This is a genomic window from Bacteroides difficilis (assembly GCF_048319815.1).
In the GTDB taxonomy this organism is placed as follows: domain Bacteria; phylum Bacteroidota; class Bacteroidia; order Bacteroidales; family Bacteroidaceae; genus Bacteroides; species Bacteroides zhangwenhongii.
Genome location: NZ_CP182814.1, coordinates 5,070,717 through 5,128,387, shown reverse-complemented (window position 1 = coordinate 5,128,387; position 57,671 = coordinate 5,070,717). Strand labels below are relative to the sequence as shown.

The 57,671-nt window shown below is 43.3% G+C and carries 46 protein-coding genes and 1 pseudogene (2 of these 47 cut by a window edge); 22 read left to right on the top strand and 25 right to left on the bottom strand.

Features of this window, described 5'->3' with window-relative positions:
• Positions 1 to 907, bottom strand: the 5' portion of a protein-coding gene (locus ACNOGP_RS20260; protein WP_143867961.1) for an ATP-binding protein. 272 nt of this gene lie to the left of the window's left edge; only the first 907 of its 1,179 coding nucleotides appear in the window; it begins with the start codon at positions 905 to 907; its stop codon lies off the left edge, out of view.
• Positions 908 to 1,070: 163 nt separating this feature from the next.
• Between ACNOGP_RS20260 and ACNOGP_RS20255 the strand changes: the two genes are divergently transcribed.
• On the top strand, positions 1,071 to 2,276 hold the full coding sequence (locus ACNOGP_RS20255; protein ID WP_418213561.1) for a hypothetical protein: 1,206 nt from the start codon (positions 1,071 to 1,073) through the stop codon (positions 2,274 to 2,276).
• Positions 2,277 to 2,313: 37 nt separating this feature from the next.
• Here ACNOGP_RS20255 and ACNOGP_RS20250 read toward each other — a convergent pair whose 3' ends face one another.
• Complete coding sequence (locus tag ACNOGP_RS20250; protein ID WP_418213560.1) at positions 2,314 to 3,765, bottom strand: glycoside hydrolase family 10 protein; 1,452 nt, start codon at positions 3,763 to 3,765, stop codon at positions 2,314 to 2,316.
• 108 nt (positions 3,766 to 3,873) lie between these two features.
• Between ACNOGP_RS20250 and ACNOGP_RS20245 the strand changes: the two genes are divergently transcribed.
• The 5 genes and pseudogenes from ACNOGP_RS20245 to ACNOGP_RS20225 all read left to right on the top strand — a co-directional run.
• Entirely contained in the window at positions 3,874 to 5,304 is a 1,431-nt protein-coding gene (locus tag ACNOGP_RS20245) for a carbon starvation protein A (RefSeq protein WP_418213559.1), read from the top strand.
• A complete protein-coding gene (locus tag ACNOGP_RS20240) occupies positions 5,301 to 5,531 on the top strand; it encodes a hypothetical protein (protein ID WP_143866619.1) in 231 nt (76 codons plus the stop codon). The genes ACNOGP_RS20245 and ACNOGP_RS20240 overlap by 4 nt, the downstream gene beginning before the upstream one ends.
• Positions 5,532 to 5,535: 4 nt before the next feature.
• The gene (locus ACNOGP_RS20235; protein ID WP_007758039.1) at positions 5,536 to 6,021 is read left to right on the top strand and encodes an outer membrane beta-barrel protein; all 486 of its coding nucleotides are present in this window, start codon (positions 5,536 to 5,538) and stop codon (positions 6,019 to 6,021) included.
• Positions 6,022 to 6,133: 112 nt separating this feature from the next.
• Positions 6,134 to 6,502 carry a hypothetical protein gene (locus tag ACNOGP_RS20230; protein ID WP_418213558.1) on the top strand — a complete coding sequence of 123 codons (369 nt, stop codon included), beginning with the start codon at positions 6,134 to 6,136 and terminating at the stop codon, positions 6,500 to 6,502.
• A gap of 32 nt (positions 6,503 to 6,534) precedes the next feature.
• Positions 6,535 to 7,443 (top strand): annotated as a pseudogene (locus ACNOGP_RS20225) (IS3 family transposase); the annotation flags it as partial.
• Positions 7,444 to 7,988: 545 nt separating this feature from the next.
• Here the strand turns inward: ACNOGP_RS20225 and uvrA are convergent.
• A complete protein-coding gene (gene uvrA / locus ACNOGP_RS20220) occupies positions 7,989 to 10,760 on the bottom strand; it encodes an excinuclease ABC subunit UvrA (protein ID WP_143866621.1) in 2,772 nt (923 codons plus the stop codon).
• A gap of 16 nt (positions 10,761 to 10,776) precedes the next feature.
• Between uvrA and ACNOGP_RS20215 the strand changes: the two genes are divergently transcribed.
• A complete protein-coding gene (locus tag ACNOGP_RS20215) occupies positions 10,777 to 12,363 on the top strand; it encodes a glycoside hydrolase family 10 protein (protein WP_270541605.1) in 1,587 nt (528 codons plus the stop codon).
• On the opposite strand, the gene ACNOGP_RS20210 is transcribed toward ACNOGP_RS20215, so the two are convergent.
• The 4 genes from ACNOGP_RS20210 to purL all read right to left on the bottom strand — a co-directional run bounded on the left by ACNOGP_RS20210 (position 12,360) and on the right by purL (position 21,527).
• Entirely contained in the window at positions 12,360 to 12,908 is a 549-nt protein-coding gene (locus ACNOGP_RS20210; RefSeq protein ID WP_272719681.1) for a chromate transporter, read from the bottom strand. The two genes, ACNOGP_RS20215 and ACNOGP_RS20210, sit on opposite strands and share 4 nt — an antisense overlap.
• Positions 12,909 to 12,968: 60 nt before the next feature.
• On the bottom strand, positions 12,969 to 13,511 hold the full coding sequence (locus ACNOGP_RS20205; RefSeq protein WP_186967025.1) for a chromate transporter: 543 nt from the start codon (positions 13,509 to 13,511) through the stop codon (positions 12,969 to 12,971).
• Complete coding sequence (locus ACNOGP_RS20200) at positions 13,508 to 17,539, bottom strand: hybrid sensor histidine kinase/response regulator transcription factor (RefSeq protein WP_287669145.1); 4,032 nt, start codon at positions 17,537 to 17,539, stop codon at positions 13,508 to 13,510. Before ACNOGP_RS20200 ends, ACNOGP_RS20205 begins: the two co-directional genes overlap by 4 nt.
• A gap of 283 nt (positions 17,540 to 17,822) precedes the next feature.
• On the bottom strand, positions 17,823 to 21,527 hold the full coding sequence (gene purL, locus ACNOGP_RS20195; RefSeq protein WP_418213557.1) for a phosphoribosylformylglycinamidine synthase: 3,705 nt from the start codon (positions 21,525 to 21,527) through the stop codon (positions 17,823 to 17,825).
• A gap of 363 nt (positions 21,528 to 21,890) precedes the next feature.
• Here purL and ACNOGP_RS20190 point away from each other — a divergent pair, with 363 nt between their 5' ends.
• From ACNOGP_RS20190 to ACNOGP_RS20155, 8 genes are all read left to right on the top strand, one after another.
• The gene (locus tag ACNOGP_RS20190; protein WP_418213556.1) at positions 21,891 to 23,504 is read left to right on the top strand and encodes an IdeS/Mac family cysteine endopeptidase; all 1,614 of its coding nucleotides are present in this window, start codon (positions 21,891 to 21,893) and stop codon (positions 23,502 to 23,504) included.
• An 86-nt stretch (positions 23,505 to 23,590) separates the two neighbouring features.
• Positions 23,591 to 24,244, top strand: a complete 654-nt coding sequence (locus ACNOGP_RS20185; protein WP_007758618.1) for a LysE family translocator — start codon at positions 23,591 to 23,593, stop codon at positions 24,242 to 24,244.
• A gap of 10 nt (positions 24,245 to 24,254) precedes the next feature.
• A complete protein-coding gene (locus ACNOGP_RS20180; RefSeq protein WP_007758621.1) occupies positions 24,255 to 24,800 on the top strand; it encodes a DUF4924 family protein in 546 nt (181 codons plus the stop codon).
• Positions 24,801 to 25,661, top strand: coding sequence for a dTDP-4-dehydrorhamnose reductase (rfbD, locus tag ACNOGP_RS20175; protein WP_418213555.1), 861 nt, complete (start codon positions 24,801 to 24,803; stop codon positions 25,659 to 25,661).
• Positions 25,662 to 25,663: 2 nt separating this feature from the next.
• Positions 25,664 to 27,238, top strand: a complete 1,575-nt coding sequence (locus tag ACNOGP_RS20170; RefSeq protein ID WP_007758067.1) for a peptide chain release factor 3 — start codon at positions 25,664 to 25,666, stop codon at positions 27,236 to 27,238.
• 205 nt (positions 27,239 to 27,443) lie between these two features.
• The gene (locus ACNOGP_RS20165; protein WP_007758068.1) at positions 27,444 to 27,704 is read left to right on the top strand and encodes an OadG family protein; all 261 of its coding nucleotides are present in this window, start codon (positions 27,444 to 27,446) and stop codon (positions 27,702 to 27,704) included.
• Positions 27,705 to 27,733: 29 nt separating this feature from the next.
• Positions 27,734 to 29,566 carry a biotin/lipoyl-containing protein gene (locus ACNOGP_RS20160; RefSeq protein ID WP_143866633.1) on the top strand — a complete coding sequence of 611 codons (1,833 nt, stop codon included), beginning with the start codon at positions 27,734 to 27,736 and terminating at the stop codon, positions 29,564 to 29,566.
• Positions 29,566 to 30,801 carry a sodium ion-translocating decarboxylase subunit beta gene (locus ACNOGP_RS20155; protein ID WP_007758628.1) on the top strand — a complete coding sequence of 412 codons (1,236 nt, stop codon included), beginning with the start codon at positions 29,566 to 29,568 and terminating at the stop codon, positions 30,799 to 30,801. Before ACNOGP_RS20160 ends, ACNOGP_RS20155 begins: the two co-directional genes overlap by 1 nt.
• 120 nt (positions 30,802 to 30,921) lie before the next feature.
• On the opposite strand, the gene ACNOGP_RS20150 is transcribed toward ACNOGP_RS20155, so the two are convergent.
• The 5 genes from ACNOGP_RS20150 to ACNOGP_RS20130 form a co-directional block, all read right to left on the bottom strand.
• Complete coding sequence (locus ACNOGP_RS20150; protein WP_288213802.1) at positions 30,922 to 32,193, bottom strand: TolC family protein; 1,272 nt, start codon at positions 32,191 to 32,193, stop codon at positions 30,922 to 30,924.
• Positions 32,194 to 32,238: 45 nt separating this feature from the next.
• A complete protein-coding gene (locus tag ACNOGP_RS20145) occupies positions 32,239 to 35,271 on the bottom strand; it encodes an efflux RND transporter permease subunit (RefSeq protein ID WP_418213554.1) in 3,033 nt (1,010 codons plus the stop codon).
• Complete coding sequence (locus tag ACNOGP_RS20140) at positions 35,268 to 36,323, bottom strand: efflux RND transporter periplasmic adaptor subunit (protein ID WP_418213553.1); 1,056 nt, start codon at positions 36,321 to 36,323, stop codon at positions 35,268 to 35,270. Before ACNOGP_RS20140 ends, ACNOGP_RS20145 begins: the two co-directional genes overlap by 4 nt.
• A gap of 106 nt (positions 36,324 to 36,429) precedes the next feature.
• Positions 36,430 to 36,837, bottom strand: a complete 408-nt coding sequence (locus ACNOGP_RS20135) for a hypothetical protein (RefSeq protein ID WP_418213552.1) — start codon at positions 36,835 to 36,837, stop codon at positions 36,430 to 36,432.
• Between the two features lie 168 nt (positions 36,838 to 37,005).
• Positions 37,006 to 37,260, bottom strand: coding sequence for a type B 50S ribosomal protein L31 (locus ACNOGP_RS20130; RefSeq protein ID WP_005678397.1), 255 nt, complete (start codon positions 37,258 to 37,260; stop codon positions 37,006 to 37,008).
• 370 nt (positions 37,261 to 37,630) lie between these two features.
• Between ACNOGP_RS20130 and ACNOGP_RS20125 the strand changes: the two genes are divergently transcribed.
• The gene (locus ACNOGP_RS20125) at positions 37,631 to 38,635 is read left to right on the top strand and encodes a class II fructose-bisphosphate aldolase (RefSeq protein ID WP_007756881.1); all 1,005 of its coding nucleotides are present in this window, start codon (positions 37,631 to 37,633) and stop codon (positions 38,633 to 38,635) included.
• A 92-nt stretch (positions 38,636 to 38,727) separates the two neighbouring features.
• Here ACNOGP_RS20125 and ACNOGP_RS20120 read toward each other — a convergent pair whose 3' ends face one another.
• The 6 genes from ACNOGP_RS20120 to ACNOGP_RS20095 form a co-directional block, all read right to left on the bottom strand.
• Positions 38,728 to 39,888: a sodium ion-translocating decarboxylase subunit beta gene (locus tag ACNOGP_RS20120; RefSeq protein WP_007756882.1), complete on the bottom strand. Its 1,161-nt coding sequence runs from the start codon at positions 39,886 to 39,888 to the stop codon at positions 38,728 to 38,730.
• A 1-nt stretch (position 39,889) separates the two neighbouring features.
• On the bottom strand, positions 39,890 to 40,321 hold the full coding sequence (locus ACNOGP_RS20115) for an acetyl-CoA carboxylase biotin carboxyl carrier protein (RefSeq protein ID WP_007756883.1): 432 nt from the start codon (positions 40,319 to 40,321) through the stop codon (positions 39,890 to 39,892).
• Positions 40,322 to 40,345: 24 nt separating this feature from the next.
• Positions 40,346 to 41,266: an OadG family transporter subunit gene (locus ACNOGP_RS20110; RefSeq protein ID WP_007758640.1), complete on the bottom strand. Its 921-nt coding sequence runs from the start codon at positions 41,264 to 41,266 to the stop codon at positions 40,346 to 40,348.
• Between the two features lie 31 nt (positions 41,267 to 41,297).
• Entirely contained in the window at positions 41,298 to 42,851 is a 1,554-nt protein-coding gene (locus tag ACNOGP_RS20105) for an acyl-CoA carboxylase subunit beta (RefSeq protein WP_007756886.1), read from the bottom strand.
• Between the two features lie 28 nt (positions 42,852 to 42,879).
• Positions 42,880 to 43,284 (bottom strand): methylmalonyl-CoA epimerase, encoded by a 405-nt coding sequence (gene mce / locus ACNOGP_RS20100; protein WP_002561104.1) that lies wholly within the window; start codon positions 43,282 to 43,284, stop codon positions 42,880 to 42,882.
• A 174-nt stretch (positions 43,285 to 43,458) separates the two neighbouring features.
• Positions 43,459 to 44,457 (bottom strand): GNAT family N-acetyltransferase, encoded by a 999-nt coding sequence (locus ACNOGP_RS20095; protein WP_007758641.1) that lies wholly within the window; start codon positions 44,455 to 44,457, stop codon positions 43,459 to 43,461.
• Positions 44,458 to 44,555: 98 nt separating this feature from the next.
• On the opposite strand from ACNOGP_RS20095, the gene ACNOGP_RS20090 reads away from it, so the two are divergent.
• From ACNOGP_RS20090 to ACNOGP_RS20065, 6 genes are read left to right on the top strand one after another with little or no spacing between them, the layout of a single operon-like run.
• Positions 44,556 to 45,098 carry a beta-class carbonic anhydrase gene (locus ACNOGP_RS20090; RefSeq protein ID WP_272720903.1) on the top strand — a complete coding sequence of 181 codons (543 nt, stop codon included), beginning with the start codon at positions 44,556 to 44,558 and terminating at the stop codon, positions 45,096 to 45,098.
• A 45-nt stretch (positions 45,099 to 45,143) separates the two neighbouring features.
• Positions 45,144 to 45,680, top strand: coding sequence for a nitroreductase family protein (locus ACNOGP_RS20085; protein WP_143866654.1), 537 nt, complete (start codon positions 45,144 to 45,146; stop codon positions 45,678 to 45,680).
• A gap of 2 nt (positions 45,681 to 45,682) precedes the next feature.
• Positions 45,683 to 46,018, top strand: a complete 336-nt coding sequence (locus ACNOGP_RS20080; protein WP_186967015.1) for a hypothetical protein — start codon at positions 45,683 to 45,685, stop codon at positions 46,016 to 46,018.
• Between the two features lie 7 nt (positions 46,019 to 46,025).
• Entirely contained in the window at positions 46,026 to 46,820 is a 795-nt protein-coding gene (locus ACNOGP_RS20075; protein ID WP_186967014.1) for a Rossmann-like and DUF2520 domain-containing protein, read from the top strand.
• Positions 46,801 to 47,322: a KdsC family phosphatase gene (locus tag ACNOGP_RS20070; RefSeq protein WP_007756902.1), complete on the top strand. Its 522-nt coding sequence runs from the start codon at positions 46,801 to 46,803 to the stop codon at positions 47,320 to 47,322. The genes ACNOGP_RS20075 and ACNOGP_RS20070 overlap by 20 nt, the downstream gene beginning before the upstream one ends.
• 48 nt (positions 47,323 to 47,370) lie before the next feature.
• Entirely contained in the window at positions 47,371 to 47,952 is a 582-nt protein-coding gene (locus ACNOGP_RS20065; protein WP_418213551.1) for a Maf-like protein, read from the top strand.
• On the opposite strand, the gene ACNOGP_RS20060 is transcribed toward ACNOGP_RS20065, so the two are convergent.
• The 7 genes from ACNOGP_RS20060 to ACNOGP_RS20030 form a co-directional block, all read right to left on the bottom strand.
• Positions 47,947 to 50,160: a hypothetical protein gene (locus ACNOGP_RS20060; RefSeq protein WP_418213550.1), complete on the bottom strand. Its 2,214-nt coding sequence runs from the start codon at positions 50,158 to 50,160 to the stop codon at positions 47,947 to 47,949. The genes ACNOGP_RS20065 and ACNOGP_RS20060 overlap by 6 nt on opposite strands.
• Before the next feature lie 159 nt (positions 50,161 to 50,319).
• Positions 50,320 to 51,579 carry a phosphoglycerate kinase gene (locus ACNOGP_RS20055; protein WP_143866663.1) on the bottom strand — a complete coding sequence of 420 codons (1,260 nt, stop codon included), beginning with the start codon at positions 51,577 to 51,579 and terminating at the stop codon, positions 50,320 to 50,322.
• A gap of 93 nt (positions 51,580 to 51,672) precedes the next feature.
• A complete protein-coding gene (gene nth, locus ACNOGP_RS20050; RefSeq protein WP_195630916.1) occupies positions 51,673 to 52,350 on the bottom strand; it encodes an endonuclease III in 678 nt (225 codons plus the stop codon).
• Positions 52,347 to 53,546 carry an MFS transporter gene (locus tag ACNOGP_RS20045; RefSeq protein WP_007758657.1) on the bottom strand — a complete coding sequence of 400 codons (1,200 nt, stop codon included), beginning with the start codon at positions 53,544 to 53,546 and terminating at the stop codon, positions 52,347 to 52,349. The genes nth and ACNOGP_RS20045 overlap by 4 nt, the downstream gene beginning before the upstream one ends.
• Before the next feature lie 112 nt (positions 53,547 to 53,658).
• Positions 53,659 to 54,690, bottom strand: a complete 1,032-nt coding sequence (gene pheS / locus ACNOGP_RS20040; protein WP_007758658.1) for a phenylalanine--tRNA ligase subunit alpha — start codon at positions 54,688 to 54,690, stop codon at positions 53,659 to 53,661.
• Between the two features lie 101 nt (positions 54,691 to 54,791).
• On the bottom strand, positions 54,792 to 56,399 hold the full coding sequence (locus ACNOGP_RS20035; protein WP_418213549.1) for a RagB/SusD family nutrient uptake outer membrane protein: 1,608 nt from the start codon (positions 56,397 to 56,399) through the stop codon (positions 54,792 to 54,794).
• 26 nt (positions 56,400 to 56,425) lie between these two features.
• Positions 56,426 to 57,671, bottom strand: partial view of a SusC/RagA family TonB-linked outer membrane protein gene (locus ACNOGP_RS20030; RefSeq protein ID WP_418213548.1) — the 3' portion only. It continues 1,775 nt past the right edge of the window; only the last 1,246 of its 3,021 coding nucleotides appear in the window; the start codon falls outside the window, past its right edge — the gene reads right to left on this strand; the stop codon is at positions 56,426 to 56,428.

Below are 57,671 nucleotides of genomic sequence, written 5' to 3'. Positions count from 1 at the left end.
GCATCATTATCTTCGAAGGTTTTTTCGGAAATTCTTCCCCTTTCGGATAAACCAGATTAATGAGTCGTGCGTCCGCCAGATACTTGATGTAATTCATCACCGTAGCGCGGGATGTTTGTATGTCGCTTGCCAACTGACTGACATTTGGAGCCTTCGGTCCGTCGACAGCGAGCAAATATAGTAATTTTTTTATCTTTGAAAGATATTTCAGTTCTATTTGTTTGAGAAGTAGGATATCCACTTCCACCATCATGTTCATTGTCTTTAGCAGATTCTCCGAAAAGTTGCGCTTTTCGAGGAAGAACGGATAGAATCCGTGATGTAGGTAATCCTGAAAATAATCCAACGGACGTACCTTGGAAAGCACTCCTTTGGCAATCTGTTCATGCGTACTTAGGATCTCTTCGAGACTGTAAGCCCGAAACTTCATACCGGTCTGCAAGTTCAAGAATTCACGGAAAGAAAATCCGCGCAGGTTATAGCTTTTTGCAATATCGCGCAATTCAAGGTTTTCTTCCTTCAGCCGCATCACGGACGAACCGGTAAAGACTATCTTCAGATTGGGAAAGCGGTCGTAACACATACGTAACTCCTTGCTCCATTCCGGGTGCTTGAACACTTGGTCGATGAGTAGTACTTTTCCACCGCGTTTTTGAAATTCGTTGGCAAAGTCCACAATGCTGTGTCCCGAGAAGTAGAAGTTGTTCATGTTGATGAACAGACAAGAGCGGTCGGTCCCGAATTTCTCTTTTGCGTATTGGAGCAGGAAAGTGGTTTTTCCTACGCCACGTGTCCCTTTGATACCAATCAAGCGGTCGCTCCAATCAATCTCATCCATAAGGTCACGGCGAACGGGGGCATTGGTATGCTCAACAAGGTAGGCGTGTGTGCGATAGAATGCTTCCATTTCTGTTCTTAGTTTTACGGGTGGCAAATATAGTGCTTTTTTTAAGATTTGCAAAGTAGAGATGGCAAAATTGTGCTTTTAACTCTAACTTTCTTCTTATTATTAGGTATTGCTGACTATTTCCTGTATATATTTGCAGAATAAAGTTTTGAATTCGTTTGAGATGGCTAAAAAGACTCTTTATCTATTCAACCCGGAACATGACTTGGCGTTGGCTAGCGGTGAAATCAATTATATGCCACCGGCCTCCGCCCGGCAGATGGCGGCTGAGCTGGCCTTGCTGCCGGTGTGGTATGCCGAAGAGGGGAGTGCGGTATTGGCCCCTTCCGCTTATAATCTTGACTATATGAAAAGGATGCGGCAACTGTTGGGACTTTCGGTACATCTGATGACAGAACCGGAACTTGCTTCCGAACGAAACCTGGATATCCGTCCTTGGGGATGGGACATCGCCGTAAGAAAACGTCTCTTGGACTTAGGAATAGAGAAGCACGCATTACCCTCTATTGAACAATTAAATAAATTGCGTTCTTGTTCACACCGTTCCTGTGCAGTAGAGTTGTTACCTCATCTGCAATTAGACAATTATTTTTGCGGTGAATCCTTCTACCTGGCACTTCCCGAAGAATGGAAATCATTTGTAGAATCGCATGATACCTGTCTGCTGAAAGCACCTCTTTCGGGTAGCGGTAAGGGATTGAACTGGTGTAAAGGCATTTATACGCCTTCAATTTCCGGCTGGTGTTTGCGTATCGGAAGTCAGCAGGGTGGCGTAATCGGTGAACCTATATATAATAAGGTAGAAGATTTTGCTATGGAATTTTATTCTTCAGGTGACGGACGGTTCAATTTCATCGGATACTCTCAATTTCGCACGGGTGGGAGTGGAGCGTATGAGGGCAATAGGTTGATTTCAAATGCTGCGATTGAACAGAATCTTTCGGAATATGTCCCCGTCGGGGAGCTTGATAAATTGCGTAATTGTCTTGAACGGGAATTATCTCTTCGCTTTGGAAGTGTTTACAATGGCTATTTGGGAGTTGATATGATGATTTGCCGCTTCCCGGAATCTCCGGCTTATCGTATTCATCCTTGTGTGGAAATAAACTTACGGATGAATATGGGAGTAGTAGCGCGTCACTTGTATGACCGTTATATATGCCCTTCCTCAACAGGGATTTTTCAGATAGACTATGCCCCTTCAGATGGAGCAGCATGGAACGCACACACAGCAATGGCAGAGACTTATCCATTGGAAATGGAGCAGGGAAGAATCCGCTCAGGTTATTTGCCATTAGTTCCGGTTTATAAAAAAAGTAAGTATCGGGCGTGGATTCTTGTATCAGAAAGTGTACATTGTGTAATATGAAACGGTAGTCGTTATTCCGTTTCTTATACAAAGTCTTTTACTTTTGCACCGCTTCACTTTCATTTCCGTAACGGTCAATGGCCGTAACAGCAAAATGTTTCTTTGCATTCCAGGGTAGGATAGGAGCATAGATATAACTTGTCTCCCGGATACCTTGTGCAACAATGTTTTCCGGCCGATTAATGTCTACCGGAAAATTATTCGATGCATAAATGACATACATTGGCTTATTGCGTGCATCATTGTCAGTGGCAGCCTGCCACTTTAATTCCGTATAGCCATTGTCAATATCGATTATTGTTAATTCGGACGGGGCCGTAGGCGGAACATTATCTAGCCAAGGCATGGGAGGTTGTAAAGCAGGATAAGCATAAAAGTTTTCGACCAACTCATCATAGATACCCTGTGTATTCTCTATAAGATATTTCACCCGGTAATGTCCCTCGCCTGCTATCTTATGATTGCGGATGAAGTTTATCTGGCGGTCTATCTCGTCACGCGTCCATTTCCCTTCATCGGGATGGAGGAAGTAAATGCCCAAGCCCGGAATCACCTGCCGTCCGTTACTTTGTTCCTGCCAATCGAGGGCAAAAGGATAAAAATTATTTCCCTGGAAATACATCATCGGATAAATCTGATCCATAATACCTTCTCCCATCCATCCTTGCGGATCTTGGTAAACGGTAAAGAAAGCATTCCAACCACGCGAAGGATAACGAGAAGTATCCCGATATTTGCCAACGGGGCTGGTACTTACTTTTACCCAAGGTTTTATTGCTTTTACACCTTTATATATATAACGTACAATCTCGGAAATATTATCCCGGCGCCATTGGTCGAGCGTACGTCCTTTGCCATATTTGCGGAAATCATATTTATCCGGGAAAAAAGGTGCATTCTCTGGATAACGTAAATAGTCGAAATGTACGCCGTCCACATCATAACCGCTTACGACTTCGCGTACCAGTTTCATCAAATACTCTTTCGTTGCCGGATGTCCCGGATTGAGGAAATATTCACTTTTGTAAGGGACGCAGATTTCTTTCATCCGCTTGGTGACGGACTTACTTCCGAGCGAAGTAACATGTTTCTTGTTTCCCAGCGGAATGGTTACCATCCACGCATGACATTCCATTCCCCGCTTATGACATTCCTCAATGGCGAAAGCCAGTGGATCATAGCCGGGATTTCCTCCTGTCTTTCCAGTCAGGATTGAATTGAACGGTTCGATTGCTGAAGTATATAGTACGTCTCCTCGTGTACGGGTTTGGAATAAAACAGTATTGAAATTAGCCGCTTTCAATTTATCAAGGATATCTGTCAATTCTTCTTTCTGTTTGCGGATTGTCTGCGGAGTCGTTGCACGTGTGCGAGGCCAGTCCAAACCGTATACAGCCGTTACCCATGCTGCACGAACTTCGTGCTTGGGCTGCGCAGTCGTCGGGAGGAAAGGAAACAAAAGTGAAAGAATGAAAATAAATAGGCGCATATCCTTTGTTTTTTGTTTTAAATCTCTGCAAAGTTAGTAAAAGTGTCGGTATTGTTGGGCTGTTTCATGAGATTATGTTACATTTGCCAAGTTAAAAAACGACACACTATGATTACATTTACTCTATGCCTGCTTGCGTTGATAGTAGGCTATTTTACGTACGGACGCCTCATGGAACGCGTCTTTGGTCCTGATGACCGTAAAACACCGGCACTTACTAAGGCTGATGGAGTGGACTATATTCCATTGCCCACTTGGAAGATTTTCATGATTCAATTTCTTAATATTGCAGGACTAGGTCCAATTTTCGGTGCAATCATGGGAGCGAAGTTCGGAACTTCTTCTTATTTGTGGATTGTGCTGGGGAGTATCTTTGCGGGTGCTGTCCATGATTATTTTGCCGGAATGCTTTCTTTGCGCAATGGTGGTGAAAGTTTGCCCGAAATCATAGGCCGTTATTTAGGGATTACTACGAAGCAGGTAATGAGAGGATTCACCGTTATTTTGATGATTCTTGTCGGTGCGGTTTTTGTGGCCGGTCCTGCCGGACTGCTGGCGAAACTTACACCGGAACATTTGGATACTACGTTTTGGATTGTCGTTGTGTTTGCTTACTATATTCTGGCGACTTTGCTTCCGGTAGATAAGATTATCGGTAAAATTTATCCTCTGTTCGCAGTCGCACTGCTGTTTATGGCGGTAGGAATTTTAGTAATGCTTTATGTCAATCATCCCGTTTTGCCGGAGCTGTGGGATGGTTTGCAAAATACAAATCCCGAAGCAAGCAAACTCCCTATTTTCCCGATTATGTTTGTGAGTATTGCTTGTGGTGCGATTTCCGGTTTTCATGCTACTCAAAGTCCTTTGATGGCGCGTTGTATGACTTCGGAACGTCACGGTCGTCCGGTATTCTATGGTGCGATGATTACTGAAGGTATCGTTGCTCTTATCTGGGCTGCTGCGGCTACTTACTTTTTCCATAAGAATGGGATGGAAGAAAGTAATGCTTCCGTTATTGTAGACGCCATCACGAAGGAGTGGCTGGGAACAATCGGAGGGGTACTTGCCATTCTGGGAGTGATTGCAGCCCCGATTACGTCGGGAGATACGGCTTTCCGTTCGGCACGTCTGATTGTGGCGGATTTCTTGGGAATGGAACAAAAAAGTATGCGTCGGCGTTTGTACATTTGTATCCCGATGTTTGTGGTAGCTATCGGTCTGCTCCTGTACAGCTTGCGTGATGCCAACGGGTTTAATATGATATGGCGTTATTTCGCTTGGGCTAACCAGACATTGGCTGTGTTCACTTTGTGGGCTATAACAGTATTTCTGGCTGTATCCAAGAAACCTTACATCATCACCTTGATACCGGCGCTGTTTATGACAAGTGTATGCTCTACTTATATATGTATTGCTCCCGAAGGGTTAGGACTTTCACCTGTGGTTTCTTACAGCGTCGGCATAGCGTGTGTAGTGATTGCGGCTGTATGGTTCTATGCTTGGCTGGGTAAACAGAAAACAAGAAAATTATCAGAATGAAGAAAATAAAGAGATCAACAGGAGTTGCGTTAGCATTCCTTATTTATGTATCAGTAACTGCGGCTTATTTGTTGCCACGTAATACGGAAGTCAGCCAGACTGAGAAAATCCTGACAGTGGCAGGTTCTTATGTCATTGTCTTTCTCCTTTGGCTGGTGCTTCGTAAAAAGGAGCAAATGCGTGAACGCCGCAAAAAAGACGAACAATCTATTCACTTTAAAAAGTAAGTTTATGAAGAAATTAGCTTTAGCTTTTTGCCTATTGGCAGTCTCGTTCACTGCACAGGCTCAATTTGAAAAAGGTACTATGATTCTTAATCCTTCCGTCACAGGATTGGACTTTTCGTATAGCAAGAATGACGATGCGAAGTTTGGCTTGGGAGCACAGGTCGGTACATTCTTGGCGGATGGTTTTGCGCTGATGGTCAATGCGGGGGCAGACTGGTCGCAGCCTAAAGATACGTATACTCTTGGTACCGGAGTTCGTTGTTATTTCAATACTACAGGTATTTATATCGGTGGTGGTCTTGACTGGGAACGTATCCGTCTGAAAGGTGGTGAGCATAATAACGATTGGGGGGTAGGTATTGAAGCCGGATATGCTTATTTCCTTTCCCGGACAGTGACTATCGAACCTGCCGTTTATTACAAATGGCGTTTTGATGACTCCGACAACTCACGTTTCGGCATTAAGGTAGGATTCGGATTCTACTTTTAAAGATAATCTTCGTCACCTATCATCGTATGTGTGAATCCAATTGCCCATCGGTGTTTCTGAACGGTGATAGGTTGTCTTGTTTTAAAAAAGGTTGACTCCTAAAATCCCAATTATGGAAAAGGATCAAACATTAGGTCTGTCATCTGCCTTGGAGCGGGTGAAAATGCATCATCACATCTATGAGATGTATTATGTCAACAAAAAATCAAAAGCGGATATTTTTCAGGAAACAGGTCTTTCCCGTTCTTCTTTCTATCGAGTTCTTCGTACCTTTGAGTCCTGTAATCCCCAAATCGCTGAAGAGATGAAGAAACAAGGCAAGGATGTCACTCCGGCAGATTATGACAAGCTCAAGCAGGAAGTGGCATTATTAAAGAAGCGACTGGCAACAGAGAAGCTGCGTGCCGACTTCTATGAAGAGATGGTCAACTTCGGTAAGGAAGTATATGGCATTGACTTAAAAAAAGCTGGCACCAAGTAGTCAGCAGGCTTCACACACGCGATGTCAGGGTTTATCCTGTGACGTCGCTGTGTGGACTGCTTGGTAAGAGCAAACAAGCCTATTACAAACATGTGGACACCCTGATGTCCAGACTGGCCGAAGAGGCTTTCTGCGTGGAGTATATCAGGGAAATCCGCGGTAAAGATCCCGGTATAGGCGGGGGCAAGCTATGGGAGATGTACAACAAGAAGTTTGGTAAAGATCACGGTGTGGGCTACAATCATTTCTACGACATCGTTGAGAAGTACAACCTCAAGGTACGCAAGAAGAAGCGCCGCGCCCGCACCACGAACTCCGATCATGCCTATCCTACCTATCCCGACCTGACACGACGGCTCATCCCTGAGTCCTCCAACCAGTTATGGGTAAGCGATATTACCTATATACCATTCTGGACTGTACCGGAAAAGGGTCTATATGATTTCTGCTATCTGTCACTGGTTACAGATTGTTACAGCAAGGAGATTGTCGGTTACAGCGTTGGCGCAACATTGGAAACTCTATACCCGATGGAGGCTCTGGAGATGGCCCTGAGACGTATAAAGGATGTCAAAGTCCTGAAAGACTCTCTCATCCATCATTCTGACCGTGGCGTGCAATACGCCAGCTACGAATACACCGGTCGCTTGAAGAGCCTCGGCATCAAGATCAGCATGACTGAAACTGGGGATCCGAAGGACAACGCTGTGGCCGAGAGGGTAAACAATACCATCAAAAACGAACTGCTCAAGGATATGGAATTTTTCAGCATCCACGGGGTGAAAGCTGCCGTCGAAGCCGCCATAGACTTCTACAACAACGAACGGCCTCACATGAGTCTGGACGGAATGACGCCGACAGAGGCGGGCAAGCAGGTTGGAGAAATAAAAAAAAGATGGATCAGTTACCGCGAGAAAGCCATCAAAGAGGTTGCAACTTAGGGAAATATCACTAACTTTGCATTGACCCACAAAGAATGTCCTACACAACCGCAGGGAGAGAGGAATCATACCCTAAGATAATCTCCTCGCTATTGTTTGATATTTTTTAAAGTCAACCTTAATAGCAAATAGCGAAAAAGAGCGTCAACTTGTAATAAAAATAAGTATTAACTGAGTCAACCGACTTTGAAAATAAGCCTTAAAGTGGTCAACTAAAAACATTAAACCACAAATACAATTAGTTTCAGGCAGTAGAAACTTTAGTTTCAAGCCGAAGAAACTCTGGTTTCAAGCAAGGGAAACTAAAGTTTCTACTGCCTGAAACTAAAGTTCCAACGGGTGAAACACTAGTTCCCGCTGTTGGAAACTGTAAAGCATAAAGTGTGTGGGTATTGTATCTCTGCGTGACGGTATGGTTGCCGTCACAGTGTTGTCACTTGCTGCCGTCACGTCATTATCATTTAATAATCAGATTATTAAGTGATAATCTGTGACAGGTGACAGCAAATCTTTCTTTTAATTTATTGTAGAGGAAACCGAACTCGTTAACTGAGCTTTTCTTTCAAGAACTGTCCCGTATAGCTGGCTCCACAAGCGGCTACCTCTTCGGGAGTCCCTACTGCTACGATATTTCCTCCCTTATCCCCCCCCTCAGGGCCGAGATCAATTACATAATCAGCACATTTGATGACATCCATGTTATGCTCGATGATTACGATACTATGTCCGCGACGAATCAGTGCGTCAAAGGCGTCCAATAGTTTCCGGATATCATGGAAATGTAGGCCTGTGGTCGGTTCGTCAAAGATAAACAGGGTAGGGTCCGCTTTTTCCTGGCTCAGATAGAAAGCCAGTTTCACGCGTTGGTTCTCACCGCCGGAAAGAGTGGATGAGGACTGTCCCAATTTGATATATCCCAATCCGACATCCTGTAATGGAAGCAACTTCTTTACTATTTTCTTCTGTCCGTGTTCGTTGAAAAACTCAATAGCTTGGTTTACGGTCATCTCCAATACATCATAGATACTTTTATCATGGAACTTCACTTCCAGCGTATCGGACTTGAAACGTTTTCCGTGACAGGATTCGCATTCCAACACTAAGTCTGCCATAAATTGCATTTCCACAGTGATGGTTCCATCCCCCTTGCACTCTTCGCAACGGCCACCCTCACTATTGAAACTGAAGAATCCGGCTGTGTAGCCCATTTGTTTGGCTAGCGGCTGCTCGGCCCAGAGCTTGCGGATTTCATCGTAAGCCTTGATATAAGTCACGGGGTTGGAACGGGAGGATTTGCCGATCGGATTCTGATCTACAAATTCTACATTCCGCAGGTCGCGCAAACTGCCCCCGATAGATGAGAACTCTCCCGGACGGTCACTGCATTCGTCTAATTCACGTTTCAGTGCCCGATAGAAAATATCCCGGACGAGCGTACTCTTACCGGAACCGGAAACTCCGGTGACTACCGTCATCACATTGAGCGGGAAACGTACGTTTACCCCTTTCAGGTTATTCTCGCGTGCTCCTTTCAATTCGATGTAGTTATTCCACGGACGGCGATGTGCAGGGACTGGGATTTCTTCTTCTCCCAAAAGGTAGCGTACCGTGTGGCTGTTACTTCCTTTCTTTAGGTCTTTCATATCCCCTTGATAAACGACTTCGCCCCCCAAACGCCCGGCATTAGGACCGATGTCGATAATGTAGTCTGCGGCACGGATGATTTCTTCATCATGTTCGACGACCACTACCGTGTTGCCTAACTGTTGGAGTTGGCGCAGTACATAAATCAAACGGTCGGTGTCACGACTGTGTAATCCTATACTAGGCTCGTCGAGGATATAAAGGCTGCCTACCAGACTGCTGCCCAATGAAGTTGCCAGGTTGATGCGCTGGCTTTCTCCTCCCGATAAAGAGTTGCTGAGACGATTCAAGGTAAGATATCCCAACCCTACGTCAATAAGAAAACGGATGCGGCTGTTGATTTCGACAAGGATTCGTCGTGCCACATTGCTGTCGTGCTCGCTAAGCTTTAAGTTATCAAAGAATTGCTTGAGTTCAGTGATAGGCAAATCCACCAATTCGGAAATGTTCTTTCCGCCTACCCGTACATAACCGGCTTCGGGCTTCAGGCGTGTGCCGTGACATTGCGGACAGAGCGTCTTGCCACGATAACGTGCAAGCATTACCCGATATTGTATTTTGTACTGGTTTTCTTCCAGCATTTTGAAGAAATCATTAATGCCATGAAAGTATTGGTTACCTTCCCAGAGTATCCGGCGTTGCTCGTCCGTCAACTCATAATAAGGTGTGAAAATCGGAAAATCAAACTTATCCGCATTATGAATCAGTTCTTCTTTCCATTCGCCCATTTTCTCACCGCGCCAGCATACGATAGCTCCTTCATAAACTGATAAAGAGCGATCAGGCACGACCAAATGCTCGTCAATGCCGATGACTTTTCCGAATCCTTCGCAGGTGGGGCAAGCGCCGATAGGAGAGTTGAACGAGAACATTTGGTCGTTCGGCTCTTCAAAAGTGATGCCGTCTGCTTCGAATTTAGTACTGAAAGTATGTAGTTTCGTAGTTCCGTCTGCCGGATAAAAACGTAGCAGACAAGTTCCGTCGCCTTCGTACATTGCTGTTTCGGCGGAGTCTGTCAGTCGGCTGATGGAGTCTTTACTATTGCCTACTGTCATGCGGTCTACCAGCAGATAAACTTCGTCACCTGCCACAGGGGTATATTCATCTATACGTTTCATCTCACCGTTCACTTCGATACGGTTGAACCCCTGTTTCAGGTCTATTTCCAATTGTTGTTGCAAGGTACGGTCTTCACGCAGACGGATGGGTGTCAATACGGTGTATCTCGTCCCTTCCGGATACGTAAGCATACAGTTGACGATATCTTCTGTCGAATGTTTCTTCACCTCTTGTCCGCTAATGGGACTGAATGTCTTTCCTACGCGTGAATAGAGCAAGCGAAGATATTCGTAAATCTCGGTCGAAGTACCTACCGTAGAGCGTGGGTTGCGGCTGTTCACTTTCTGTTCGATGGCAATGGCGGGTGGAATGCCTTTGATAAAGTCGCATTCCGGTTTGCTCATTCGTCCCAAAAATTGGCGGGCATAGCTGCTCAGGCTTTCCACATAGCGGCGTTGTCCCTCTGCATAGAGAGTGTCAAAAGCGAGGGAAGATTTACCGGAACCCGATAATCCGGTGATTACAACAAGTTTGTTGCGGGGTATATCTACATCGATGTTTTTAAGGTTGTTGACTCGTGCACCTTTGATCGAAATATAGTTGTTTTCTGACATAAAATACTCCTTTTTTATGGTAGTCGGCAAAGTTAGCGAATTTATCGGGAGTTTGTATTATCTTTGCGTCACATTATTACGATTTAAGAATATTATGAAGCTGAAAAACTATCTTTTACTTTTCGCTCTTCTTCTGGTGGTAGGAGTGAGGGCACAAGTGCCATCCGGCAATAAATATCCCAAACGTGAATTTCGTGGAGCGTGGATACAAGCTGTCAACGGGCAGTTCAAAGGTATCCCTACCGGAAAGCTGAAACAAACGTTGATTGATCAATTGAATTCTCTTCAAGGGGCAGGTATCAATGCCATTATTTTCCAGGTGCGTCCCGAAGCGGATGCGTTGTATGCTTCGCAGCATGAACCGTGGAGCCGTTTCCTGACAGGGACGCAGGGGCAGATACCTTCTCCTATGTGGGACCCGATGCAATTTATGATTGAAGAGTGCCGGAAACGGAATATGGAGTTCCATGCCTGGATCAATCCTTACCGGGTGAAGACTTCGCTGAAAAATCAGTTGGCGCCGGAACATATTTATCATCAACACCCTGAATGGTTTGTTACGTATGGCGATCAGCTGTATTTCGATCCGGCACTTCCTGAAAGTCGGGACTATATTTGTAAAATCGTGACCGATATCGTGTCCCGTTATGATGTGGATGCTATCCACATGGACGATTATTTCTATCCTTATCCCGTGAAAGGAATGGACTTTCCGGATGATGCGAGCTTTGCCCGCTATGGCGGTGGTTTTACGAATAAGGCCGATTGGCGTCGTAGTAATGTCAATGTGCTGATTAAAAAGCTTCATGAGACAATCCGTGCCGTAAAGCCGTGGGTAAAGTTCGGTATCAGTCCTTTCGGCATTTACCGTAATCAGAAGAGTGATCCGTTGGGCAGTGATACCAATGGTTTGCAGAATTATGATGACCTGTATGCCGATGTGTTGCTTTGGGCGCGTGAAGGATGGATTGATTATAATATTCCACAGATTTATTGGGAAATAGGTCATAAGGCTGCCGACTATGAGACTTTAGTGAAATGGTGGGCTACGCATTCGGAGAACCGTCCGTTATTTATCGGTCAGTCGGTACCGAATACGATCCAACATGCTGATCCGAAGAATCCTTCCATCAATCAGCTCCCGCGAAAAATGGTCTTGCAACGTGCTTATCAGACGATTGGTGGCAGTTGTCAATGGTATGCTTCAGCCGTTGTTGAAAATCAAGGCCGATACCGTGATGCTTTAGTGAGCGAGTATCATAAATATCCTGCTTTGATTCCCGTCTTCGATTTTATGGACGACAAGGCTCCGGGCAAAGTACGCAAAATGAAGAAAGTGTGGACAGAAGACGGTTATGTCCTTTTCTGGACTGCTCCGAAAGCGGAAACGGAAATGGATAAAGCGGTGCGGTATGTGGTTTACCGCTTCAGCGGAAAAGAGAAGGTGAACCTTGACGATCCTTCTCATATTGTAGCCATCACCAGTAATCCTTTCTACAAACTTCCATACGAGACGGGGAAAACAAAACATCGCTATGTGGTAACGGCTTTGGACCGTCTACATAATGAATCGAAGTCCGTAAGTAAAAAGGTAAAGCTTTAATAGAGCAGCAATCCTGCAATACCGCAAGCGATAATCATCAGAATCGGATTGGCCTTGTATTTTCTCGTTCCGATAAAAGCAATCAGGAAGATGATGGTACTGATAACAAATGTATAGGTATCTTTTGTAGGTGAGCCAAAGTTCTCTACATTCATTAATACCAATGCGGCAGAGGCCAGCAGTCCTACGACTGCTGGCCGTAGTCCGTTGAAGATTGATTCCACTACCGGGTGTTTCTGATATTTCAGAAAAAATTTGCTGATAGTCAGCATTAAAATAAAGGAGGGAAGGACTACGGCGAAGGTTGCAATGATAGACCCCCAGATACTGCCTGTGGAAGTGAATCCCACATAAGTAGCGGCGTTAATTCCGATAGGTCCCGGTGTCATTTGGCTGATCGCGACAATATCTGTGAATTCTTGCGAACTTACCCATCCATAACGGGTAACGACTTCCCCTTGAATCATGGAAAGCATTGCATATCCTCCTCCGAAGCCGAAGAGTCCGATTTTGAAAAACGTATAAAACAACTGAATATATATCATCTCTTTTTATTTAGAACAAATAATAAATAGTACATAGTACTGCCCCCTCACTCTCACCTCTCACCTCTCAACTTCTCTAACCTTTCCCCAAAGGAAGCCTCCTACACCTGCAGCTATGATAATCCAGATGGGCGAGAAGCCCAATAGCCAGATAAGTAGTGCCGATACAACCGGAATCCACAGATTGTAACGATTGATTTTTGCAGACCGCCCCATAGTAAACGTAGGTGCGGCGATAAGCGCCACTACTGCCGGACGGATTCCTTTGAATATCCGTTCCACTATCGGATTATCTTTGAAGTTGTGGAAAAACAGGGCAATGGCCAATATGATAATGAAAGATGGCAGAATCGTTCCCAGTGCCGTGACAATACTTCCCCGTATACCACGTAACTTGTATCCTATAAAGATGGATATGTTGACTGCCAAAATGCCGGGAGCGGATTGAGAGATAGCCAGCAGGTCGATAAAGTCGTCCTGTGCAATCCATTTCCGTTTGGTTACGATTTCATTTTCAATCAATGGCACCATCGCGTATCCTCCTCCGATGGTGAAGGCGCCTATTTTAAAAAAGATTCCAAATGATTCGAGATATATGTTCATTCTTCGTTTTCTCCTCCTTCCTTGTTGTCTTCTTTTTTCTCCTTAAAATATTGGCTGGGACTCACATTATAGTGTTTCTTGAATACTTCACGGAAATACTTGACATCATTGAATCCTGTCATTTCGGATATTTCAGTTATATTATGTACATTTTCTTTTAGTAACTTTATGGCATGTTTCAGGCGAATCAGCCGGATGTAATCACCCGGTGACTGGTCGGTAAGCGCTTTCAGCTTGTTATAAAAACTAGTACGGCTCATGCCCATCAGGCTGGCGAGTACATCTACTGTGAGCGCAGAGTTGTCAATGTTGTCTTTTATATTCTTTCTGACATCTGCTATGAACTGCCAGTCGATGTCCTGAGAGTAGTTGATGTATTCTTCTTCATCATCATTCTCTTCATCTTCCGGATCTAGGCTGGCATATTTGTTGCGTAGAAGTGCGCGATTAGCCAACAAGTTGGAGATGGTTGCTTTCAATATACCGATATTGAAGGGCTTTAACACATATTCATCTGCCCCGATCCGGAGTCCGGAAAGAATATCTTTCTCATTATTCAGTGCGGTCAATAAGATAACGGGGATATGCGAGGTTTCGATATTGCTTTTGATAGCCTGACATAGCTCGTCACCTCGCATTTCCGGCATCATAATGTCCGAGATAACCAGATCCGGCTTATATTCGGGAATGACGGTCAATGCTTCTTTTCCGTTGGAACATACTTGAATGAGGTAGTCTTCGGATAATGTTTGTGACAGATAATTGCGTAATTCATCATTATCTTCCACAATCAGAATACGTTGGCTTTTTTCTTTCTTTTCTTTCTTTTCTTTCTTTTGTGTATTCTCGTAAATTTCAGGTGCCGGGAGTGGGATGTTGTTGCTGCTTTTTGTTTCCGGACGCTGTTTGTTTGGCGTTGCCAAGTGTGCTTTGCGGTAACGTTTACTGTCTTTCGGGAAAGTTATTTTGATGATTGATCCCTGATTTTCGATACTTGACAAATTTATCTTTCCTTTATGCAGTCGGACTAATTTCCAGACTAGCATAAGTCCGATACCACTGCCCGTCACTTTTGAGTTGATCGTGTTACTGCCACGGAAATGCAGTTTGAACAGTTTCTTTTGCTCATTGGCAGGAATTCCGATTCCCGTATCGCTGACTTCCACGCTCCACGAATCCGCAGCTTCTGAAACAAAGATTTGTACACTGCCATTTTCCGGTGTATACTTCAATGCATTCGAAATGACGTTTTTGAGGATGGATTCCATCTTTTCCTTGTCGAACCACACGTTCATGTATCTGAAATTACTCTCGTAGGTGAAGTTAATATGTTTAATATTGGCATATTGCTGGAATGCTCCATATATTTCGTTCATAAACGTATTTAGCTCATGTTCCGAAATGTACAGCTCGGAAGAATATACATCTGCCCTTTCGAAATTGATAAGATTGGTCGTAAGGCGCAATAGCGCATTCACGTTACGCAGAGCTGTATTCATATTAGAAATTCCCTCTTTGCTCAGTTCTTCTTTTTCACGGAGTTCTTCCAAAGGTGCTTTGATCAGTGTCAATGGAGTACGGATATCATGTGCTGTATTGATAAAGAAATGTATCTTTTCATCAGAGACCTTACGTTGTTTTCTTAAAATTATAATACGCAATAAGACGGAAGCTATGAGAAATAGGATACCTGCATAAAACAACATTGCCCAGAATGTTAACCAAAACGGCTGGTCAATAATAATATCGATGCTTCTTTCTTCAATAACGACGCGTTTGTCTTCATTAGAAATTGCACGTACCCTTAGGGTATATTCTCCGGGTGCGAGGTTGGTATAGCGTATCGTACTTTCGACTCCGGGTTTGCTCCATTCTTCATAGAAACCGTCTAGCTTCCAGGAATATAGAATATTAGAAGGGTAGTCATAGTTGATGGAAGAAACTTGTACAGAGAAAATGTTCTGATTATATCCTAGTTCCAATGTTTTGATATCATTGATACTTTCTTTTAGCGGAGAGTGCTTGTCTCCCGGATAAATAGTCTGATAAAAGAGTTTGAAATCACTGAAAATCATTTTGGAAGAGTAATCTCTAGGCAATTTCATATCTTTATGAAATTCGACAGCCCCTTCCGAACTACCAAAAACAAAGTGGTTGTTCTTACGTAAAACACCAGACAGCGCATTGAAATGCGTGGTCATTAACCCCATATCTTTAGTCCAGTTATAAAACTTCTTCTGTTGCGGATAAAAACTTGTTAGTCCGTTTTCCGTACCCATCAGTAATTCTTTGTCCGCATCTGATAATATGGTATAGATATTATTGGATATCAGGGCGCAATTCTCCGAGTAGTAATGAGTGAATAACTTTTGGGCAAAGTCGTAGATTAACAATCCCGAACCACTGGTTCCAATATATAACGAACCGTTCTTGGCTTGATATAAAGAATAGATATAGGTAGATTCTACCGGAAGTTTGATATGCTCGAATTTTCCGGATTCTTTATCCAGAAGATATAGTCCTGTTGCACTACCTATCCACATACTATTGGCATCTTTCTCAGTAATGGCGGTAATGGAGTTCAGTCCTTGATAAAGCCGTACATTCTGCGTTTTCAGGTTGATACGTTTTAAGTTGTAGAATCCACCTGACCAGATATATCCTTGTGAGTCCATACGGATATCACGGATATATTTGTCCGGTCGCATGACCCCTTCGCTATATAGCGGTGGCATGAAATAGCTGATTTGTAGAGACTTCTTGTCTATTTGGTATACTCCGGAGGAATATCCTCCTGCCCAGATTGTGCCGGGAGATACTTCGCAGAGGGTAAGGAAGATGTGACTCTTGTTTGCCTGCGGTTTTTCAAAAGAACTGAGGACCGAACTCCATTGGCCGGTCTTTGAATTGAAGAAGCTGATACCATTGTTTGTTGCGAACCACAAATCTCCATCTCTGTCCTCAATGACTGCATTTACTTGGTCGTTGATTAAAGATTGTTTGTTGCCTATAGAATGCTTAATCCATTTGTAGCTGGGGTAACGGTTATTCCGTATTGTAATCCCAATAGGGTAGTTTGCCAGCCAGATACGTTCTTCATCGTCTACATAAATGTCATTGATACTGTTGCCGTTCATACCATTATTACTGTTGTAGTCTGTGATGATATAAGGCTCCAGTAAGTAGTTTTCAGTATTTATTTTATGAACTCCTCCTCCGTCTGTGGCTACTAGCAATTCTTTGTCATTCAGAGGCTTGAATTGCGTGATACTGATATCTTTTAAATTGTGTTCCGGCTGTGTGACGGATTTGATACTCATGTCGTAAACGAGAATTCCCCGTTGGAAAGTTCCGATAAATAGTTTCCCGATTTTTCTATCAAAATAGAGATCGATGACTTGAACTTTTTGATTTTCCAATTTGTCACAGTCGATAAGTTCCAAAGTGTTGTTTTCCAGTTTGGCATAGTGAACACCCCTTTCCGTGCCAATAAAGAAATGAGATTTATCTATTTGTTCGATATCTGTGATTTCTTCTTTTATTTTATTCTTTATGTGACCGATCTGGCCGGTAGCTGTGTTGTAGAGGAAGATTGTTTCTTCATTGCATAGCCAGATTTGTTTGTTTTCGTCAAGCCATGCAAAGCTGATAGGAGCAGGCAAATCGCGAAAGTTTTCTATCGGTAGCTTATAGACGAGTTCGAAGGTATCGTGAAGCTCATCGTATCGGAATATCTTTCCTTTTTTCCCGATTTCCCATAGTACTCCTTCTTGGTCGATGTATAGCCAGTTGAGATTTAACAGAGAATTCACTTCTATGTCACCATCCATCAGTTTATATTGTTTGAACTCTTTGCCGTTATAACGGTCGATTCCTTCGTGAGTGAGGAACCACATATAACCGATTTTGTCTTTTTGAATGCAGTAAACTCGCCGATTGCTTAACCCATCTTCCACTCCAAGATATTGATACGTCTGAGCGACACAGGTTAGAGGAAACAATAATAATAGAAAAATCCATTTTTTCATGTGAATAGGACTTTTAAGGGTTATTGAATCTTATTCTAGAGGAGGAAAAGTTTGACAAAATTAGAAAGAATTTTCGATATAACAAAATTTTGGATAAAGATAACGTGGATCTCAAATATCTGGCGGATCAGTTATTCTATCGCTGTTTGTATATGTTGTTTATTTCAAGGAATTAAGTTGCAGAAAACAGGAATTAAGTTACAGCGGGAAGCAGAAGGAGAAAAAAAGAGAGTGTATCAGAACTGACACACTCTCTTTGTGGCATAAAATTTTAAAGGACTGTTTATTTCATTTTTGTCTCAATCCACTTGCGGGCATTGACAAATGCTTCTATCCATGGAGTTACCTGATCGCTGTTTTTGCGATCGGCCGGATAACAACCGTTTTGCCACGGGAAGATAGAACGTTCCAAGTGAGGCATGATAGCCAGGTGACGGCCGTCTGCACTTGCCAATGCTGCGACAGAATAGTCGGAACCGTTCGGGTTAGCCGGATATTCATCATAGCTATACTTCGCTACTACATTATATTTATCCTCATCGTATGGCAAAGAGAACTTTCCTTCACCATGGGCCACCCAAATACCTAGTTTGCTACCACTTAGAGAACCGAACATTACACTGCGGTTTGTCGGTATGGTAAGGCCGAGGAAGCGTGACTCAAATTTATGTGAATCGTTGTGCAACATTTTGCCTTTTTTCTCCAGTTCAGGATTGATAAGGTTGAGCTCCATCATCAACTGACAACCGTTACAAACGCCCAATGATAAGGTATCTTCACGTGCATAATATTTATCCAATGCTTCTTTTGCTTTAGGATTGAACAAGAATGCACCCGCCCATCCTTTGGCAGAACCAAGCACATCAGAGTTGGAGAAGCCACCACAGTAAACAATCATGTTTACATCTTCCAGTGTTTCACGTCCACTGATAAGGTCGGTCATTGTAACGTCTTTCACATCGAAGCCTGCCAAGTAGAGTGAATAAGCCATTTCGCGTTCGCCATTTGTACCCTTTTCACGGATGATGGCGGCACGGATACCGCTTGGAGTACGACGGTCCGGAGTAATGCCATATTGAGAAAGCTTACCTTTGAATTCCGGCATAAATGCGAATTCTACAGGTTGCATCTTGTAGTTCTCGAAACGTTTCTTGGCGCAACCGTTCATAGACTGTTTGCGGTCGAGCAGGTAAGAGGAAGAATACCAGACATCACGCATATAATCGATGCCGAACTGGTAGGTAGCATCGTCCTTGGATACTAGAATGTGACGTTCGTCAGTCGGTTTACCCAATTTCACGAAACCTATACCTGCATCTTCCAGAATCTTCTTCACTTCATTCTTATGCTTGTCGCTGATCTGGATAACGATACCCGGATTTTCTGCAAACAGAATCTTAACGATATCCTGTTCCTTCATATTGTCAAGGCTGATTTCCATACCGCCTTCTACATTAGAGAAACACATTTCGAGCAATGTGGTAATCAAACCACCGGCAGATATATCGTGTCCTGCAAGAATCAGTCCTTTGTTGACAAGTTCCTGTACGGCAAGGAATGCATCGCGGAAATATTCAGCGTCCTGTACGCAAGGTACATCATCGCCTACCTTACCCAGAGATTGGGCGAAAGCCGAACCACCCAGTTTCAGTTCATCGAAGCTGAAGTCAATATGATAAAGTGTAGTCTTTTCATTGTTAACCAATACCGGAGATACAACTTTCTTTACGTCGGAAACTTCGCCGCCTGCAGAAACAATCACTGTTCCCGGAGAAATAACTTTCTCACCGTTAGGATATTTCTGTGTCATAGACAGAGAGTCTTTTCCGGTAGGAACATTGATCTGCAGCGCACAGCAGAAGTCGCTCAATGCTTTAACAGCTGTGTAAAGACGGGTATCCTCACCTTCTTGAGAGCGGCAAGGCCACATCCAATTGGCAGACAGAGAAATGCTGTCCATGCCTTCCGCCATCGGAGCCCAAACAAGGTTGGTCAATGCTTCGGATACGGAAAGGATAGAGCCGGCAGCCGGATCGGCTAATGCGGCTTGTGGAGCATGACCGATAGAGGTAGCGATACCTTTCTCGCCACGGTAGTCGAGTGCTACGACACCACAGTCGCTCAACGGCAACTGAAGTTCACCCTGACATTGCTGACGAGCTACTTTACCTGTTACCGAACGGTCTACCTTATTCGTCAACCAGTCTTTGCAAGCTACAGCCTCAAGCTGCAATACATTCGTCAGATATTCATGAAGTTTAGACAATTCATATTTCGGCATTTCGTAATGACGTTCCACTGTTTTGTCTATCATGTATGTCTTGGGAGAAGAACCGAACATCTGTTCTACGGCAAGGTCGAACGGACGCACACCGTCAGCTTGTTGGAAAGCGAAACGATGATCACCCGTTGTTTCACCGACTACGTACATCGGAGCACGTTCGCGTTCGGCAATCTTACGTACGTGTTCGATTGCTTCTTCTTTTATCAGCAGCCCCATACGTTCCTGACTTTCATTAGCGATGATTTCTTTGGCTGATAATGTCTTGTCGCCGATAGGCAATTTGCTCATGTCGATCAATCCACCGCATTCTTCTACCAATTCGGACAGGCAGTTGACGTGTCCGGCCGAACCGTGGTCGTGGATAGAAACTACCGGATTCACATCTTCTTCGCAAAGAGCGCGTACTACGTTATTGGCACGTTTTTGCATTTCGGCGTTGGCGCGTTGTACTGCATTCAACTCGATGCCACTGCTGTAACGGCCTGTATCGACAGAAGAAACAGAACCGCCACCCAGTCCGATACGATAGTTATCACCACCGATGACCACAACTTTATTTCCTGCTTCGGGAGCTCCCTTCAAGCAGTCGCGTTGCGTACCGTAGCCTACACCACCGGCAAGCATGATTACTTTGTCGTAACCATAAACTTCCTTATTTTCTGTGTGCTCGAAAGTCAGCACCGAACCGCAGATTAGCGGTTGACCGAACTTGTTGCCAAAGTCGGAAGCACCATTGGAAGCCTTGATAAGAATCTGTTCGGGAGTCTGGTACAGCCATTTGCGTACCGGAAGGATTTCTTCCCATTCGCGTCCTTCTTCCGTGCGCGGGTAAGAAGTCATGTAGACAGCAGTACCTGCAATCGGCCAAGAGCCTTTACCACCACCCATACGGTCGCGGATTTCACCTCCTGTACCGGTAGATGCACCATTGAACGGTTCTACGGTTGTCGGGAAATTATGTGTTTCCGCTTTCAGTGAGATAACGCTTTTGATATCCTTTATTTGGAAATAATCAGGTTTGGAGTGATCTGCCGGAGCAAACTGTTCCACAACCGGACCTTCGGCGAAGGCTACATTATCTTTATAAGCGGAGATGATTTTGTTCGGATTTTCCTGTGTGGTCTTTTTGATCATCTGGAACAGGGAAGATTCCTGTTCCACACCGTCGATGATGAACGTTCCGCCGAAAATTTTGTGGCGGCAGTGTTCGGAGTTGATTTGTGCAAAACCGAAAACTTCAGAGTCGGTTAACTTACGGCCGAGATCGTTTTCAACTTTCTTCAGGTAGTCCATTTCTTCTTTAGAAAGTGCCAGACCTTCTTTTTCGTTATACACTTCGAGATCTTCGATGTAAATGATCGGCTCCGGCTGACGGTTGGTTGTGAATACGTTCTGGTCGAGTCCTTTGTACATACGTTGGAGCATCGGGTCATGATCGGCATTTTCGTCCTTAACAGGGAAGTATTCCTCGATGCGGCTGATGCCTTCAAGTCCCATGTTTTGGGTGATTTCTACAGCGTTTGTACTCCAAGGAGTGATCATTTCGCGGCGCGGACCAACGAAACAGCCTTTCAGGTTTTCTTCACTTTCCATCACGGCTTCGCCAAAAAGCCAGCAGAGTTTATTACTTTCGTCAGGGGTGAGCTGATGGTTGCTCTCTACGGCAATCACGCTCTTGGAAGGGGTTCTGAAAAAAAGAATCATGTCTTATATATATGATTTTATGATTTGCTATTTTTTTCTGTGGTGCAAAGATAAGGAATTTCATTGGTGGTGAAAAAAAAAAGGAAGATAAATCGGGGTACTTACAAGATTTTAGATGTTTTCTTTCGACGTTGAATATAAAAAGGTATAGTAAAATGGGTTATTCGGGATGGTAGAACAATTATATTCCGGATTTTTATAATATTATTATGCATTTGTATAGTACTTATTCCCAATAAATGTTTTATCTTTGTTTCTACAACAAGCAGTCTGCTTTTTACAACTAATGTAAAACACAACACACTAGCTTTAAGGTTATCTTGGAATGTAAAGCAATTTAGTTGAATTTAAAATATAATTAAAATGGAAAGCAGGCTACTATCATTATTTACCTTATTCCTTTTGTCCGGAATCTTATATTCTTGTACAAAAGAAGATGACGACAAAATTTCAAACAATGGCGAGCGGCATTTAGAGTTTAAAATCAATGTGAGTGATTTCCGGGAAAGCATTGGGGGAAGCCAGACGGAACAGGAAGCAGCAGTCAAAAGTCTCTTTCTTTTTTTATTCGATGCCAACGGAAAAGAAGTGTTGCAAGAAAGCCGTCAACACACGTTTGACGGAGATGCTTTTTCTATTACTCTTCCTGAAGATGTCGTAACTGATGGGGTACGGGCTTATTTGGTTGCAAATGAAGAAATACAGACGAAACCTATTACCGAGACAGAACTATTGCGATATAAAACTACCCGGCAGCCGAAAGATTTTATAAATAAAGGCTTTCCTATGTCTACTGCAAGAATAGATATTCCTACTGCTAATGCTGTGTCTCAACTTCCGGTGACTGCTACTCTTCAACGGATTCCTTCGGCCCTTTATGTCCAAGTTGGGAAGGTAGAAGGTCTTGAAGATTTATATAATAATAGTTACCAAATTGAAGTTGAGGACTTGCAGACCACTGAAGGTGCTTTGTTTTCTGATGCTATTTCTGAAAATGCGGTTCAGGAAAAGACTGATTATAGTTCGAAACTGACTGCTGTCAATACTCCCGAGAATATAGCCTATTTTTATCAGAGTAAAGACATTAAAATCCATATTACTCCTCGTCGACCAGATTTGGGAAAAGTGAAGGACATAGTAATTGATAATACTAATACGATTAATCGTCGTAATAAAAAATATTTGCTCACTATTAAGCCGATAAAGACAGCTACTCGTTCAATAGATTTTTCTCTACAAGTAACCGAATGGGATACGGAAGTCATTGTGGCGGAAATACCTCTTGCTCCTGACAAACCGCAGGAAGATGGAGTACTTTTTGCAAAGAACGTTACTATGTCTAGTGGATGGTATGATCAGAATAAAGCTTATGGTAAGGAAGGTTTTTCTTATGATTCCAATCTTTGCTGGGCGTGTGCCTTCACTAATATGATTCAGTGGTGGCAGAATCTTTATATAGCAGGTGGAGGTGTTTTGCCGGTTACTACTCCTAATGGTTATATACCCGGACGTGAAACGGCTAGCTATCGTCAATTGGCAGTCTTTGAAGAATTCGCTAAAAAATATCCTAATGATACAGGTTATGTACTTACTGCTACATCATGGTATTTTAAAACTTTTTTACCGGACGTTTTCCCTAATCATGACTTCTCGGAAGATGATAATACTGTTTTTGCGGAATTTTATCCTTCAACTATAAAAGACTTTTCAAATATCCTTATTGCAGGGTTCGAAGCTGGTGGTGTTTTTGGTATGAATTCCTATCCACCAAGTCATGTGCGTACACTTTGGGGGTGTAGATATGATACGGAAACAAAGATTGTTAAAGAGATATTTATCACGGATTCAGATGATAAATTTGTAGGGATCTGGAAGGATATGCCTGTAAAGGTTTCTCCTGAAGGGGAACCAATGGCTAATACGGCAATAATAGACCGTCTTTCTCTTTTATATCCGCCTAGCAACGTGCACAAATAGGGATAGAGGGACATTTTGATTATTCTTGTGTGGAAAAAACGTTAATATACTATCCCCATATCATAAAAAAGTGCGATATTTGCGACATGATTCAGATAGAGACAATATTCGATATAATAGTTAAAGGCTTTATTATTGGCGTTGTTGTGTCCGCACCTCTCGGTCCGGTGGGCGTGCTGTGCATTCAAAGGACCTTGAATAAAGGACGCTGGTATGGCTTTGTAACAGGGCTGGGAGCTTCTTTGAGCGATATAGCATACGCTTTGCTTACCGGTTATGGTATGAGTTTTGTATTTGATTATATCAATAAGAATATTTTCTATTTGCAATTGTTGGGGAGCATTATGCTACTCCTTTTTGGTATATATACCTTTCGGAGCAATCCGGTACAATCCATTCGTCCGGCTTCGTCGAATAAGGGTTCCTATTTTCATAATTTCATTACCGCTTTTTTTGTAACGCTTTCCAATCCATTAATTATATTCCTGTTTATCGGACTTTTTGCCCGTTTTGCATTTGTGCAGCCGGGTGTATTGGTGTTCGAAGAGATAACAGGATATTTTGCCATAGCTATGGGTGCTTTGACGTGGTGGCTCGGAATCACTTATTTTGTGAATAAGGTACGTACGAAATTCAATTTGCGCGGTATCTGGATACTAAACCGGGTTATTGGCAGTATTGTGATGCTGGTGTCTGTAGCCGGACTGGTTTATACATTGCTGGGAGAGTCGCTTTATTAAGAAATAGCTTATGAATCAGATAGCACAACAACTGAAAGAAAAGAATATTGCCGAATACCTTATATATATGTGGCAGGAGGAAGATCTGATCCGCGCCAATCATTGTGAACCGGAGGAAATCGAAGCGAATGTGATTGCCCGCTATCCGGAAGACCAGCGGCCTGCCATGAGAGAATGGTATGGAAATCTGATAACGATGATGGGTGAGGAAGGTGTTCGTGAAAAAGGACATCTGCAGATTAATAAAAATGTAATTATCAATTTGACTGAATTGCATAATGCATTGACTTCTTCTCCTAAATTTCCTTTTTATAGTGCCGCTTATTTCAAGGCATTACCATTTATCGTAGAATTGCGAAATAAGAACGGTAAGAAAGAAGAGCCCGAATTGGAAACTTGCTTTGAGGCATTGTATGGTGTGTTTTTGCTTCGTCTTCAGAAAAAAACGATTAGCGAAGGCACTGCAAAAGCAGTGGAAGCTATCACTAGTTTCTTGTCTATGTTGGCGAACTATTATGATAAAGACCGCAAAGGTGAATTAAAATTGGACGAATAAATGAAAATTTTAGTAACGGGTGCCAACGGTCAGCTTGGCAATGAGATGCAGGTACTTGCGAAAGAGAACCCGCAACATTTGTATTATTTTACGGATGTTCAGGAACTTGATATATGTGATAAAGAAGCCGTTTGGTCATACATTTCTGAAAAACAGATTGATGTGATTGTAAATTGTGCAGCTTATACGGCAGTAGACAAGGCGGAAGATGACCGGGAATTGGCTCATAAACTTAATAGTGTAGCTCCGGGTATTCTGGCACGTGCCGCGCAAGCCAATAATGCTGCTATGATTCAAGTGTCTACGGACTATGTCTTTGATGGGACTGCTCATACTCCTTATACGGAAGAATGCAAGCCTTGTCCGGACTCAATTTACGGTTCTACCAAGCTGGAAGGTGAACAGGAAGTGATGGACCATTGTGAGAAAGCGGTAGTTATCCGTACCGCATGGCTTTATTCCATTTATGGAAATAATTTCGTGAAAACGATGATTCGTCTCGGAAAGGAACGTGATGGTTTGGGAGTCGTTTTTGACCAGATAGGAACTCCTACTTATGCCAATGATCTGGCGCGGGCTATTTACACAATTATCAATAAGGGGATAGTTCGTGGTATTTATCATTTCAGCAATGAAGGCGTATGTTCCTGGTATGACTTTACGGTAGCTATTCATCGTTTGGCGGGAATAACTTCTTGTAAAGTGAAACCTTTGCACACTGCGGAATATCCGGCAAAGGCAAACCGTCCCGCTTATTCCGTATTGGACAAGACAAAGATAAAAACAACGTTCGGCATCGAGATTCCTCATTGGGAAGAGAGTCTTGAACGATGCATTGGTAAAATGAAGAATGATGAATAAATATGGCAGATAATACAGAAATTTTGAGACGGCGAACGTTCGCCATTATTGCGCATCCGGATGCGGGTAAGACATCTTTGACGGAGAAATTATTGCTTTTTGGTGGACAGATTCAGGTAGCGGGTGCGGTAAAGAGTAATAAGATTAAGAAAACGGCTACGTCCGACTGGATGGAAATTGAGAAGCAACGTGGTATTTCGGTGACGACTTCCGTGATGGAGTTTGATTATCGGGACTACAAGATTAATATCCTCGATACTCCCGGACACCAGGATTTTGCCGAAGATACATACCGTACGTTGACTGCAGTGGATAGTGTGATTATTGTAGTGGACGGTGCAAAAGGTGTGGAAACACAGACGCGCAAGTTGATGGAAGTTTGCCGTATGCGAAAGACTCCGGTAATTATTTTTGTTAATAAGATGGACCGTGAGGGAAAAGACCCGTTCGATTTGCTGGATGAATTGGAAGAGGAGTTGATGATTCAAGTTCGTCCCTTGTCATGGCCGATTGAACAGGGACCTCGTTTTAAGGGGGTATATAATATTTATGAACAGAAACTGGATTTGTATCAGCCGTCTAAACAGATGGTGACGGAAAAGGTTGCCGTCGATATTCATACGGAAGAGTTGGATAAGCAGATTGGCAAAACGCTGGCGGATAAGCTGCGTGGTGATCTGGAGCTGATTGAAGGGGTTTATCCGGAGTTTGATGTTGAATCTTATTTAGCGGGTGACTGTGCACCGGTATTCTTTGGATCGGCTTTGAATAACTTCGGTGTTCAGGAGTTGCTGAACTGTTTCGTGGAAATCGCTCCGAGTCCTCGTCCTGTGCAGGCTGAAGAAAGAGAAGTGAAACCGGAAGAACCTAAATTCACCGGATTTATCTTTAAGATTACCGCTAATATCGACCCGAATCACCGTTCTTGTGTTGCATTTTGTAAGATCTGTTCCGGAAAATTTGTACGAAATGCTCCTTATCAGCATGTACGCCATGGAAAAACAATGCGTTTTTCATCGCCTACCCAGTTTATGGCACAGCGTAAGACAACGATTGACGAGGCATACGCCGGAGATATTATCGGTTTGCCGGATAATGGTACTTTCAAGATTGGCGATACGCTGACGGAAGGTGAAATGCTTCACTTCCGCGGCTTGCCGAGTTTCTCGCCGGAAATGTTCAAGTATATTGAGAATGCCGATCCGATGAAGCAGAAGCAACTGGCTAAAGGAATTGATCAGTTGATGGACGAAGGTGTGGCTCAGTTGTTTGTCAATCAATTCAACGGTCGTAAGATTATCGGTACGGTGGGGCAGTTGCAGTTTGAGGTTATCCAATATCGTCTGTTGAATGAGTACAACGCGTCTTGCCGATGGGAGCCGGTGAGTCTTTATAAGGCTTGTTGGGTAGAAAGTGATGATCCGGCAGAATTGGAAGCTTTCAAGAAACGCAAATATCAGTATATGGCAAAGGATAGGGAAGGACGTGATGTATTCCTGGCAGATTCCGGTTATGTACTTCAGATGGCTCAAATGGATTTCAAGCATATTAAATTCCATTTTACAAGCGAGTTTTAAAGTATATTCCATACTTTGGAAATTTTGGAGAGTGTGAAAGAAAGTTCCTTTGAGCTTTCTTTCACACTTGTTTTATATGTCTGCGAGCAAGAAACTTTGTGGTTTTATACTTTATTATCCCTCCCTTAATTAATTTTATAATAAATATTTGGTATTTTCGAACGCTTTTTGAATAAACGACTGAAATTACTAATAATTTAATTATATGGAAAATATCGAAACAGCGATCCTGCTGATGGTAGTCGGAATGGCTACAGTATTTGTTATTCTGCTGATTGTGATTTATTTAGGCAAATTTTTAATTACTCTGGTCAACAAATATGCTCCTGAAGAAGTGCTTCCTGCGAAGAAGGAAACACAGAAAGGTCCTGCGCCTATTCCGGGAAATATTCTGGCCGCTATCAGTGCTGCTGTGAATGTGGTGACATTAGGTAAGGGAAAAGTCACTAAAGTGGAAAAATTATAAATCTATAAAAAGTTATATCATTGAAAGACATGAAAAGAGAAGTAAAGTTTAGTTTGGTTTTCCGAGATATGTGGCAATCTGCCGGAAAATATGTACCTCGTGTAGATCAACTCGTAAAGGTAGCTCCTGCTATTGTTGAAATGGGCTGTTTTGCCCGCGTAGAAACCAATGGCGGAGGTTTTGAACAGGTAAATTTATTGTTTGGTGAGAATCCGAATAAGGCTGTACGTGAATGGACTAAGCCGTTCCACGAAGCCGGTATTCAAACTCATATGCTCGACCGTGCGCTGAACGGACTCCGTATGAGTCCTGTTCCGGCAGATGTCCGCAAACTGTTCTATAAAGTAAAGAAAGCACAAGGCACAGATATTACCCGTACATTCTGCGGATTGAACGATGTCCGCAATATTGCCCCTTCCATTACGTATGCAAAGGAAGCTGGGATGATTTCTCAATGTTCGCTTTGTATCACTCATTCGCCTATTCATACTGTGGAGTACTACACCAATATGGCGTTGGAGCTTATCAAACTGGGAGCCGATGAAATCTGCATCAAAGATATGGCAGGTATTGGACGCCCTGTTTCTTTGGGTAAAATTGTAGCGAATATCAAGGCTGCTCATCCCGATATTCCTGTGCAATATCACAGCCATGCCGGTCCCGGATTTAATATGGCAAGTATTCTTGAAGTATGTGAGGCAGGATGTGATTATATCGACGTAGGTATGGAACCATTGTCATGGGGTACAGGTCATGCTGATTTGCTGAGTGTACAGGCTATGTTGAAAGACGCCGGATATCAGGTTCCTGAAATCAATATGGAAGCTTATATGAAGGTGCGTGCATTAATTCAGGAATTTATGGATGATTTTCTCGGATTGTACATCAGCCCGAAAAACCGTCTGATGAACTCTTTATTGATTGCTCCCGGATTGCCGGGCGGTATGATGGGGAGTTTGATGGCTGACCTTGAATCCAATCTTGAATCTATCAATAAATACAAGGCAAAACGTAATTTGCCGTTTATGACACAGGATCAGCTTCTTATTAAGTTGTTTGATGAAGTGGCTTACGTATGGCCTCGTGTCGGTTATCCTCCGTTGGTTACACCATTCAGTCAATATGTGAAGAATCTGGCCATGATGAACGTGATGGCGATGGAGAAAGGTAAGGAGCGCTGGGGAATGATTGCCGACGATATTTGGGATATGATTTTGGGTAAAGCCGGACGTTTGCCGGGTAAACTCGCTCCTGAAATTATTGAAAAGGCGGAGCGTGAAGGCCGTAAATTCTTTGAAGGGAATCCGCAGGATAACTATCCGGACAGTCTCGACAAATACCGTAAGTTGATGAAGGAGAATAAATGGGACGTAGGGCAGGATGACGAAGAACTCTTCGAATATGCCATGCATCCGGCTCAGTATGAGGCTTACAAGAGTGGGAAAGCAAAAGAAGACTTCTTGGAAGACGTTGCTAAGCGTCGTGCGGAAAAAGATAAATCTCCAGAGGAAGATGCAAAACCGAAGACACTGACTGTGCAAGTTGACGGACAGGCCTATCGTGTGACAGTGGCTTACGGTGATACCGAACTTCCTGTTGCATCAGCCGCTACCGCTGCTCCGGCCGGAGAGGGCAAGGAAGTGCTTTCGCCGCTAGAAGGCAAATTCTTCTTGGTGAAGAATGCGCAGGAGACTGCTTTGCAAGTAGGCGACACGGTGAAAGAAGGTGATGTCATTTGTTATGTGGAAGCCATGAAGACCTACAATGCCATTCGTGCAGAGTTTGGCGGTACGGTTACTGCCATTTGCGTTACTCCGGGAGATGCTGTTTCAGAAGATGATGTATTAATGAAGATAGGATAATGAACGAGATATTTGAGAATTTATACGAGATGACTGCGTTCAGCAATATCATTGCCGAACCGCAGTTCCTGATAATGTATGCCATCGCGTTTGTTCTGCTCTATCTCGGTATCAAGAAACAGTATGAACCGCTGCTGCTTGTTCCCATTGCTTTCGGGGTGTTGCTTGCCAACTTTCCCGGTGGAGATATGGGAGTTATTCAGGCAGATGAGAATGGTATGGTAATGATAAATGGAGTGATGAAGAACATTTGGGAAATGCCGTTGCATGACATTGCCCACGAATTGGGATTAATGAACTTCATTTACTATATGTTGATAAAAACCGGTTTCCTGCCTCCAATCATCTTTATGGGTGTCGGTGCGTTGACAGATTTCGGACCGATGTTACGTAATTTACGTCTTTCCATATTTGGTGCTGCTGCGCAGCTTGGTATCTTTACCGTGTTGCTGGTGGCTATTTTGATGGGATTTACTCCGAAAGAAGCAGCTTCTTTGGGCATCATTGGTGGTGCGGACGGTCCGACGGCCATTTTTACAACCATTAAGCTGGCTCCGCATTTGCTGGGACCGATTGCTATTGCCGCTTATTCGTATATGGCGTTAGTTCCGGTGATTATTCCGCTGGTAGTGAAACTGCTTTGTTCAAAGAAAGAGTTAAGTATCAACATGAAAGAACAAGAAAAGAAGTATCCGTCAAAAACAGAAATCAAAAATTTGCGTGTATTGAAGATTATCTTCCCGATTGTAGTGACTACTGTTGTCGCTCTTTTCGTCCCTAGCGCAGTACCTTTGATTGGTATGTTGATGTTCGGTAATCTGGTGAAAGAGATCGGAACAAATACTTTCCGTTTGTTTGATGCAGCTTCTAACAGCATTATGAATGCTGCTACTATTTTCTTAGGATTGTCTGTTGGTGCTACTATGACGACAGAAGCTTTCTTGAACTGGACGACTATCGGTATCGTGATAGGCGGATTCTTGGCATTTGCCCTTTCTATTACAGGTGGTATTCTGTTTGTGAAATTGGTAAATCTCTTCTCCAAGAAGAAAATCAATCCGCTTATCGGTGCTACCGGATTAAGTGCTGTGCCTATGGCAAGCCGTGTTGCTAACGAGATTGCTTTGAAATATGACCCGAAAAATCATGTATTGCAGTATTGTATGGCAAGTAACATTTCCGGAGTAATCGGTTCTGCCGTAGCTGCCGGTGTCCTGATTTCTTTCCTTGCGTAATTAGGAACAACTGATTTCTGAAAAGAAGTGCACCCTAAAAGTTAGATAAAAAACTTTTAGGGTGCACTTCAAGTTTTGAGACTCTCTTCTTTGTCAGATGAATTTAAAATCTGGTTTTTATTATTCACTGATAACTCTTCTGTATTCCGCTATTGCCATCTTTTCAGATAAGTATGCATTAATCAAGTTTGTATGTGCTTGTGTCCATGATAACTGTGCGGATAATACGTCTACCATATTTGCTTTTCCCTCGTTGTAAGAGAAAGAAACCAGGTCGAGATTTTCATTAGCCAGATTCATCGTTTCTGTGGCTGTCTTCACCTGATATTCCGTTTCTGTCAACTTAGTCAGTGCGGCTGAAAGTTCTTCGTTAATATTGTCCGTCACATAGCTTTGTTGTAACTTCTGTATTCCGATAAACGCTTTTTGTTGGCGGTTCGTCTTGAAACGGGCGCCCCATCTGAAAATCGGGATATTAAGATTAATGCCGACAATAGGATTGAATGAGACATCATATCCGAGATTTGGCGTACCAGTTGCCCATCCACCGCTGAAATACATACTCAACTGAGGATTGAATTGACTTAATGCGGCTTTACGTTGCGCTTGACTTCTCATGATGTTCACTTCCGTACTTTCATAATCCGCACGTCGTTGCAATACATTTTCAAGAGAAAGGATTTGTATAGGAGCAGAAGTCTTGTCAATAGTATAAAGACTGTCTACGGGGGTGTTGGGATCTATTCCCATCAGAATATTCAATTTCTGCAATGCCAACGTGTAATTCTGACGGGCTTTGATATATTGGAGTTCAGCTTCTTTTAGCCGGGTGGAAATCATGAGTAGGTCTGTACGGCTAATCATTCCATCATTGAAACGATCTAGAATAATATCATATTGCTGTTTTACGATATGTTGATATTTATCGGCAGCTTGCAGCATTGCTTGTGAAGCAGACGCATTCCAATAGACTGCATCGCTCTGATAATGAATTTGGTCGATTGTCATTTCCTCATTGAGCAGGCCGAGTTTTTCATCCGCTTTGGCAATCTTGTGTTGAGCGTTGAGTGCTCCTCCTGTATAAAGAGGTTGCGAGACGACGAATACTCCTTGATAGGTGTGGTTACGGTATTCCCCTAATGGCTCGTTCCATGCTTTAAGATCACTCATATTGAGTGTACCGTCCGCATTGATATCGATTTTGGGCAGGAAACCGGTATGAGCAATCTTACGTGCCTCCGCACTTGCTATAGTTTTTAGTTTCTGTTGCTTGAGTATTTGGCTATAAGCTTCCACTTTATCCCGGTACGCTTCCCGGCTGAGAAAGGGGTGTTGTGCCTCGGCTGTAAGACTAAGGAGCAGCAGAGACAGAGTTATTAGTTGAGTTCTCATTTTATTCATTGTAATTTATTTCTTCTGTCTAAATAAGGGTTATATTTAGTTTTTGATTCTTTGGATAGCGCAATAGGCCACCGGAAGAACGAATAGCGTCAGAGCTGAAGCTACCAACAATCCTCCCATAATCGTAGCCGCCATACCTCCGAACATCGCATCAAATAGTAGCGGTAACATTCCCAAAATTGTTGTTCCGGAAGCCATCGCTACGGGGACGATACGGCTGGTTGTAGCACTGACTACAGCTTCTAAAGGCTTTTTACCCATAGCTGTTTCCAAGTCTATCTGTTCGACGAGTACAATCGCGTTTTTGATATTCATTCCAATCAATCCCAGTAAACCGAGAATGGAAAAGAAGTCGAACGATTTGTCAAGTACTAATAATCCCAGCACGATACCAATGAAGATCAGTGGTAACATCAATAGAATTACGGTCGGTTTGCGATACGTCTTGAATAAGAACAACAAGGTTACAAACATCAGGAAGAAAGTCAGCGGTAAATTTTTAGCCAACGCCTCATTTGATTCGACTTGACTTTCCTGTTCTCCGAAGTACTTCATTGTATATCCTTCCGGGACCTTAATTTCTTTCTGTACCTGAGACCACACCTGGTTGAAAGCGGCAATTGCATTTACTCCCCGACGTGGGTCGCATTGTGCCATCATTACCATCTGACGGTTGTAATCCTTTACATTCGAGAATCGGTATTGGAAATCGAAATCCGAGACCACTTGTTCCAGGCTGGTTGTTTCATTTCCGGTGCCGAATACGGGTAGGGTACGCAAGTCGTTGATACGGAATGAGTCCACTGTATTATCTTTCAATAAGATAGGAAGCACTTGGTCTCCTTGCCTGTATTCCCCTAATGTCATTCCGGTGGTACCGATCTGAATGCTTTGAGCCATTCCTTGTCGGGAGACTCCTAGAGGTTGTGCCCGTTCTGGACTATACACCGGTTTCCATACGGGGATTTTATTTCCCCATGAGTTTCGGATATTAATTAAATCCGAGTTTTGATGCATAATCTCCAGTGCTTGATTGGTAAGTGCCACGAGTGTGTCTACATTCGGTCCTATAAAGCCTATCTCGATAGCTGCATCTACTGCGGGAGATAGTTTGAACAGGCTGGTACGAGTGATTGCATTCGGATAGTTGGCTTTCATATATCCGTCGAAATTCTCTTCATATTCTTTCGTATACTTGCTATCCGTCAATTCAACTAATATATTGGCAAAGTTCGGTTTGGGACCTACCGAAGTGGAAGCCAGGTAATACCTTAGCGGAGTGCTTCCAAAAGTGATTGATACCTTTTTTACTTCCGGTTGCTTCGCTAAATGGTCTTCTACCGATTTCATTTCTTTCACGACATCTTGGATGCTATACCCATCAGGATAGAATACGTCTGCTCGGAAATAGGGTTTGTCCAAAGAAGGGAAGAAGTTTTGTGGCATCGTTCCCATGATAACCAGCGAGATAATGAACAGTACCACCATCGAACCTAATGTTAACGCTTTTCTGCGAATCAGTGCACGTAGGATGGAAGCGAACTTGTGGTAGAACGGTTTATCGTATGGATCTTTTGCGCCGTCGTTTACTTTTGCTTTCAGGATAAAATTACCGAATACTGTGGTCTGCGTGAGTGCAAGTATCCAACTCAATCCCAAAGATATGGCGAGCACCACGAAAAGCGGTTTTACTATCTCCGCCACAGAAGAAGGAGCGAGATAAAGTGGCAAGAATGAACAAATGGCAATGAATGTAGCTCCGAGTAATCCCCATTGAGGACCGGTAGCGCCATCTATCAGGGCCTTTCTTCGATTTACCCCACGTGCAATAGCGATTTGTGCATTGTCTGTTACCACAATGGCGTTATCCACCAACATTCCCATAGCGATAATGAATCCGGCAAGGGAGGTACGATTTAGTCCTACACCGAAGAAAGACATGATGAGTAGCGTCCCACCGATGGAAAAAATAAGTGACGAGCCGATTAGTACACCGGCGCGTAGGCCCATTACCAGCATAATAATTACAATTACAATCAGAATAGATTCGATCAGGTTGATGATGAATCCGTTGTTGGCTTCGTTGGCTATTTCATTTTCCAGATATAGGCTCTGCAACTCCAGACCTACGGGCATGAGCGGCAACAATTCGTTAAGTTTGTTTTTTACATTTTCTCCTGTCTGCACAACATCTCGTTGCGGGTCGGTCGATACACCGATACCGATGGCACGTTTGCCGTTTACGTGCATGATGTTGGACGGCGGATCCATATATCCTTTCTCTATTACAGCGATGTCACCCAGTTTCACTTGTCCGGCTTTTGTTGTAATTACTTGGTTGCGGATGTCGTCAACAGTAGTATACATACCGTTGGCTGTTACCCGTAGCTGCTGTTCGCCGGCTCGGATTTCTCCGGTATTGATAATCTGGTTTTGCGATTGCAGCAGACTTGCAAGTTGTTTCGGATCGATACCCATGCCAACTAATTTGTTGGTTGAGATATAGATATTCACTACCTCTGTCTGTACTCCGAATAGGGCAACTTTCATCACTCCATCTGCTGTGACTACCTGTGTTTTAATCCGTTCAGCCCAATTGCGCATCTCTTCGTAAGAATAACCTTCATCTGCCGTCAGTCCGTAATAAATGCCGAATACATCGCCAAAATCATCAGAAACGGTCGGGGTAGATGCGCCACTTGGCAACTGGGGCTGTATATTGAGCACCTTTCGTCGCAATTCATCCCATTTCTGGGGAATGGAATTGGCTGCTAATGAAGGTTGCAGCTCGAATGTAATTTTAGAGAGTCCGTACATGGATTCTGATTTGATCTTATATACGCCACTCATACTTTGAATCTCACGGGAGATAGGTTCGGTAATCAGTCGTTCTACTTCAGCCGGTTCGGCACCCGGATAACGGGTCATGATAACCGCCGACTTGATGACGAACGGAGCATCCTCTTTCTTTCCTAGCTTACCGAAGGAAGTGATTCCCCCGATTAGCAATACTGCAAGAAAGAAATAGATGATTTTCGTGTTATCTAATGAATATTTAGCTAAGTTCATTTCTCTATTTCTTTTACGGTTTCTCCTTCTACTAACTGGTATACGCCTGCGATAATGATCTTTTCTCCGGGTTTCAGACCTTCTGAGATTAGTACTTGAGCTTCTCCGGTAGGTGCATTGACAGTTACTTCACGTTTGTGTACTTTGTTGCCTTCCACTACCCAGACATACATTTTCTTCCCTTCACTTTCGCCAAATACGGCGCTGAGCGGCACGATTGTCCAACTGTCCTGTACCAATGGACCGACATCGGCCGTGAAACGTATGCTACACGTAAAGCCCGGTTTCACAGCATAAAGATCTCGATCGAAAGACGGATCATCAATTGTTATGCTGACCGGGATTCCCGTGCCGTCTGTTGATATATCAAGGTATTCTTCTAATTTTGCCTGAAAGATATGTCCTCTGAATGTGTCGAATTCTACTAAAAAACGAGGATCTTTAGTGCGAAGTAGATAGAGATAGACATCCGGTATGATGAATTTGATACGCAGATTACGTGTGTTGACTAGTTGCACGATACCTTCTCCGGAGTTGACACGCTGATAGTTTTCTACCAGACGTTTTTCGATGGAGCCGTCGAAAGGAGCTGTCAGTTTTGTGTCGCGCATATTATTGACGGACAACTCATATTCGGATTTTGCTTTCTGATAGTTGGCAAGGCTGATTTCATATTCCTGCACAGAGATCGCTTGGCGGGAGAGAAGCCGTTTGTTACGTTCTACCTGTGCAGCTGCCGTTTCGTAAGCAGATTTGGTTGCGGCATATTGTAATGCAATATCTCTGGGATCAATGGCTGCGATCAGTTGTCCCTTCTTTACTTTTTCTCCCTCGATGACGGGCAATTGAATGATCTGTCCACTGACACGGAATGCCAGTTTTACATATTCTACCGCTTCTACAATTCCCGAAAAATCTTTTCTGATAATCGATCTAGACTCAACAATTGCAGTCTTTACGGGACGACTTGTTGTTGTCTTCGTCTCTTTTTTCTGTCCGCAGCTTGCCAGTAAAATTGCAGCTATCAGGACGAATCCATATTTCTTCTTCATATACCATACTGATGTTTAGAGTTTTTACGTTGGTTCGTTTCTCTTTATTACAGAGAATAAACAACTTATGGATATGAATGTTCGGGAAAACCGAAAGATTTAGGTCTTAGCTTCTCGGTCTTTTCGGTCTTCCGGAAAAGATTGTGAGTTCAAAAATGGTAAATATGATTTCTGTCGTTGTATAACCATTAAGATCATATTCCAGGTTTTCATTTTCATCGTAGTACTTGAGGTAGACAGTTGGAGTACCTTTGTCGAAATCGAGAAAAAGATAAGAGGTATAATCGTAGATACCTAAATTGGCAAATTCATTTAAGATAGCAGTGTTGAAAAGAGTGCACCATCCTGTAGTCTGTTCGCAGCCGGACATTTCGAATCTACGATGCTCTTTGCTGAAATCATCCTCGTCCACATGTTTGAGTTGCCTTTTTATTTCCGGACCGAAAGAGAGGCGCTTTCTGATAAAATTGAGAACTTCTTCTTTTGTCATTTGTTCTAATTGGGTTATTTCCATTACTTTAGTTTGTTTATTATCTAACAAAGGTAGTTTCTTTATTCGGTAAAAACTGTGTACGCTGATATTTTTTTAGATTTTTCTGTTCTCTCTATGTAGCTTAGAACGAAAAAAGAGGAAATTCCCTACTGAGAATCTCCTCTTTTTCATCTTTAACGAAAGATCGAATTATTTCTTCTTACGGTCACCGTAACGGCTCATGAACTTATCAACACGACCTGCAGTGTCTACCAAAGTAGATTTACCTGTATAGAACGGGTGAGAAGTGTTAGAGATTTCAATCTTCAGCAACGGATAAGTTTCACCTTCGAACTCGATGGTTTCTTTAGTTGCTACTGTTGATTTAGACAAAAACATATCACCATTTGACATATCTTTGAATACTACCGGACGGTATGATTCTGGATGAAGGCCTTTTTTCATTTCAGTATCTGTTTTTTTAATTTATATTCTGTTACTATTTTGGTAAGAAATAGTGTAATGGTCATTTTCAGTGCGCAAAGATAATGCTTTTCTGTGAAATAGAAAAAGGTTTTGCTGAAAAACTTTTGTTTATGACGCATTGCCTATTATATAATAAGGTGTATTTGCCCGAAGAGTTATTATTTGTCTTTTAGTTATTTATTTGCAAGGTAGACATTACAATCTAATGTCTACCTTGCTTCCCGGCAAGAAATAGATGTTCTATTTAAGCCTTTTTCTACTATATTTTTCTTTCCGATGTTCGTTATTCGGTGGATAATGCTTACTTTTGCGTAGAATTTTTATTCACTAACAATAAACTTTAAACAAAATGGTAAATTACAAAGATTTAGGATTGGTAAACACGAGAGAAATGTTTGCTAAGGCTATCAAAGGTGGATATGCTATCCCGGCATTCAACTTCAACAATATGGAACAGATGCAAGCTATCATCAAGGCTGCTGTTGAAACTAAATCTCCTGTGATTCTTCAGGTATCTAAAGGTGCTCGTCAGTATGCTAACGCTACTTTATTGCGTTACATGGCTCAGGGTGCTGTAGAATATGCTAAAGAATTAGGTTGCGCACATCCGGAAATCGTTCTCCACCTTGATCATGGAGATACTTTCGAAACTTGCAAATCTTGCATTGATTCAGGTTTCTCTTCAGTAATGATCGACGGTTCTCATCTTCCTTACGAAGAAAACGTTGCATTGACTAAGAAAGTAGTTGATTACGCACACCAGTTTGACGTAACAGTTGAAGGCGAACTTGGCGTATTGGCAGGTGTAGAAGATGAAGTTTCTGCTGACCACCACACATATACTGACCCTGAAGAAGTAATTGATTTTGCTACCCGTACAGGTTGCGACTCTTTGGCTATTTCAATCGGTACTTCTCACGGTGCTTACAAATTTACTCCGGAACAATGTCATATCGATCCGAAAACAGGTCGTATGGTTCCTCCTCCATTGGCATTCGAAGTATTGGACGCTGTAATGGAAAAACTTCCGGGATTCCCAATCGTTCTTCACGGATCATCTTCAGTTCCTGAAGAAGAAGTGGAAACTATCAATAAATATGGTGGTGCTTTGAAAGCTGCTATCGGTATTCCTGAAGAAGAATTGCGTAAGGCTGCTAAATCTGCAGTTTGCAAAATCAATATCGACTCAGACTCTCGTTTGGCTATGACTGCTGCTGTACGTAAGGTATTTGCTGAAAAACCGGCTGAATTCGACCCGCGTAAATATCTTGGTCCGGCTCGTGACAATATGGAAAAACTGTACAAGCACAAAATCCTTAACGTGCTCGGTTCTGACAACAAATTGGCTCAGTAATCAGATTATTCCAATATAAATATATAAGAAAAGGCTGCAACCATTATGGTTGCAGCCTTTTCTAGTTTCATGATTTTCTTTAAATCGTGATTTTACATTAAGAATCCAAGCAGGATACCGGCAGCAACTGCAGAACCGATAACTCCGGCTACGTTCGGACCCATAGCGTGCATCAGCAGGTAATTGGTCGGATCGTATTCCAAACCGATAACTTGTGAGATACGTGCAGAGTCGGGAACGGCAGATACGCCTGCATTACCGATTAACGGATTAATCTTATTGCCTTTCTTCAGGAAGAGATTGAATATCTTTACGAAGATTACGCCTGAAGCTGTTGCGATGATAAATGACAATGCGCCGAGTGCGAAAATCTTGATAGAATCGAAAGTCAAGAACTCGGAAGCTTGCGTAGAAGCACCCACTGTCAACCCTAACAGAATAGTGATCGTATCAATCAGCGGACCACTTGCCGTATTGGCCAGACGACGTGTCACTCCACTCTCTTTTAATAGGTTACCGAAGAACAGCATACCTAACAAAGGCAAACCGGAAGGAACCAGGAAACAAGTCAGCAACAGACCGATAATTGGGAAAATCACTTTTTCCGTATGAGAAACAGCGCGTGGCGGCTTCATACGGATGACACGCTCGCTCTTGGTGGTGAGCAGACGCATGATAGGTGGTTGTATCACCGGAACCAGTGCCATATAAGAGTAGGCGGATACAGCAATGGCTCCCATTAAATTAGGTGCTAGTTTGGAAGACAAGAATATGGCTGTCGGACCGTCTGCACCACCAATGATACCGATTGCTCCGGCTTGCATGGGATCGAATCCCATTTCCAATGCAATCATGTACGCACCGAAGATACCGAATTGTGCTGCTGCACCGATCAACATCAATTTCGGGTTAGAGATGAGTGCGGAGAAGTCCGTCATAGCCCCAATGCCTAAGAAAATAAGCGGCGGATACCATCCGGATGTCACTCCTTGATACAATATATTCAAAACTGAACCTTCTTCATAAATACCGACTTTCAGTCCGGCATCCATATTGAAAGGTATATTACCGATCAGTATACCGAATCCGATAGGAATCAGCAACATCGGCTCGAACTCTTTGGCTACTGCCAAATAGATGAACCCCAAGCCGACAAGAATCATGACTATGTGTCCTGTGGTAGCGTTGGCAAAGCCTGTGTAGGTCCAGAAGTCGGCTAGGTTGTTTCCTAAAAAGTTTATGAAATCTCCCATATTATTCGATAATTACGAGGTCAGTACCTTCAAGAACAGAATCTCCCTTGTTTACGTTGATTGCAGTAATCTTACCGTCTTTGTCAGCATTGATATTGTTTTCCATTTTCATGGCTTCCAATATAATGATGGTCTGTCCTTTCTTTACTGCATCTCCCACATTAACTTTAATATCGAGGATAACACCCGGAAGTGGAGATTTGACGCCTGATTTTCCGGAAGCTGGAGCGGCCGGTTTCACCACCTGAGTAGGAGCGGCCGGTGCATTAGGCATAGGACGTACTACTACAGGTTTAACGGCTGCTTTGGGCTTCTTTTCCATTTCCACTTTATAATGCGTACCGTTCACTTCTACGTGAGCGATATTATCTTCAATATCTCCGATGGTTACTTTATATAAGTTACCGTTGATTTTATATTTATATTCTTTCATCGTTTTTACTTTTTATAAGGTGACTTACTTTCTGGGAGGAGTTTCGCGCAAAGTATAAATCTTTGAACTCCACGGTGAATAGCTCCGTTTCACGCGAGTAATGGTCAGTACAGTTTCTTCTACATCATGTACTTCATCCTGCATTTCGTGCAATGCCATAGAAATAGCGGCATAAACTTCGCCCGGAGCTTGTGACAACTCTTTGGCTTCATGCTTGTCGATTCCTTTGGATTTCATTGTATTACGCTTACTCAGGTTGACGGCGACTTTACCTACTACTTTGAAAGCGATATACAGAAGGATAAGTCCGCAGAATACTACGCTCATGGCTGAAATGGACATGCCGATACCAACCGAGTCATGTTCTTCGAATTTTTCCATCTTGGCATTACTGTCAAGAGTTTGGTTATTAGTGCTTGGTGTAACATATTTGTCACTACTTCCACCTTTCACTTCCCATTCTGCTGCTCCGTCGCTAACACGTGCATACGATTGGTTAGGGCCTAAAACACCGGCGGGTATCACAACCTCGTCGATTAACTTTTTACCGGAGTCAAATAACCCGATCCAATTGGCAGCTTCCGGATTCAGCTTGCAACTTGTGTGGAAAGTACCACGGTTAGGCTCGCCGTCTGCCCAGAAAAGGGCATGTTGGCGCGGCTTTATCAATGTCAGTACGTCACCTTTCGGAATAAAGTAAGTAACTGTATCGCCCGGTTGGTTGCTCACTTTCAGTAAGCAAGCTGCCAGATCGGCGCTACCGAATGATTTATTGAATATTTCAATCCATGCGCTGTGCAGTCCGTAGTCATCCTGAAAATTACTTTGGTTGTCTATCAGGACTTCGTTCAGTACCAGCTTGCTGTTCGACTTTTTCTCTCCACAAGAAGTAAGCCCGATCAGTAATAGCAGAGAAAGGAATATTCCGATTTTGGTTTTATTCATAATCGTTCTTGTTTTAATGTGAAAAGTTGGATTACAACGGAATATTTCCATGCTTCTTAGCCGGATTGGTCAGTTTCTTAGTCTGCAACTGTTGCAAAGCGCGAATAACACGGAAACGTGTGTTACGTGGCTCAATCACATCGTCAATGTAACCGTATTTAGCGGCATTATAAGGATTAGCAAACAATTTCGTGTATTCTGCTTCTTTCTCGGCTAGGAATTGAGCGGGATTCTCCTGATCTTTAGCTTCGCGTGCATATAATACCTCTACTGCTCCGGCACCACCCATTACTGCGATTTCAGCGGTCGGCCATGCATAATTCATGTCACCGCGAAGCTGCTTACAGCTCATCACAATATGAGAACCTCCATAGGACTTACGCAAAGTAATAGTTACTTTAGGTACGGTAGCCTCACCGTATGCATATAATAATTTAGCACCGTGCAGGATAACACCGTTGTATTCCTGACCTGTTCCCGGAAGGAATCCCGGTACATCTACCAGCGATACGATAGGAATATTGAACGCGTCGCAGAAACGGACGAAACGTGCACCCTTACGAGATGCGTTGCTATCGAGCACACCTGCCAGATATTTCGGCTGGTTGGCAACGATACCTACTGACTGTCCGTTGAAACGTGCGAAACCGATGATAATATTCTTAGCATAATCTTTTTGGATTTCCAGGAATTCTCCGTTATCTACGATGGCTCCGATCACTTCGTACATATCATACGGCTTAGTCGGACTATCGGGAATAATGTCATTCAAAGAATCTTCCAGACGATCGATTGGGTCTGTGCAATCCACATACGGAGCTTCTTCAAGGTTATTTTGAGGAATATAGCTCAACAGTTTGCGGATTAATGCGAAACCTTCTTCTTCGGTTTTGGCAGTGAAATGAGTGACGCCTGATTTGGTAGAGTGAACACTTGCGCCACCGAGATTTTCCTGGCTGACGTCTTCACCTGTTACTGTTTTTACAACTTTCGGTCCGGTAAGGAACATATAGGAAGTGCCTTCCATCATCAAAGTGAAGTCCGTTAGAGCCGGAGAGTATACGGCACCACCGGCACAAGGACCGAAGATACCGGAAATTTGCGGAATGACACCGGAGGCAAGGATATTACGTTGGAAGATTTCAGCATAGCCGGCAAGAGCATTGATACCCTCTTGAATACGGGCACCGCCTGAGTCGTTGATACCGATACAAGGTGCACCCATCTTCATGGCCTGATCCATGATTTTGCAGATCTTCTGTGACATTGTTTCAGACAGTGAACCGGCAGAAACGGTGAAGTCCTGTGCGAACACATATACCAGACGTCCTTCGATAGTACCGCAACCGGTTACTACACCGTCTCCGGGATAGTGCTTCTTGTCCATGCCGAAGTTCGTACATCTATGCTCAACGAACATGTCCATTTCTTCAAAGCTCCCTTCATCCAGCAACATAGCCAGACGTTCGCGTGCTGTGTATTTCCCTTTTTCATGTTGCTTCGCAATTGCTTTTTCACCGCCTCCGAGACGTGCTACGGCACGGCGTTCAATAAGCTCTTTAATTTTTTCAAGTTGATTACTCATGAGTTCTTGTTAGTTTTAGAGTTTATGATTAATGTTCGCAGAGTTCTGTCAGCACACCTAGAGTGGACTTCGGGTGGAGGAAAGCGATATTCAAACCTTCGGCACCTTTGCGCGGAGCCTTGTCAATCAGGCGGATTTCTTTGCTTTCTGCTTCTGCCAAGGCATTGGCTACGCCATCTTCTACGGCAAATGCAACGTGATGAACACCTGCACCTTTGTTTTCAATAAACTTAGCGATGGTACTCTCGGGGCAAGTCGGCTCCAACAGCTCAATTTTTGTTTCGCCTACTTTTAAGAAAGCAGTTCTTACCTTCTGATCTTCCACTGTTTCAATGTTGTAACACTTCAGACCCAATACATTTTCGTAGTAAGGAAGGGCTTCTTCGATGCTTTTTACGGCAATGCCCAGATGTTCAATGTGTGAAATCTTCATAACTATACTTTTTTATTTGGTTTTAATTATGTGCTTATATGGCATAAAACAGCACAAAGAAAGACAATTCTTACCTAATAAAGAAATATTTCTGCATTTAATTGCTGCGTTATAAAGCATAAAAAATCATAGGACAGGGATATGAAGAGCCATTTTGTAATCTTGAGATTACATTTAGACATAAAATTTGACTAGAAGATTGTTTAGCCAAGTCCAACTGACACGAAACCAGCGGCGGGTGCTGCTTTGTTTTCCGCCAAAGCGAAGCACGAAATCCCGATAGCCATGTTTACGGAACGGAAGTCCTACATCCATGAATTCCATGTGGCGGAACCCGCGTTGATGGGCATCTTCCAATGCTTTCCAAACAGCCAGTATACCGGGATATTGCAATGCGTATGTCTTTCGCATTCCTCCTGAAAACCAAAGAAAGGCACTCTCTCCGGAATAGATACAGACAGCTCCGCCGATAATTTTCTCCTTATATTTGACGATGAATATTTTTGCCTGTTTGCCTCTGATGAGCATACTGTTCATGTGTCGGAAGAAATCGTTGGCGGGGAAATATCTGCGTATACGGGAGGAATAGACTTTATGTAGCATTCGTGAGAAATCGCGAATCTCTTCTACTGTATGTGCTTCTTCTACTTTTGCTCCGTTCTTAAGTCCTTTTTTTATTTGCCGGATACGTGACGGACTAAATCGGTCTTCTACATTTTTCATACTATGCAGCGAGTTACGTACCCGTAGCCAATTGACAGGAAAGTAGTTATTGTTTCGGAAGAAACGATAACCGAACATCGAATTATTCAGATTACGGAATTCGATAAGGAAGCAGGTGCGTGTTGCCTCCTGAGTGAGATGCTCAAGCATCTCTCCAAAAACTTCCTCAGCTTTTTCCTTGTTGGTGGAAAGCGACTCATCCAGCCCTTCGCCTTCACTGTATACTACACAGTGTTTTACCAATGAAGAGGGGAGCCATCTTTTTGCTTTGCGGATGGCTGCGAGTAAACGTGCCATCGGTTTGCCGTTTTCCGTTGCCACTATCAATAAAGGAGTATAGCCCGGAGTCGCTTCGTAAATCAGAAACAGCTCTTTGGAATGAAAGGTATTCTTTCCCGGCAAATCAGGAATATCCTTTCCTTTATAATATGTTGTTAGTTTAAGTGGCATTCAACTACAAATTTACAATTTTTATTTCTCATACAACAAGAAAACGGATAATTTGTTACTTTTGTGTATTAGTAAAATATATAAATGGAATAACTACTATGATTGACGAGATTTTAGCTTATAACAAGCAATTTGTAGAGAAGAAAGGATATGAAGAGTATATAACGAATAAGTATCCTGATAAAAAAATAGCGATTCTTTCTTGTATGGATACCCGTCTGACAGCATTGCTTCCAGCGGCGTTGGGTATAAAGAACGGTGATGTGAAAATGATAAAAAATGCAGGAGGGGTTATTTCCCATCCTTTCGGCAGTGTGATTCGCAGCCTGCTCGTTGCCATTTTTGAGTTGGGAGTAGAAGAGATTATGGTGATAGCCCATTCTGACTGTGGGGCTTGCCACATGCATAGTGAGGAGATGATCGGGAAAATGAAAGCACGGGGGATCAATCCGGATTATATTGACATGATGCGTTTCTGCGGAGTAGATTTTAATTCCTGGTTGGACGGTTTTGAAGATACGGAAAAGTCGGTAAGAGGAACTGTTGATTTTATCGTCCACCATCCTTTGATTCCTTCGGATGTGAGAGTTTACGGATTTATTATTGATTCTACGACCGGAGAATTGAGGAGAATAGTATAATTGCATTATCTTTGCATACATTAATCAGATGAAACCGGAAATGATATGGAAAATTTCAGTGAATTGATAAAGAACCGTCGCAGTATGCGTAAGTTTACTGATGAAGAACTGACTCAGGATGAGGTGGTTGCCTTGATGAAAGCCGCTTTGATGTCTCCCTCTTCCAAACGCAGTAATAGTTGGCAATTTATAGTTGTTGATGATAAAGAAATATTAAAAGAGCTGTCTCACTGTAAGGAGCAGGCCTCTTCCTTTATTGCTGACGCCGCTTTGGCGATTGTTGTAATGGCTGACCCGTTGGCGAGTGATGTTTGGATTGAAGATGCTGCGATTGCCTCCATTATGATACAGTTACAGGCGGAAGATCTTGGATTGGGAAGTTGCTGGGTACAGGTGCGCGAACGTTTCACAGCCACCGGAATGCCTTCCGACGAGTTTGTACATGGAATACTGGATATACCTTTGCAGCTTCAGATTCTGTCCGTTATAGCTATCGGTCACAAAGGAATGGAACGCAAGCCTTTCAATGAAGAACACCTTCAGTGGGAGAAAATTCACATTAATAAGTTTGGAGGAAAATAACGATGGGAGCTGCCAAAGCAAATAACAGCAAAGATACCTATATGGCTACTGCTGTTTCTTTTATAGTAATAGGAGCACTCTTTTTGATCGATAAACTGATTCATTTTTCTTCTCTTGGTTTGTCTTGGGTGATGAATAAGGATAATATGTTATTGTACGCTTCTGTCTGTTTCCTTATTTTCAAACGGGATAAATCCATTGGTTTCGTGTTGCTGGGACTTTGGCTGGTGATGAATATCGGGCTGGTGATGTCGTTGCTGGGCTCGTTATCAGGATATCTGTTGCCATTGACGTTGCTCATCATCGGAATTATTTTATTTTGGATTGCAAAACGGTAAAGAAGTGATGAATAGAAGTATAGAAGATACCCCGATTGTGTTTATCGGTGCCGGGAATTTGGCCACTAATCTGGCAAAGGCGCTTTATTATAAAGGTTTTCGTATCGTGCAAGTGTATAGCCGGACGGAAGAATCTGCCCGTGCTTTAGCCGAACAGGTAGAAGCCGGATATACGACGGATTTACAGGAAATATCAAAAGAAGCCCGATTATATATTGTATCTCTGAAAGATGCGGCTTTTGTTGAATTATTGCCTCAGATAACGGAAGGAAAGCAAGATGCGCTGTTGGTACATACGGCGGGCAGTATCCCGATGAGTGTTTGGGAGAAATATGCGGAACGTTATGGAGTGTTTTACCCCATGCAGACTTTCAGTAAGCAACGTGAAGTTAATTTCCGGGAAATACCCTTCTTTGTTGAGGCGAAAAGACCGGAAGATGTGGAACTTCTGAAAGCGATAGCTGCGACTCTCTCGGATAATGTGTACGAGATAACTTCCGAACAGCGTAAGAGTCTTCATTTGGCTGCTGTCTTTATCTGTAATTTTACAAATCATATGTATGCCTTAGCGGCGGATTTGCTTGAAAAGTATAATCTGCCTTTCGATGTCATGCTTCCGTTGATTGATGAGACTGCGCGTAAAGTGCACGAATTGACACCTCATGAGGCACAAACCGGACCGGCAGTGCGTTATGATGAAAATGTGATAAGTAATCATCTTGCTATGTTGGCAGACTCGCCGGCATTACAGGAAATATATAAATTAATGAGTAAAAGTATCCATGAGCACCATCAATTATGATTTGTCCCGTATCAAGGCGTTGGCTTTCGATGTTGACGGAGTCTTGAGTTCGACCACAGTTCCCCTGCATCCCTCCGGTGAGCCGATGCGTACTGTGAATATTAAGGATGGTTATGCTATCCAACTTGCCGTAAAGAAAGGGCTTCATATCGCTATCATTACCGGAGGGCGGACAGAAGCCGTACGTATCCGTTTTGAAGGCTTGGGAGTGAAGGATTTGTATATGGGCTCTGCCGTAAAGATACATGATTATCATGCGTTCCGTGATAAATACGGATTGTCTGACGATGAAATATTATATATGGGGGATGATGTGCCCGATATAGAAGTGATGCGTGAATGCGGTCTTCCCTGCTGCCCGAAAGATGCTGTTCCGGAAGTAAAATCCGTAGCAAAGTACATCTCTTATGCCGACGGCGGTCATGGCTGCGGACGTGATGTGGTGGAGCAAGTGCTGAAAGCTCATGGGCTGTGGATGGCACAAGATGCTTTTGGTTGGTAGCACACAAAAAAGAACAAACGGAATAACTAAGTCGTAATTGATAAAATAATGCTTGATAATTTAAAGAAATATCAGATCATATTAGCTTCCAACTCGCCTCGTCGGAAAGAGCTAATGTCGGGTTTGGGAGTGGATTATGTGGTAAGGACTTTACCCGATGTGGATGAATCCTATCCGAATACATTGGCTGGAGCGGAGATACCCGAATTCATAGCCCGTGAAAAGGCGGACGCCTATCGTGCTATGATGAAACCGGGAGAATTATTAGTGACTGCTGATACCATTGTCTGGTTGGATGGTCAGGTTTTGGGCAAACCGGAAGGGAGAGAAGGGGCTGTTGAAATGCTCCGTGCACTTTCGGGGAAATCACATCAGGTTTTCACCGGTGTTTGCCTGACTACTACTGAATGGCAGAAAAGTTTTACCGCATCTTCCGATGTTCTGTTCGATGTCTTGTCGGACGATGAAATACAGTATTATGTCGATCGTTATCAACCTATGGATAAGGCGGGAGCATACGGTGTACAGGAATGGATCGGATATATCGGAGTGAGATCTATTTCCGGTAGCTTCTATAATATAATGGGACTCCCCATACAAAAGCTGTACGGGGAGTTGAAAAAGTTATAATAAATCCAACATTAAAGGAATGTCTTCTTCTCGAACACCTTGTTTGAGAAGAGCTTCTTCATCTTTATGGAACATTTCCAGGAAATGTTCACGGCTTTCACAGGCTATAATTGCCTTTCCATAGAAAGTGACCGCTTTCTGGATATCTCCCATCACCCATGCAACGTGTCCTGCATTCATGTAATCGATTGCCTGCGGCTTTTGTCCGATGATTTTCTCGTAATATTTCATGGCTTGTTCATATTTCCGGCTGATGAATGAGCACCATCCGATACCGCGCCATGCTTTCACACAATTGCTCTTGATGAAGTCCAACTTGAAGAAGTAATTCAACGCTTCTTCATATTGTTCCATTTCTGCCAGGCAATTACCGATATAGAAAATTACGTTTGCATCTTCCGGAGCCACTTCCTCTACCTTTTTATAATAGGCGAGAGCCGCCCGATAGTTCTTAGTCAGCCGATAGCAGGTAGCCAGATGGCGGTTGTTCCAGATGTTATCCGGTTTTAGTGTATCAGCTTTCAGATAGGCCTGAATAGCTTCTTCGTATTGTTTTGTTTTCTGTAACACATATCCGAACTTTTGGTAACCGTCAGCAATATCGTCCCCTTCAAATTCTCCGATTTCTTCCAACTCTTTGTAGATTTCGACCGCTTCCTCCCAGCGTTCTTTTGATATATAGAAGTCGGCGATGGGGAATAACACGTCTGCCCAATACAAGATATTGTCGAGTGCGGGAACATTATGGAAGTCAAGCTTATCCTGAAAAATATCTCTGAATTCCTGTCGGCGCACGCTCAGCTTGAAGAAACGGTAAAGATCGTGTAAATACTGGTTGCTGATAGCACCCGGACTTTCGTTAAGCCGTTTTATCATTTCAGGATTTGAATTTGAATTCTCCATCAATTCGTTCATTTGCTGCTCGTTGAGCTGGCTGAGCATCATGTCCTGCTGCGCTTGGGGTAATTGGTGGATGGTGAAAAACAACGAATATTTGTCGCTATTGCTGAAGATTCCCGCTTCAAGTATCAAGTCCAATACAGTGTTTCCTTTATTACCTGTTTTTTTCAGCGCTTTTAGTATGCTGGAGTGTTGCTTGCTGAAAGGATAGAACCAGTTCTGCACTTCACGGAAGAACGGATAACTCTTCAGAGCGGCAAATGTACTCATATATACATCAGCTCCTTCAAGCTGGAGCTCGCTCATTTCACGCAGCTTGTCTCCCAAACCGGATTTTTCGAAAGTGTCTTCCCAATCCGGATTCTTGTCATCGTTCTCTTCATCGTTCTCCTCTAGGTCGAATCGCATATTCTTCATAGAAGAAACAGACTTCAACATTTCAGGAATAATCTCTTCCCGCATCTTTTTATCGATTTTCTCTGTTTCCTGACATAAGAGCATTTGGTGATAAACACGTGCGACCTCCTTTCTGAATGTAGGGATTTCATCCATGAGATCTACTCTCTTGAGGATTTCCGGATAAAAGATCAAACGGTTTCTGTAAATGTGGAAGATAATCATTACACCTACCAATGCCCGCTGGCTGACGCTGACGTTCGAATGACTGTATGCGTCGAGTAGCCACATTATTTTCCGCACATCGAGACTTTCCATCAAACTTAGTGTGACAGCGCTTGTGAACAGGCATAAATCTTCTCCCGGAAGTAATTCGGATGCAAGCATGGCTTGTGCCTCTTCTTCGTCCTGAGGAGTCCATGCGCTGTTTGTCCATACTCTGACGAACATGAATTTGAGTGTGTCTTCATGCCGTTTCAGGACTTCATCCATTTTTGTGTCAGAGAGTAATCCGCTGACTGCCAAGTCGTCATTGAAAGACTCCAATATATGCAGTATTGTTTTAATGCCATAGTTCGCTAAGTCCGGTGATGTAGGAGTGCGGCGCACTTCGTGATAATAGTTGGATGAAGCGTTGTCCAGCATGAGCAACCGCGATTGGTCGGCGATAGCCCACGTATCCGTAAGCATTTTCTGATACAGATTCCATCGTTCGGGATCATTGGCTCCCTGTCTCATATAATCGAGCATATACTTATATGAAGTTTGCAACTGTTCCAATCGGGTACGTAAATCCCAGTCAGAGCATTGCCACAACAGGGATTCCAATTGTATCAAGGCTTCCTTAAGTCTTCTATCTTCAAGTAAGGAATATATATATGCGTATTGTTCATTAATTGTTTTTTCGTTCATAATTTGGTCAATTATTTATTTCTTTCCATCTACATGGAACAGTGCAAAAAGAATGCCAAAAAAGGAAATCAACGTATTAACCTTCATTATAGGTTATAAATAAGGGCAACTCTTTTCACAAAGAACTGCCCTTCAAGAATGTTGAAATCTTATGTGAATTTATTCTTGAATAGCGGCGATACCTGGAAGGATTTTTCCTTCGATTGCTTCAAGTAATGCGCCACCACCTGTTGAAACGTAAGATACACCGTTAGCCAGACCGAACTTGTTGACACAAGCTACAGAGTCACCACCACCGACGAGTGAGAAAGCACCGTTCTTGGTTGCTTCAACGATAGCTTCACCTACTGTACGTGAACCGTGAGTAAAGTTGTCAAATTCGAATACACCTGTAGGACCGTTCCAAAGAATAGTCTTAGATTCTTTGATAACGTTAGCGAAGATTTCTTCAGTCTTAGGACCGATATCAAGACCTTCCCATCCATCAGGAATTTCGTTAACCGGACAGAATTTAGTATTTGCATCGTTAGAGAAAGCGTCAGCGATTTTAGCGTCAACAGCCAAAACCAGGTTTACACCTTTTTCTTTAGCCTTCTTAATCAAATCCAAAGCCAAGTCAAGTTTGTCGTCCTCGCAGATAGAGATACCGATTTTACCACCTTGCGCTTTAGTAAATGTATAAGTCATACCACCTGCGATAATCAAGTTGTCTACCTTGTTCAACAGGTTTTCGATGATTTCGATTTTAGAAGAAACTTTAGAACCACCCATGATAGCAGTGAACGGACGTTTGATATCGTTCAATACTTTATCTACGGCTTTCACTTCTTTTTCCATCAGGTAACCGAACATCTTGTTATCTGTATCGAAATATTTAGCGATCAATGCCGTAGAAGCATGAGCGCGGTGAGCGGTACCGAATGCGTCGTTTACATAGCAGTCTGCGTAAGAAGCCAATTTCTTGGTAAATTCTTTCTGGCTTTCTTTTACAGCTTTCTTTGCAGCAGCTTTTTCTTCGTCAGTTGCGTCTTCTGCCAAACCTCTTGGTTTGCCTTCTTCTTCAGCATAGAAACGAAGGTTTTCGAGCAACAGCACTTCGCCCGGTTGCAGAGCAGCAGCTTTCACGGCAGCTTCTTCACCCATACAGTCGTTAGCAAATTGAACTTCAACACCTAGCAATTCAGACAGGTGTTTGATGATATGTTTCAAAGAAAATTTATCGGCAACGCCTTTCGGACGACCCAGATGAGAGCCAATGATGATGCTTCCGCCGTCTGCAAGGATCTTCTTCAAAGTAGGAAGAGCCGCACGCATACGGGTGTCGTCTGTAATGTTGAAGTTTTCGTCCAAGGGTACATTGAAGTCCACGCGAACAAATGCCTTTTTACCGGCAAAATTGAATTTGTCAATTGTCTGCATAATACTCTATTTTTATTTAAAAGTGTTTTTAAGATTCTTCGTTAAGAACGACCGCAAAGTTACTATTTATTTCGGTTCTCTGCTATTAAATCGTTATTTATTCTTGGCTTTTGATTCCTCTTTTGTAACTTTATAGGTGTTACAGAAATATTTGCACATCATTTGCAAACCACAGGTAGCACATTTGGGAGTACGTGCCTGACAAACATAACGACCGTGAAGGATCAGCCAATGATGGGCGATAGGGATCAGTTCCTCCGGAATATTCTTTATCAGTTCTTTTTCCACACTAAACGGAGTAGTGCAACTGTCCGGCACTAATCCGATGCGGTGGCTTACCCGGAATACGTGTGTGTCAACCGCCATTGCCGCTTTATTGAATACTACGGACTGAATCACGTTGGCCGTCTTCCTGCCCACACCGGGCAGCTTTGTCAAGTCTTCCAGATTATCAGGAACTTGGCTTTGGAAGTCATTCACCAGCATTTTTGCCATGCCGACCAGATGTTTCGCCTTGTTGTTCGGATAAGATACACTCCGGATATATTCAAAAACGACTTCGGGAGTAGTGGCTGCCAAAGCCTCCGGAGTTGGAAAATCTTTATATAAAGGCGGAGTAATCATATTTACCCGTTTGTCCGTGCATTGGGCGGAAAGGATTACTGCGATCAGCAGTTCGTACGGATTGTTGTAATGTAATTCTGTTTCGGCCACAGGCACGTTCTCCTGAAACCAGGCGATCACTTTCTCATAACGTTCTTTCTTTCTCATCGTAGTTTGTTTTTATGGTAATGAGGCGTTACTTTGATTTTAAAATAGATGGCGGAAACTACCGTCAGGCAGGCTCCGAACAGATAGGCTTTGTCAAATGTGCTGATTTCCGCAATATATCCTCCCGTCAGCATACCAATACCGATTCCTACATCCCACGAAGTAAGATAGGTGGAAGTGGCCGTCCCCCGTTGGCTATTGGGAGCCAGGTTGACAAACAGCGTGTTGAATGCCGGAAACATGATCCCGAAGCCTACGCCCATCAGTAGCGCAACACCGAAAAACAGGATTGTGCAGGCCGCTTCATTCCATTGAATCAGATATACGCAAGAAGCTAACAGAAAGAAACTGAAAATGACAAGATACAGTCCGGCGGCTATTACTTGTGTTATTTTCCCCCGATCCACCAACTTCCCGGAGAATATCCGGGAGATAGCCATACCGATAGCCATAAAAGTGAAGAAGAATCCCGTTTGCGTGTTTATTCCTATCTGACGGGCATACATGGCTACATAATTGGTAGTCATGCCGTAAGGAATAGAAAGCAACAGCAGGCTAAGTCCGGCAGGCAATCCTTTTAACAAGATAAACCGGTCGAGTGAAATAGGTTCCCGTTTCACCGGAGGTTTATAGGGTGTTTTTACTAAGCTGGCGGAAATAAATCCCAATACACATGAACCGAGCGCATAGCAGAATATCGTAGCAAAAGAGACTCCTGCGTCATGCAGGAATAATCCGAACATCGGTCCGATGGACATCGCCGTGTTGTTTGTAAGTCCGTAATATCCTAAACCTTCGCCTCTGCGTGAAGAGGGCATAATGTCGATAACGACTGTATTTCCGCCCACCGTAACCATCCCGAACGAGACACCGTGAATAATACGGAATATGATAAATAAGGTCAGTGAACCGGCAATCAGATAACCGCCGAACATCATCATAAAGATAAAATAAGCGAAAAGATACAGCGGTTTGCGTGCAAATGTATCAAGCAGATAACCGGAAAACGGACGAATGCAAAGTGCCGCTACTGTATAACAGGAAAGTACGATACCGATGGTAGAGGTCCCTGCCTGGAAAAACTCGGATAAATAAAACGGCAAAACGGGAATCAGCAGCCAGAAACCGAAGTAGAGCAGAAAATTGGCTGCCAAGATGAAACAATAACTAGGAGTAATGAGTCTATCCTTTGCCATAATGAATTAGTTTATTCCACCATTAGTTCACCACAGATTACACGGATTAACACAGATTTTTAATAAATTCCCAATAATCTGTGTTAATCCGTGTAATCTGTGGTGAATATGATTAGTAGGCGCTCTCGAATTCCTTCAGGAAGCGTGTGTCATTTTCAGAGAACAGTCTGAGGTCGTTGACGCGATATTTTAAGTTGGTGATTCGTTCAATACCCATTCCTAAAGCATAACCGCTATATATCTTGCTGTCAATACCGTTCAGTTCCAGCACGTTTGGATCTACCATACCGCAACCTAAGATTTCCACCCAACCTGTGTGTTTGCAGAAAGGACAACCTTTTCCACCGCAGATGTTACAGCTTATATCCATTTCGGCACTGGGCTCTGTGAAAGGGAAGTAAGAAGGACGCAGGCGGATTTTGGTATCTTCACCGAACATTTCGCGGGCAAAGAGAAGCAATGCCTGTTTCAAATCCGTGAAAGACACGTTGCGGTCTACGTATAAAGCTTCCACTTGGTGGAAGAAGGCGTGTGCACGGTAGCTGATAGCCTCGTTGCGATATACGCGTCCCGGACAAAGTACGCGGATAGGAGGTTGTGTAGACTCCATTACACGGCTCTGTACGCTGGATGTATGTGTACGCAAAACGACATTGTGAGACACTTCGGTATTGTTCTCAATAAAGAAAGTGTCTTGCATATCGCGTGCCGGATGGTCTTCCGCAAAGTTCATGGAAGAGAATACATGCCAGTCGTCTTCGATTTCCGGTCCGTCTGCGATGTTGAAACCCATTCGGGCAAAAATATCGATGATTTCGTTCTTCACGATTGTGAGCGGATGGCGCGTACCAAGTTTCACAGGATAAGCCGAACGGGTCAAATCCAATCCGTCGCAACCGTTGTCTTGGTTTTCAAACTGCTCTTTCAGCGCATTGATTTTATCCTGCGCTTTCGTTTTCAGTTCATTCAGCCTCATGCCGACTTCCTTTTTCTGCTCAGCCGGTACGTTACGAAAATCAGCCATTAAGTCGTTAATGGCTCCCTTCTTGCTAAGGTATTTGATGCGGAGAGCTTCGAGTTCTTCGGCATTGGAGGCGTGCAAGGCTTCCACCTCTTTCAGAAGTTGTTCAATCTTAGCTATCATATTTTTGATATATTGTTATTCAGTTTCTTGGTAAAAACCTTGCAAAGATATAATATTTATTTCAGTTGGTGAAATCTATATAGACGTTTTTATGGAGTTCCTTACTTTAGGTTCGGATTTAAAATCGCATCCTCGTAAGGATAGGGAGCGTACATTTTACTATCATCCCATGTACCCGTCACGGGCACCGCTTCATTTCTCTCGATACCCTCCGCTACTTTTATTAGCGGGTTCTCCTTGCGGTATTCAAAATGATCTTTGTACCGGTACATCCTGAACATATCCCTGGCCCTGCTCGCAATGCCTCCCCAATAGTATCCGGCTATTTCCCAACCGTGCTCATCGTAGGCGGCTTCCGCCAGTGCTTCGGGTGTCATGGTTTCCTTATAAAAATTAGTTTCTTGACCGTCAGCCCTGTTACGTACCTTATTTAATACTTCTATGGCTTTTGTATTGACTTCTCCCGAACGCCCTGTTGCTTCGGCATACCAGCAATATACCTGCGACAGCCGTATCAGTTGGAGCGTCTTTTCGCCTGCCGCATTCACCAGAGCGGGATTGGTGTAATCGAACTCCGTTCCACGTACAGCACCTTCTACCGTTTTCATGAAAACAGGTGCAACCACTTCGCGGGAAGGTGGATCGGTGTCATACCACCAGTCATGTAGCTTGCCATCGCTCAATATGATTTTAGGAAAGTAAGTGGCATCTTTGCGCGGTCCTTCCGGAAAAGCTTTCCAGAATTTGATTTCTCCATTGGTATCTCCCCATCCGCCTTGTGCCATATCCTGAAGGAAGTCGGTCAAGGGAGCGGCTTGATTTGTCTGGTCCCGGTTATAGTAGATACCCAGCAGTAACTCTTTATTCTTATTATTATATTCCCAAGAATATACCTGGCTGTATTCATCCAGCAGTGCATAATTATAAATGTGGTTCTCCACACCGTCGATTACTTCTTTTGCTTTGCCGGCCGCCAGTTTATAATATTCCGTTCCTTTGTTGAGCGGCCATCCTGCCATGCACATATACACGTATGCCATTGTTGCTTTCACTGCTCCTTCACTTACAGCGATATTTATTCCGTTTCTGGCATAAGGTTCTTTGGTGTAATTTACAGGACAGTCTGTTTCTGCAATCTTCAGGTCGGATAGAATCAATTTATAAACTTCTTCTTCTGTTTGCAAAGGAGCGTTGTAATTGATTTCCTCTTCCAGCATGATAGGTACTTTTCCCCACGTTGTCACCAGATAGAAATACGAATAGGCTCTCCAATAATGTGCCTGTCCGATAGCAGCCTTAATTTCTTCCTCTGATACGTCGGGGGTGCGTCCTGCATTGTTAATAATGAAGTTGGCGGCTTTGATTACTTTGAAACGCTGTTCCCACATACTGGACAGCCATGAATTATTATCTTTCACATCAAACTGGTCATGCTCCCTAAGTGGCTGTTTGTTGCTGGAAGGGTGGGTGGAAATATCATCACCGGCTAGGAAGTTAGTACCGCAAAGATTATTGCTGGCCTGTGAACTTGCTATCACGGAGTATAGTGCGGTCAGTGAAGCATCAAGATCTTCTTTGTTGCTGAAGAATTCTTCTGAGGGCAACTGTCCTTTAGGGTCTTCGGTCAGGAAGTCGTTACACGAAACCAGACATAGACCCGCCCAAACGAATGGCAATGTCTTTTTGATATACTTATATGTTGTTTTCATCTTGTTCTTTATTTATAGGTCAATGGTTAAAATCTGATTTTGGCGCCAAAAGTTATTGTTCGTGGGATGGGGTACGCACCATAGTCCAGACCGTCATAGCTGGTATAAACCTCCGGATCCATTCCTTTGTAACGGGTGATTGTAAAAAGGTCTTGCGCGCTTACGGATAATTGTATGCTTGCAAACTTGGCAACCCGTCTCGGAATGCGATACGAAATGCTGACGTTCTTCAATTTGACGAAAGAAGCGTCTTCCAGCCAGAAATCCGAGTTGGCGTAATTCTTACTTTCGGTATTGGTGAGGCTCGGATAAGCTGCTTCCGCTTTATTGCTTACGTGATCCCAACCTTTGAAATAAGCATCCCGCAGCGTGACGAAACGTGAATTCCCAGTCATTGAGGCGGCCGTGTAGCGGCTTATATTCAGGCGGTTGTATCCGGTGGCGGCATTGAAGAAGATGTTTACAGTCCAGTTTTTCCAACTGATTGTGTTGTTCCACCCCATTGTCCATTTCGGGCTTGCCTGTCCTTTTACTACCAAGTCGTCGGAAGTAGGGCTGGTAGTCAGACTACCGTCTGCTTTCTGATAAAGGTTGGCGCCTTTCTCGTCGAATCCTTTCCATTGATATACATAGAAAGATCCCATCGGATAACCGGGCTTCATAATTTGCATCGCACCGCCCAAATCGCTGTAGTTGGCTGTCAGTACGAAGTCACTGCCGGCAAGGTCGGTTACTTCATTTTTCACATAAGCGGCATTGAAACCGGTCTCCCAAGTCACCGTTCCTTTCACCGGGAAGGTGTTGACCGAGAATTCAACTCCCGTGTTCTTCAGTTCACCCTGATTCACCCAATACGTACCTCCGCCGTTGTATTTGGGTACTTGTTTCTGGAAGAGCAGGTCTTTGGTTATTTTCTTGAACCAATCGAATGTAATGTTGAACCCGCCCAAGCTTAAATCTACTCCCAAATCATATTGGTAGGTCTTTTCCCAAGTGATATCGGGAGTAGGAAACTGGTTACCCCAATACCCTGTGTAAGCATTGGAAGTACCCCAGCCGTAAGTTGCGCCCGATAACATTCCCAGCGTACTGTATGCCGCAATGTCCTGATTACCGGTGACACCGAAACTACCTCTTAATTTCAATTGTTCCAATATATGTTGGTTGCTCATGAACTTCTCCTTTGCTATATCCCAAGCTACTGCTGCGGATGGAAAATATCCCCATTTATTGTTTCCTTGAAATTTGGAAGAACCGTCCGCTCTTAATGCG

Bases quoted from the DNA above. Each gene is read 5' to 3' on its own strand.
- ACNOGP_RS20140 (WP_418213553.1), bottom strand. From the start codon at position 36,323: ATGAAGAAGAAATATGGATTCGTCCTGATAGCTGCAATTTTACTGGCA.
- ACNOGP_RS20205 (WP_186967025.1), bottom strand. From the start codon at position 13,511: ATGAACATATATCTCGAATCATTTGGAATCTTTTTTAAAATAGGCGCC.
- ACNOGP_RS20135 (WP_418213552.1), bottom strand. From the start codon at position 36,837: ATGGAAATAACCCAATTAGAACAAATGACAAAAGAAGAAGTTCTCAAT.
- ACNOGP_RS20125 (WP_007756881.1), top strand. From the start codon at position 37,631: ATGGTAAATTACAAAGATTTAGGATTGGTAAACACGAGAGAAATGTTT.
- ACNOGP_RS20055 (WP_143866663.1), bottom strand. From the start codon at position 51,579: ATGCAGACAATTGACAAATTCAATTTTGCCGGTAAAAAGGCATTTGTT.
- ACNOGP_RS20075 (WP_186967014.1), top strand. From the start codon at position 46,026: ATGAATAGAAGTATAGAAGATACCCCGATTGTGTTTATCGGTGCCGGG.
- ACNOGP_RS20190 (WP_418213556.1), top strand. From the start codon at position 21,891: ATGGAAAGCAGGCTACTATCATTATTTACCTTATTCCTTTTGTCCGGA.
- ACNOGP_RS20240 (WP_143866619.1), top strand. From the start codon at position 5,301: ATGAAGAAAATAAAGAGATCAACAGGAGTTGCGTTAGCATTCCTTATT.
- ACNOGP_RS20145 (WP_418213554.1), bottom strand. From the start codon at position 35,271: ATGAACTTAGCTAAATATTCATTAGATAACACGAAAATCATCTATTTC.
- ACNOGP_RS20090 (WP_272720903.1), top strand. From the start codon at position 44,556: ATGATTGACGAGATTTTAGCTTATAACAAGCAATTTGTAGAGAAGAAA.
- ACNOGP_RS20200 (WP_287669145.1), bottom strand. From the start codon at position 17,539: ATGAAAAAATGGATTTTTCTATTATTATTGTTTCCTCTAACCTGTGTC.
- ACNOGP_RS20060 (WP_418213550.1), bottom strand. From the start codon at position 50,160: ATGAACGAAAAAACAATTAATGAACAATACGCATATATATATTCCTTA.
- ACNOGP_RS20045 (WP_007758657.1), bottom strand. From the start codon at position 53,546: ATGGCAAAGGATAGACTCATTACTCCTAGTTATTGTTTCATCTTGGCA.
- ACNOGP_RS20210 (WP_272719681.1), bottom strand. From the start codon at position 12,908: ATGATATATATTCAGTTGTTTTATACGTTTTTCAAAATCGGACTCTTC.
- ACNOGP_RS20035 (WP_418213549.1), bottom strand. From the start codon at position 56,399: ATGAAAACAACATATAAGTATATCAAAAAGACATTGCCATTCGTTTGG.
- ACNOGP_RS20080 (WP_186967015.1), top strand. From the start codon at position 45,683: ATGGGAGCTGCCAAAGCAAATAACAGCAAAGATACCTATATGGCTACT.
- ACNOGP_RS20065 (WP_418213551.1), top strand. From the start codon at position 47,371: ATGCTTGATAATTTAAAGAAATATCAGATCATATTAGCTTCCAACTCG.
- purL (WP_418213557.1), bottom strand. From the start codon at position 21,527: ATGATTCTTTTTTTCAGAACCCCTTCCAAGAGCGTGATTGCCGTAGAG.
- ACNOGP_RS20095 (WP_007758641.1), bottom strand. From the start codon at position 44,457: ATGCCACTTAAACTAACAACATATTATAAAGGAAAGGATATTCCTGAT.
- ACNOGP_RS20085 (WP_143866654.1), top strand. From the start codon at position 45,144: ATGGAAAATTTCAGTGAATTGATAAAGAACCGTCGCAGTATGCGTAAG.
- ACNOGP_RS20070 (WP_007756902.1), top strand. From the start codon at position 46,801: ATGAGCACCATCAATTATGATTTGTCCCGTATCAAGGCGTTGGCTTTC.
- ACNOGP_RS20230 (WP_418213558.1), top strand. From the start codon at position 6,134: ATGGAAAAGGATCAAACATTAGGTCTGTCATCTGCCTTGGAGCGGGTG.
- ACNOGP_RS20245 (WP_418213559.1), top strand. From the start codon at position 3,874: ATGATTACATTTACTCTATGCCTGCTTGCGTTGATAGTAGGCTATTTT.
- nth (WP_195630916.1), bottom strand. From the start codon at position 52,350: ATGAGAAAGAAAGAACGTTATGAGAAAGTGATCGCCTGGTTTCAGGAG.
- uvrA (WP_143866621.1), bottom strand. From the start codon at position 10,760: ATGTCAGAAAACAACTATATTTCGATCAAAGGTGCACGAGTCAACAAC.
- mce (WP_002561104.1), bottom strand. From the start codon at position 43,284: ATGAAGATTTCACACATTGAACATCTGGGCATTGCCGTAAAAAGCATC.
- ACNOGP_RS20120 (WP_007756882.1), bottom strand. From the start codon at position 39,888: ATGGGAGATTTCATAAACTTTTTAGGAAACAACCTAGCCGACTTCTGG.
- ACNOGP_RS20170 (WP_007758067.1), top strand. From the start codon at position 25,664: ATGGCAGATAATACAGAAATTTTGAGACGGCGAACGTTCGCCATTATT.
- ACNOGP_RS20130 (WP_005678397.1), bottom strand. From the start codon at position 37,260: ATGAAAAAAGGCCTTCATCCAGAATCATACCGTCCGGTAGTATTCAAA.
- ACNOGP_RS20115 (WP_007756883.1), bottom strand. From the start codon at position 40,321: ATGAAAGAATATAAATATAAAATCAACGGTAACTTATATAAAGTAACC.
- ACNOGP_RS20155 (WP_007758628.1), top strand. From the start codon at position 29,566: ATGAACGAGATATTTGAGAATTTATACGAGATGACTGCGTTCAGCAAT.
- ACNOGP_RS20215 (WP_270541605.1), top strand. From the start codon at position 10,777: ATGGTAGTCGGCAAAGTTAGCGAATTTATCGGGAGTTTGTATTATCTT.
- ACNOGP_RS20255 (WP_418213561.1), top strand. From the start codon at position 1,071: ATGGCTAAAAAGACTCTTTATCTATTCAACCCGGAACATGACTTGGCG.
- pheS (WP_007758658.1), bottom strand. From the start codon at position 54,690: ATGATAGCTAAGATTGAACAACTTCTGAAAGAGGTGGAAGCCTTGCAC.
- ACNOGP_RS20160 (WP_143866633.1), top strand. From the start codon at position 27,734: ATGAAAAGAGAAGTAAAGTTTAGTTTGGTTTTCCGAGATATGTGGCAA.
- ACNOGP_RS20250 (WP_418213560.1), bottom strand. From the start codon at position 3,765: ATGCGCCTATTTATTTTCATTCTTTCACTTTTGTTTCCTTTCCTCCCG.
- ACNOGP_RS20150 (WP_288213802.1), bottom strand. From the start codon at position 32,193: ATGAGAACTCAACTAATAACTCTGTCTCTGCTGCTCCTTAGTCTTACA.
- ACNOGP_RS20105 (WP_007756886.1), bottom strand. From the start codon at position 42,851: ATGAGTAATCAACTTGAAAAAATTAAAGAGCTTATTGAACGCCGTGCC.
- ACNOGP_RS20110 (WP_007758640.1), bottom strand. From the start codon at position 41,266: ATGAATAAAACCAAAATCGGAATATTCCTTTCTCTGCTATTACTGATC.
- ACNOGP_RS20180 (WP_007758621.1), top strand. From the start codon at position 24,255: ATGAATCAGATAGCACAACAACTGAAAGAAAAGAATATTGCCGAATAC.
- ACNOGP_RS20185 (WP_007758618.1), top strand. From the start codon at position 23,591: ATGATTCAGATAGAGACAATATTCGATATAATAGTTAAAGGCTTTATT.
- ACNOGP_RS20165 (WP_007758068.1), top strand. From the start codon at position 27,444: ATGGAAAATATCGAAACAGCGATCCTGCTGATGGTAGTCGGAATGGCT.
- rfbD (WP_418213555.1), top strand. From the start codon at position 24,801: ATGAAAATTTTAGTAACGGGTGCCAACGGTCAGCTTGGCAATGAGATG.
- ACNOGP_RS20235 (WP_007758039.1), top strand. From the start codon at position 5,536: ATGAAGAAATTAGCTTTAGCTTTTTGCCTATTGGCAGTCTCGTTCACT.